Source organism: Streptodolium elevatio (genome assembly GCF_040649515.1).
GTDB classification, from domain to species: domain Bacteria; phylum Actinomycetota; class Actinomycetes; order Streptomycetales; family Streptomycetaceae; genus Yinghuangia; species Yinghuangia elevatio.
The window spans coordinates 112,705-169,344 of sequence record NZ_JBEZFP010000001.1; the positions used below are offsets into that span (position 1 = coordinate 112,705).

Here is a 56,640-nt window from a genome sequence, read left to right on the forward strand (position 1 = left end):
GGAGGCACCTCGGAGGCACACACCGGGCGCCCGGCAGGCCCGCGGCGGACGCGGAGCGGGCGTACGGCGGAGGCCGGGCAATGCACACAGAGGACACGGGCAGCAATCTGCTTGGTGGCAGTTGGCCAGTCGGCCGGTCGGCGACAAGCCCGGCGCCGACCACCGGACCACCGAACCTGAGACATACTTCCGATCAGGAAAACTTGCGCGCTTTGCCCTATATGTCGATCGATCGGCGTTCAGCCGTACATCCGGCGCATGGCGAAGTTGATCATCTGTTCGATCGCCTTGGCGTCGAACATCACACGGTGCTCGCCGTCCAGGTCGAGGACGAAGCCGTACCCGTTGGGCAGCAGGTCCAGCACCTCGGCACCGGTGACGGTGAAGTGGCGGGACTCCTCGCCCGCGTACCGCTTGAGCTCCTCCAGCGAGGAGAACATCGGGATCACCGGTTCGGGGGTGTTGTGCAGCGCCAGGAAGCCCGGTCGTTCGCCGCGGGGGCAGAAGACCTTGGAGGCTATGAAGACGGACTGGAAGTCCTCGCCGCTCATCAGGCCGGTGGCGAATCCGCGCACGGCGTCGGTCAGGCTCGGGCCCTCTGCCCGTACCTGCGGTTCCTCGGTCGCGTAGCCGTACACGACAACCGAGGTTAGCGCCTCTCCGGCGCTCATTCGGCCGGGTCGGGGATTGCCAAAGTTACCGACGGGTAGAATCATTGGGTTACCAGTCAGTACAGCCAGCCGGAAACGAACAGGCGGAGCCACACCATGGGTCACTACAAGTCGAATCTCCGCGACCTCGAGTTCAACCTCTTCGAGGTGTTCGGCCGCGAGCAGGTCTACGGCAGTGGCCCGTTCGCCGAGATGGACGCCGACACCGCGCGCTCGATCCTCACCGAGGTCGAGCGCCTGGCCGTGGGCGAGCTCGCCGACTCCTTCGCGGACGCCGACCGCAACCCCCCGGTCTTCGACCCCACGACGCACACCGCCACGCTGCCCGAGTCGTTCAAGAAGAGCTACAAGGCCTACATGGACTCCGAGTGGTGGCGCCTCGCGCTGCCCGAGGAGATGGGCGGCACCACGTGCCCGCTCTCGCTGCGCTGGGCCGTCGCCGAACTGGTGCTGGGCGCCAACCCGGCCCTGTGGATGTACGCCGCGGGCCCCGACTTCGCGCACGTCCTGCACGTCCTCGGCACCGACGACCAGAAGAAGGTCGCCGCCCGCATGGTCGAGGGCCAGTGGGGCTCCACCATGGTGCTCACCGAGCCCGACGCGGGCTCCGACGTCGGCGCCGGGCGTACCAAGGCCGTCAAGCAGGACGACGGCACGTGGCACATCGAGGGCGTCAAGCGCTTCATCACATCGGGTGAACACGACCTCTCCGAGAACATCATCCACCTGGTGCTGGCCCGCCCCGAGGGCGCCGGCCCCGGCACCAAGGGCCTCTCGCTGTTCGTCGTGCCCAAGTTCCACTTCGACTGGGACACCGGCGCGCTGGGCGAGCGCAACGGCGCCTTCGTCACCAACGTCGAGCACAAGATGGGCCTCAAGGTCTCCACGACCTGCGAGGTCACCTTCGGCGGCAACGCGAACACCCCGGCCGTCGGCTGGCTGGTCGGCGAGGTGCACAACGGCATCGCGCAGATGTTCAAGATCATCGAGTACGCGCGCATGATGGTCGGCACGAAGGCCATCGCGACCCTCTCCACCGGCTACCTCAACGCGCTCGAGTACGCCAAGGAGCGCGTCCAGGGCTCCGACCTGGCGAAGATGACCGACAAGGCCGCGCCGCGCGTGACCATCACGCACCACCCGGACGTGCGCCGCTCGCTCATGACCCAGAAGGCGTACGCCGAAGGCATGCGCGCCCTGGTCCTCTACACCGCCACGTGGCAGGACCGCATCGCGCGGGCCGAGGCCGAGGGCGGCCGCGACGAGCAGGCCGAGCGGGTCAACGACCTGCTCCTGCCGATCGTCAAGGGCTACGGCTCGGAGAAGTCGTACGAGCAGCTGGCCCAGTCGCTGCAGATCTTCGGCGGCTCGGGCTTCCTCCAGGAGTACCCGATCGAGCAGTACATCCGGGACTCCAAGATCGACACCCTCTACGAGGGCACCACCGCGATCCAGGGCCAGGACTACTTCTTCCGGAAGATCGTCCGCGACCAGGGCCAGGCGCTGACCCAGGTGGCCGGCGAGATCCAGGAGTTCATCGCCTCCGAGGCGGGCGGCGACACGCTGGCCGGCGAGCGGGCGCTGCTCGCCCGCGCGGCCGAGGACGTGCAGGGCATCGTCGGCACGCTGATCACCCAGCTGATGGCGTCCGAGCAGGAGGTCACCTCGATCTACAAGGTGGGGCAGAACACCACCCGCCTGCTCATGGCGTCCGGCGACCTGGTCGTCGCGTGGCTGCTGCTGCGCCAGGCGTCGGTGGCGCTCGCCAAGCTCGACGGTGCGAACGCCCGCGACAAGGCCTTCTACCAGGGCAAGGTCGCGGCGGCGAAGCACTTCGCGCGCAACGTGCTGCCGCTGCTCACGCCGCAGCGCGTGATGGCCGAGGAGACCGACAACTCGCTGATGGAACTGCCGGAGGAGGCGTTCTGATCCGCGTTTTCGCGGTTCGCGTCTGACGGTTTGTCAGCAGGCGGCCCCCCGTACCCTTTCCGTCCCGGGTACGGGGGACCGCCTTTTCGCCTCCCGGCCGTACGGGGGTCACCGGGGCAGGCCACAATCGCCCCTATGACGACCAGCTCGGCGGGTGCTGCGGGTGGGGCAGGGGTGGCGGACCGGACGGGCGGACCCGGGGCGGCGGCGCTGCTGCGCGGGTTCCTGTCGGGTGGGCTGGTCGGCGCGGCCCTCGCGTGCTTCGTCGTGGGGCCGGTGACCGACCGGATGAACCTGCTGGGTGCCGGCGCGGGGCTCATCGCGGCGAACATCCTGCTCCTGGCGATACCCAAGGCGGTACGTCGGCGCTCGGCACCGGCGCGCCCCGGACCGCGGCGCGCGCTGGCCCGGATCGAGAGCCGCCGCGCCCTGTCGTCCGAGTCCGGGGACATCCCGGTCGAGTTCGTGCTGACCGTGGCACCGGACGATGCGTCCGCGTACCGCGCCAAGTTCACCCAGTCCATCAACCTCGTCGACATCCCGGACTACAAGCCGGCCGGGATCGTGGTGGTCGAGTACCGGCCGGACCAGCTGTGGAAGGTCCAGATCGTCACCGAGCCGGACGCCGCGTGGGCGCGCCGGGCCCGGGAGGAGGTGGTGGACTCGGCCCCCGCGTCCACACTCGCCACCATGCCGACCGAGGGGTGCGGGTTCTGCCTGCTCATGCTGGTCGGGCTGCTGCTGGGGGCGGCCGCGGTGGTGTTCGCGTTCCGCGGCGACCTGTTCGACGACGACGGCACGTCAGGCTCCCCCAACGTGACGTCGACCACCACGTCCACCACGTCGAGCACGGTCCGGATCACCGGCGACGTCATGCTGATGCCGGGGCAGATGCGCGGCGCGGCCGAGCAGTTGATCGCCCTGATGGGCACGGACAAGGCGACCGAGCTCAGCATCGACGAGGACTTCATGAGCGTGGCCGCGCCCAAGCCCGCGGACCCGGGCCTCGTCGACTCGTTCCGGTTCCGCGACGGCAAGGTGGAGGCGACGGGTCCGCACGGGACGCGGCGGCCCGACGAGCCGCTGATCGACCTGCGGGCCCTGCCGTACGACCGGATGCTGTTCCTGGTCGTCGAGGCCAAGGCCGCACTCGGCCTCACGCCCGAGACGTGGCACATGTCGTTCCACCGCGCGCCCGATACGGGCGAGCTGGAGATCATCGTGACGGTCGGCGACTCGTACGGCGGCGCCTCCCTGCGGGCCGACGCCGAGGGCAACGTGGTCGAGCGCTCGCCGCGCCGCTGACGCCGCTCAGGGCACGGCGAGCGCCCGGTACCGGGTCGCCTCGCAGGCGGGTCAGAGGTCGGAGCCGCCGGTGGCGTCCAGCAGGTGGCCGGTGACCCAGCGGGCCGCGTCGGAGGCGAGGAACGCGACGGTGTCGGCGATGTCGTCCGGCCGGCCGACGCGGCCGAGTGCGGCCCGGCCCGACCAGTACGCCTGGGCCTCGGCGTTGTCGCGCAGCCATTCCGCGTTGATGTCGGTGTCGACGACCCCGGGCGCCACGCCGTTGACCGTGATGCCGCGCGCTCCGAGTTGCTTGGCGAGGGCGAGCGTGAAGACGTCGAGCGCGCCCTTGGTCGCGGCATAGGCGATGGCCTCCGGAAACGCGATGCGCGTCACTCCCGACGACACGTTGACGATCCGGCCGCCGTCGCGCAGCAGCGGGAGGGCGCGCTGCACGATGAAGAACGGCGCCTTGGCGTTGACCGCGAACACCTGGTCGAACTCCGCCGGTTCGACGTGCTCGATGGTCTTGGACAGGCCGATGCCGGCGTTGTTGACGACGATGTCGAGGCCCGACTCCCCGTACTCGCGCAGGCCTTCGGCCAGCCCCTCGAACAAGCGGTCGACGTCGCCCGGTTCGCCGAGGCGCGCGGCGACCGGGAAGGCGCGACCGCCGGCCTCGGTGACGGCGCTCACGGTCTCCTTCGCGGCGCGTTCGTCGCTGCCGTAGTGCACGGCGACCAGGGCGCCGTCCCGGCCCAGGCGCTGGGAGATCGCGCGGCCGATGCCGCGGCTGCCGCCGGTCACGAGGGCGGTCTTGCCACGCAGCGCGGGTGCGGCGGCGGCATCGGCGGCGGCGTGGGTGGCGGTGGTGGCGGTGGTGCTCATGACGGTCTCCCCAAGATTTATGTAGTGCTCGGACCAGAAAGAAACGTAGCACATATGTAGTGGGCGCTAAGCAATTCTTTCGGCGGCGCCGCCGGACGCGTGCGGGCGCGGCCCGGCGTACCCTCGGCTGCGAGCCACAGACGACCTCCCGGACGCCCCGCAGGACGGCCCCAGGACGACAACCGCGGCCTCGCGCCGCGCAACAGGAGCACCATGACTTCCCCGCACGGACAGCCTCTCGGCCACCGGTTCGACCGGGCGCACACCGACGACCTGATCGGGTACATCGCGGCGAGCCCGTCGCCGTACCACGCGGTCGCCAACGCGGCCGAGCGGCTCGAGGCGCTCGGATTCCGCCGCCTCGCCGAGACCGACCGCTGGGAGGGCGGCCCCGGCGGCCGCTACGTCCTGCGCGGCGGCGCGCTCATCGCGTGGTTCGTCCCCGAGGGCGTCTCCGGCCCGACCGGCTTCCGCGTCGTCGGCGGCCACACCGACTCCCCCAACCTGCGGGTCAAGCCGCGCCCCGACACCGGCCGCGCCGGCTGGCGGCAGGTGGCGGTCGAGCTGTACGGCGGCACCCTGCAGAACACCTGGCTCGACCGCGACCTCGGCCTCTCCGGCCGCCTCGCGCTCAAGGACGGCAGCGAGCACCTGGTGTTCGTGGACCGCCCGCTGCTGCGCGTACCGCAGCTCGCGATCCACCTCGACCGCTCGGTCAACGAGGGTATGAGCCTCGACAAGCAGGTCCACATGACGCCCGTGTGGGGCCTCGGGCCGGTCGTCGAGGGCGAACTGATCGAGTACGTCGCCAAGGAGGCCGGCGTCGCGGCGGGCGACGTGGCCGGGTGGGACCTGATGGTCCACGACGTGCAGCCGCCCGCGTACCTGGGCCGCGACCGCGAACTCCTCGCCGCGCCACGCCTCGACAACCTGGTCTCGGTGCACGCGGGCCTCGCGGCGCTGCTCGCCGCGGCGGGGTCCGGCGATCTCGCGCACATCCCGGTGCTCGCGGCGTTCGACCACGAGGAGGTCGGCAGCGCCTCGACCACCGGGGCGGGCGGCCCCCTCCTGGAGAACACGCTGCGGCGCATCATCGGGTCGGAGGGCTGGGACGACCAGGCCCGCGCGTTCGCCGACACGCTGTGCCTGTCGAGCGACGTCGGCCACGCCGTGCACCCGAACTACGCCGAGCGGCACGACCCCGACCACCACCCCGTCCCCAACGGCGGACCGATCCTCAAGGTCAACGCGAACCAGCGGTACGCCACCGACGCCACCGGCCGCGCGGTCTGGGCGGCGGCCTGCGACCGCGCGGGAGTTCCATGGCAGGCGTTCGTGAGCCGCAACTCGATCCCGTGCGGCTCGACGATCGGCCCGATCACCGCCACGCGCCTCGGCGTCGAAACGGTGGACGTCGGCATCGCGATGCTCTCCATGCACTCGGCACGCGAGCTGTGCGGCGCCTCGGACCCGTACCTTCTCGCGTCCGCGATGAACGCGTTCCTGGAGAGCTGAGCCGGTCCAAGCAGGCTCACGCGCGGGAAATCCGGCGGTGCGGCACGGTCCACGCGACCCTGGCGCGCCGCCGGCAGCCGCCGTTCGCCAGGCACAGGTACAGGCAGGACCCGAGGCGTCTCTCGCCCTCTGACGCCTTCCAAGCCACCGCCGTCCACCGGGCCGTCCGCGCACCTCGCCGACCACCGGTGCCGGTCTGGCACGCCGAGAAAGCGGAACCGGGCTCTCACGTCTGCCGCGTTCCGCGCAGGCCGATTCGACAGCCCTCCACGAGGCCGCGCACTCCGTGTTTCAGACGCGCGGGCGGCGCGCGCATGGGTGCCCATGCCGGGGAGGGACGGCGGCGCGACCTCACATCGCCGAGGTCGCGATGGATTTCAAGGACGCCGCCACCCAAAACATTGCCCTGTCGCTCGAAGCCGGGTGGTGCGCGGAGCATCAGTGGTTGGCCGCAACCGGGACCGGGCGCGCGAGGACTTGGCCGTGATCCTGCGAGACCCCGAAGGCCCAAGGCGGCACTGCGGGATGTGGCGACACCCCTCGGGAGCGACCGGGCGCGTGGGTGAAGAGGAATTGGACGCGGTGCCGCTCCCCCACAACCTCCCCGATCCCCGGATCTGGATCGCCGGTGTGCCGTGGCGCCAATCCGGCACCGAGGCCACAGAGCACGGAGATCCGCGGGTGGAGGCGGCTATGACGTCGCGGAGTGGGCCGGCCGGTTCTGCGGCATTCGAACCGCACCACGAGCCGGCAAGGCCCGACGCTTCGCAGCAGACCGCGGATTCCGGCGTGCACCGCGGGCTGCGGATCGGGGCCACTGGGCAGTAGGGCTGGGGGACTTGCGGTGCGCCGGACGCGAGGGCGGGCGGGTCAGTCGGTGGAGGGTTCGGTGTCGGGCGGGGTGATGGTGGCCAGGGAGAGCTGGAGTTCGGGGGCGCCGTCCGGGGTCTGGCGTACCGGGATGCCCCAGTCCTGCTGGTGGATGTGGCATGCGGGGTACTCGACGGGCTTGCCGTCGGGGCCGAGCGCGTCGCAGGACGCGGCCATCGCGGAGACGTGCAGGACGCCTTCGGTGACGGAGTCGTCGAGCAGCAGCGTACGGGCCAGCTCCGTACCCGGTCCCTCGCCCGCGAGCAGGAGGCCCGGCGGGCTGGCGTCCACCAGGAGCCGCGTCGCGGGGCCCTGGCGGTCGTCCAGCTTCTGACCGGGCGGCACGTCGAACACGACGGCGAGGCGCAGGCTGCCCGGGGCGATCTCGACCGGCGGACGCGCCGTGTGGTGCGCCTGCTCGGGCACCGAAAGGGCCTCGTCCGGCACGCGGATGCGGGTCACCCGGTGGCCCGCCGACTCGACGACCATGAGGTAGACGCCGTCGTCGTCGGCGACCACGACGGCGTCGGACGGTTCGCGCAGGCCGGTGGCGAGGGTGGTGACCTCGCGGGCGGCCGGGTCGTACCGGCGCAGCGCGTTGTTGTACGTGTCGGAGACCGCGACCGACCCGTCCGGCAGCACCGTGACACCCAGCGGGTGCTGCAACAGCGCCCGGTCGGCCGGTCCGTCGCGCAGCCCGAAGTCGAACAGCCCCTCGCCGACGGCGGTGGCGATCCGGCCGTCGGTCAGCTCGCGGAGCGCGGACGTCTCGGAGTCGGCGATCCAGAGCGTGTGCCCGTCCGGCGAGATCGCCAGGCCGGAGGGCTGGGCGAACCACGCGCTCTCGACGGCGCCGTCCTCCAGGCCCTCGTTGGTGGTCCCGGCCAGCACGTCGACCGACTCGCCTACCGGGTCGAACTCCCACAGCTGGTGCACGCCCGCCATCGCGACGACGACGCGGCCGCCGAACCACGCGACGTCCCACGGGCTCGACAGGTCCACTTCGCGTGCCGCCCCCGAGGTCCGGCCGCCCTGCCACCACTGCCGCCCGGTGCCGGCGACGGTACGCACGGTCCCGGTCGCCAACGAGACCCCCCGCAGCGCGTGGTTCGCGGTGTCCGCCACCACCACGTCGTACCCGACGTGTGCGGCGACCTCGGCGGGCAGCAGCGCGAGCCCCTGCGGCTCGGCGAGCGACGCGTGCCGCGGTCCGCCGTCCGTCAGCCCGCGATGGCCGTTGCCGATGCGGCGCAGCACGGTGACCCCGTCGTCGGCGAGCTCCACGAGAGAGTGGTGGCCCGAGTCGGACACCAGGAGGGTGCCGGACGGCAGCCGCAGCACCTTGCCGGGGAACCGCAGGTCGGTGCGCGGCGGTTCGGCGGGGACGTACGGTCCGTCCCCGCGGTGCAGCGTGCGCTTGTCCTCGTGCTCGCCCACCAGTTCGGCGACGAGGGCGTCGATCGCGTGGCCGTGGCCTTCACCGGCGAGCTGGGCGACGACGTACCCCTCGGGGTCGATCACCACGAGCGTGGGCCACGCCCGCACGGCGTACTGCCGCCACGTCGCCATTTCGGGGTCGTCCAGGACCGCGTGGCGCACCTCGTGGCGCTCGACGGCGGCGAGCACCGCGCCGTGGTCCGCCTCGTGGGCGAACTTCGGCGAGTGCACGCCGATGACCACCAGCACGTCGCGGTACTTCTCCTCCAGCTCGCGGAGCTCGTCGAGGACGTGCAGGCAGTTGATGCAGCAGAAGGTCCAGAAGTCGAGCAGAACGATCTTGCCGCGCAGTCCGGCGAGGGTGGGGGCCGAGCCCCCGGTGTTGATCCACCCGCCGGCTCCCGCGAGCTCGGGGGCGCGGACACGTACGCGGCGCGGCGTGCTGCTCATGATCTCCAGTCAAACACCTGCGCACCGGTTATCGGCGCAGGACGGACCTAGATTCCGGGTGCCGCGCGCGTCTGATCCTGACGAGGGGGGTGGACGGGCTGAGAGCAGAAGACGAGGCGAACTTCCGGGCGTTGTGGCATCCCGGCGCAAGGCCCTGGTGGGCACCGCCTACTTCCTCATGGGGGACGCCGGAGAAGCCGAGGATCTGGCGCAGCAGTTCCTCACGGACAGCCCGCCCGACCGCCCTTCCGCGGACCCGCCGACGCGCCGGCGGTACGCGGCGCGCGGCGCCGTACGACGGATCAGCCGACCCGGCGGTCCTTGAGCACCGGGAAGTCCGCGCGGGTCTTGGCGACCAGGGCGGTGTCGATCTCGGCGGTCAGCACACGGCCCTCCGGCCCGGCCTCGGCCACGATCTCCCCCCACGGGTCGACGACCACACTGTGCCCGCCCTGGGCCAGGCCGGCCTGGGAGCCCGCGGTGTTGCAGGCGAGCACGAAGACCTGGTTCTCGACCGCCCGCGCGCGGGCCAGCAGGCGCCAGTGCTCGACGCGGCGGGCGGGCCACGCGGCCGGGACGACCAGGACCTCGGCGCCGCGGTCGAGGAGCAGCCGGAACATCTCGGGGAAGCGCAGGTCGTAGCAGGTGGCCAGGCCGAGGGTGCCGAACGGCGTGGCGAGCGTCACGAGGTCGGCGCCCGGTCCCATGAGCGCGGCCTCGCCGCTGTCGAAGCCGAACCGGTGGATCTTGCGGTACGTCGCGCGCAACGCGCCGTCCGGGCCGAACACCAGCGACGTGTTGTAGTGCGCGCCGTCGTCGCCGCGCTCGACGATGCTGCCCCCGTGCAGCCACACACCCGCGTCGCGCGCGGCCTCGGCGAGCGCTTGCGCGGTCGGGCCGTCCAGGGTCTCGGCGTCCTCGTCCCAGCGGGCGTAGTCCCAGCCGCCGGGCAGCCACAGCTCGGGCAGCACGACGAGGTGGTCGTCCGCACGTTCGCGCACCAAGCGCAGCGTCTCGGCGAGGCGGTCGGCCTTCGGCACGGACAGATCGACATCGAGCTGAATCAGGGACACGCGCACGCAGACCACCACATCCCGCTGACCGTTGAACCGGTCCCGTCGCCGGAACCCCTGCCGAACATCCCCGCAAGCGCGGGCCGCTTCGCGCGAACCGGCTGCCCCGGGCTTCCGCGCAGCGTAACGTGCCTGCATGAACGCCCGGTCGCAGACGGGCCGCGACGGGGCGTCCCGACACCCAGAGGTTCGCCGTGAGCAATGAACTCCAGTATCTCGTCGACGCGTGGGAACAGTCCGTACGGTCGCTCTCCGACGTCTGCGCCGGACTGACAGAAGGGCAGTGGAACCGCGCGACGGAGTGCCCGGGCTGGTCGATCCGCGACGTCGTCTCGCACGTCATCGGCGTCGAACTGGAACTGCTGGGCGATCCGCGCCCGATCCACAACCTGCCGAGCGATCTCGCGCACGTGCGCCCGGACGACGAATTCAGCCGCTACTGCGAGATACCCGTGGACGTGCGGCGCTGCCACACCGCCGCGGAGATGACCGGCGAGCTGACGTGGGTGATCGGCCGCCGTCTGCGGATGCTGCGGGACAGCGACTGCGCGCCCGAGACCGAGGTGCGCGGCATGATGGGCCGCAGTACGCCGTACAAGCACCTGCTGCGCTCGCGGACGTTCGACGTGTGGGCGCACGAGCAGGACGTACGCCGCGCGACCGGCCGTCCCGGCAACCTCGACTCGCCCGCCGCGCAGGTGTCGCGCGACTTCCTGCTCGCCCAGCTCCCGCGCGTGGTCGCCGAGGACGCGCGCATAGCCCCCGGACACACGGTGGCATTCGACGTGCACGGGCAGCTGGAGTTCATGCGCACGGTCACCGTCGGGCCGAACGGGCAGGCGGGGATCGGCGAACAGGTCGCGCTGGCCCCCCTGGTGACGCTGTCCACCGACTGGGAGACGTTCGCGCGCCTGATGTGCGGACGGATCCGGCCGGCCACCGCCGACCTGAAGATCGAGGGCGACCGCGTCGCGGCCGAACGGGTGCTGGCGGAGATCGCGGTCACGCTGTAGCGCCCGGCCACCCCGCGGTCGCGCCAAGGCCGAGGCCGTGGCACCGGCGCTGACAGGCCGGAAGGGGCGGGCCGCTCATGTGCGGCCCGCCCCTTCCGTGTTGCGTTCCCGACCCGTGCCGGATCAGCTCCAGGCGATCAGCCGCTCGGGCCGCTCCAGCGCCGCGGCGGTGTCCGCGAGCACCTTGGATCCCAGCTCGCCGTCCACCAGGCGGTGGTCGAACGACAGGGCCAGGGTGGTGACCTGACGCGGCTTCACCTTGCCCTTGTGCACCCAGGGCATCGGGCGGATCGCGCCCACCGCGAGGATCGCGGCCTCCCCGGGGTTGAGGATCGGCGTACCGCCGTCGATGCCGAACACCCCGATGTTGGTGATCGTGACCGTGCCGCCCGACAGATCCGCCGGCTGCGTCTTGCCCGCCCGTGCGGTCGCGGTCAGCTCGCCCAGCGCCCGGGCCAGGCCGACGAGCGAAAGCCCGCCCGCGTCCTTGACGTTCGGCACCAGCAGACCGCGCGGAGTGGCCGCCGCGATGCCCAGGTTGACGTGGTCCTTGAGGACGATCTCCTGGTTCTCCTCGTCCCACGACGCGTTCACATCGGGGTTGCGCCGCACCGCGCCGAGCAGCGCCTTGGCCACCAGCAGCAGCGGGGACACCTTGACGTCGGCGAACTCGGGCAGTTCGCGCAGCTTTCCGACCAGCTTGACGCTGCGTGTGACGTCGACCTGCACCCACTCGGTGACGTGCGGGGCGGTGAACGCGCTGGCCACCATCGCCTGCGCGGTCGCCTTGCGCACGCCCTTGACCGGTACGCGCCGCTCGCCGCCGGCCGCGGCCGGTGCCGACGCGCCGGTCCCCTCCGCCGCCGCGTGCACGTCCTCGCGCGTCACGACGCCGCCGGGGCCGCTCGGCACCAGCGAGCCGAGGTCCACGCCGAGGTCCCGGGCCAGCTTGCGGACCGGGGGCTTGGCGAGCACGAGCACGCTGCCCGGTGCGGATCCCTGCGCGTGGAACGGCGCGGACCCGAGTGCGGCGGGTGCCGGTGCCGCGGGCGCCGCTGCCGGTGCGGCGGCGGGCCGGGTCGGCGGTGCGGCCGGGCGGGCCGGCGCCGGGCCCGAGGGCTTGTTGCGGGGGCGGCGGTGCGCGCTCGCGGTGCGTACGCCGTAGCCGACGAGCACCGCCTCGCGCCCCGCGCCCGGGTTCGCGGCGTCGCCGCCGTTCGCGTCGGCCCCGGACGCGTCACTCCCGGCGGTGTCGCTCCCGTCGGTGTCACCCGCGGCCTCGCCGCTTCCCGGCCCGTCCGCCGGCCCCGCGCCGTCCGCGGCACCCGCCAGCTCGACCGTGATGATCGGCGTACCGACCGGAACCGTGTCCCCCTCGGAGGCCAGCAGTTCGGTCACCACGCCGTCGAAGGGGCACGGGAGCTCCACCACCGCCTTGGCGGTCTCCACCTCGACGATCACCTGCCCGTCCGTGACGGTGTCGCCCACCGCCACCTGCCACGCGACGATGTCCGCCTCGAGAAGGCCCTCGCCGACGTCGGGCATCACGAACTGCCTGCGCTGCGCCATAACGTTGCTCCTCACCACTGCGTCACCAGGCCAGCGAACGGTCGACCGCGTCGAGCACGCGGTCGAGGTCCGGCAGGTACTCCTCCTCGATCCGCGACGGCGGATACGGCGAGTGGTACCCGCCTACCCGCAGGACGGGGGCCTGGAGGTGGTAGAAGCAGCGCTCGGTCACGCGCGCGGCGATCTCCGAGCCCATCCCGAGGAACGTCGGCGCCTCGTGCACGACGACCAGGCGCCCGGTGCGCCGCACCGAGTCCTCGACCGCCGCGAAGTCGACCGGCGAGAGCGAGCGCAGGTCGATCACCTCGAGGTCGCGGCCGTCGTCCGCGGCGGCCGCCGCCGCGGCGTCCAGGCACGTCTGCACCATCGGGCCGTAGGCGACCAGCGTGCAGTCCCGCCCGGACCGCACGACACGTGCGGAGTGCAGGGGGTCGGGCGTCGCGGCCGTGTCGACCTCGGCCTTGGCCCAGTAGCGGCGCTTGGGTTCGAAGAACACGACCGGGTCGTCGGAGCGGATGGACTGCTGGATCATCCAGTACGCGTCGACCGGGTTGGACGGCGAGACCACGCGCAGACCGGCGGTGTGCGCGAAGTACGCCTCGGGGGACTCGCTGTGGTGCTCGACGGCACCGATGCCGCCGCCGTACGGGATGCGCACCACGACCGGCACCTTGACGTGCCCGAGCGCCCGCGCGTGCATCTTGGCGAGCTGCGACACGATCTGGTCGTACGCCGGGTACACGAAGCCGTCGAACTGGATCTCCGCGACCGGCCGGTAGCCGGCCAGCGCGAGCCCGATCGCGGTGCCGAGGATGCCCGACTCGGCCAGCGGCGTGTCGACGACGCGGTCCTCGCCGAAGTCCTTCTGGAGGCCGTCGGTGACCCGGAAGACGCCGCCGAGCTTTCCGACGTCCTCGCCCATGACCAGGGTCTTGGGGTCGTCCTCCAGGGCCCGCCGCAGGCCCGCGTTGATGGCCTGCGCCATCGTCATCTGGGCGGGCTTGCCGCCCGACTGCCCGGCCATCAGTGCCCGCCCTCCTGGTTCCGGTCGTCGCCCTGCTCGGCGAACGACGCGTGGTACGCGGTGAACTCGGCCCGCTCCTCGTCGACCAGCGGGTGGGGTTCGGCGTACGCGTGCTCGAACATCAGCGTCGGCTGCGGGTCCGGCATCGTGCGCACGCCCTGCCGCACGCGCTTGGCCAGTTCGTCGCTCTCCCGCTCCAGGTCGGCGAAGAAGTCCGCGTCGGCGAGGCCGTTCTTGTGCAGGAACGCCTTGAGTCGCTCGATCGGGTCCTTGAGCTTCCACGCCTCCAGCTCGGCGGCGAGCCGGTAGCGGGTGGGATCGTCCGACGTGGTGTGCGCGCCCATCCGGTAGGTGAACGCCTCGATCAGCATCGGTCCTTCGCCGCGCCGGGCCCGCTCCAGCGCGCCGCGCGTGACGGCGAGGCAGGCCAGCACGTCGTTTCCGTCGACGCGTACGCCGGGGAATCCGAATCCGGCGGCGCGCTGATACAGCGGCACGCGCATCTGGCGCTCGGTCGGCTCGGAAATGGCCCATTGGTTGTTCTGGCAGAAGAACACGACCGGGGCATTGAAGACCGCGGCGAAGGTGAACGCCTCGTTCACGTCTCCCTGGCTGGAGGCGCCGTCGCCGAAATACGCGATGACCGCCGCGTCGCCGCCGGAGCGCTGCATGCCCATGGCATATCCGACCGCGTGCAATGCCTGCGAGCCGATCACGATCGTGTACAGGTGGAAGTTATTGCTGTTGGGATCCCACCCGCCGTGGTTCACCCCGCGGAACATGCCCAGCAGGTTGAGCGGGTCCACGCCGCGGCACCAGGCCACGCCGTGCTCGCGGTACGTCGGGAACGCGTAGTCCCGCTCCCCCAGCGCCCGCCCGGAGCCCACCTGGGCCGCCTCCTGGCCGAGCAGCGAGGCCCACAGGCCCAGCTCGCCCTGCCGCTGCAGCGCGGTGGCCTCGGCGTCGAAGCGGCGGACGAGGACGAGGTCGCGGTAGAGCCCGCGGTATTCGTCGTCGGTGAGGTCGATCGACCAGTCGGGGTGCTCCACCCGCTCACCCTCGGGGGTGAGCAGCTGCACCAGCCCCGGCGTCTGACCCGTGTCCATACCCGGCCCTGCCGGATCGGGGAGGACTGCGCCCGTCCCGGGCCCTCCCACATGGTCCACTGCCACGTTCTCTCCTCGGTCTGTCCGGCCCGCGGGATCGCCGTGGACCGAATCCGGCTTGCCGGGTCCGGTTACCGCGCGGGGTGTGCGCGACATACCGGGCCACGACACGGTGGCTTTACATTCCTAGGATGTCCTAGGAATTCCCGGGTAAATCCGGGTTGGCACCTGCGCACAGGCATGCGGCCCCGGAACTGCCGAGGACCGCACACCGGGAACGTTACCCGGCGGTCAGCGCGGCAGATAGCGGCAACCACCCGGAGAACTCCGATCCGCTTTGTCGGACGCCCACAACAACCCCCTCCCGAGCCCCGCCCGAACCCCGCGCGCGAGGCCGATCACCCTGTTCAGAGCCCTGTTCCGGGGCTTTCCGGAGGGCCGGTACCGGCCGAACGCACCAACCCGTGCGAATCTGTACAAATGACTGATGTTGTAACCATTCGGGTGTTTCTCCTCGACGACCATGAAGTCGTACGCCGCGGCGTGTTCGAGCTGCTGTCACTGGAAGCGGACATCGAGGTCGTGGGCGAGGCCGGCACCGCCGCCGAGGCACTCGTCCGCATCCCGGCGACGCGCCCGCAGGTCGCGGTGCTGGACGTACGCCTGCCGGACGGCAGCGGCGTCGAGGTGTGCCGCGAGATCCGCGCCTCGATGCCGGACGTGCGCTGCCTGATGCTCACCTCGTTCTCCGACGACGAGGCGCTGTTCGACGCGATCATGGCCGGCGCCGCCGGGTACGTCCTCAAGGACATCCGCGGCTCGGACCTGGTCGGCGCGGTCCGCGACGTCGCGTCCGGCAAGTCCCTGCTCGACCCGGTGGCCACCGCGCGCGTGCTGGAACGCCTGCGCGGCGGCGGACGGCAGGACGACCGCCTCGCCTCGCTCAGCGAGCAGGAGCGCAAGATCCTCGACCTGATCGGCGAGGGCATGACGAACCGGCAGATCGGCGGGGAACTGCACCTGGCCGAGAAGACGGTGAAGAACTACGTGTCCAGCCTGCTGGCGAAGCTCGGCATGGAGCGGCGCACCCAGGCGGCGGCGTACGTGGCACGCAGCAAGGCCGAGAACCACCACCCGTAGCCGCCCGGGCCGAGGCGTCAGACGGGCGCGCGCCAGGTGACGGTGGTGCCCGTACCGTCCGGCCCCGGGCCGAACTCCGCGGAGCCGCCCAGCGACTCGGCCCGTGCGCGCAGGTTCGCGAGCCCGCTGCGGCGGCCCGTCTCGGGGATGCCGACGCCGTCGTCCGTGACGGCCAGCACCGCTTCGTCCTCGACGACGAGCGACACCTCGACGCGCGACGCCTTGGCGTGCCGCGAGGCGTTGGACAGCGATTCGCGCAGCGCGGCGAGGAGGTTCTCGGCGACGTCGTCGGGGATGCGCGAGTCGACCGGGCCCACGAAGGTCACCGCGGGCTCGAAGCCGAGCGCGCCGCTCGCGGACGAGGCCTCGCGCAGCACGCGGGCGCGGACGCCCGGACCGGCGTCCTCCGGGCCCTGCTGCAGCGCGAAGATGGTGCTGCGCACCTCGCGGATGGTCGCGTCCAACTCGTCGACGGCCTGGTCGACGCGGCGGATCACCTCCGGCACCTTCGCAAGGCGGGCGGCGCCCTGGAGCATCATGCCGGTCGCGAACAGCCGCTGGACCACGAGGTCGTGGAGGTCGCGCGCGATGCGGTCGCGGTCCTGGTAGACCGCCAGCCGCGAGCGGTCGCGCTGCGCGCCGGCGAGCATGAGGGCGACGGCCGCCTGCCCCGCGAACGCCTGGAACATCGCCTGTTCGGTACTGGTGAACGGCACCGCGCCGATGCTGCGGTCGAGTTCGAGCGCACCGAGCACGCGGTCGCCGGCCGCGAGCGGTACGAACAGACCGGGGCCGAACGCGCGCGACTGCTCCAACATGACACGCGGATCCGTGCTCATGTCCGCGATGAACACGCTCTCCCCCGCGTCGATCACCCGGGCGAGCGGCGATCCCCCGGGCACGACGGTGCCGGCCAGCGCGGAGACGTCGTCCCCGTCGGTGATCTCCACGAGATACGAACCGTCGGGCTGCGGCAGGTATATCGCCGAGAAGTCCGCGGACGCGAGGGCCCGCGCGCGGCGCGCGACGACCTGCAGCGCCTCGTCGGGGTCCTCGGTGCCCAGCAGCGTGGTGGTGATGTCGACGGACCCCTGGATCCACTCCTCGCGCTCGCGGGCCTGCTGGTAGAGGCGGGCGTTCCCGATCGCGACGCCGGCGGCCGCGGCGAGGGCGCGTACGACCTGCTTGTCCTCGGCGCTGAAGCCGGACCGGCCGCGTTTCTCGGTGAGGTAGAGATTGCCGAACACCTCGTCGCGCAGGCGGATCGGCACGCCCAGGAACGAGTGCATCGGGGGGTGCCGGGGCGGGAAGCCGTACGACGCCGGGTGCCGGGTCAGGTCGTCGAGGCGGAGCGGCTCGGGATGGTCGATGAGCAGCCCGAGGATGCCGCGCCCGTGTGGGAGGTCCCCGATCTCGGCGGCGGTGGCGTCGTCGAGCCCGACGTGGATGAAGTCGATGAGCCCGCGGGCGGCTCCCTCGGGTCCGAGTACGCCGATGGCGCCGTACTTGGCGTCGACGAGTTCCACGGCCTCCGCGACGATGCGGTGCAGCGTCGCGTGCAGGTCGAGGTCGGCGCCGACGGACACGACCGCTTCCAGGAGCCCTTGCAGGCGGTCGCCGGTGGCGGCGGCGCTCTGCAGGCGCTCGACCACCTCGGCCACCAGGTCGTCGAGCCCGAGCGCGGCCAGTTCCGGGAGCCGCGAGCCCTCGGGGGGCGCGGCACCGAACCCGGGGTCGGGAGTGTCCACCATGGTCAGAGATTAAGTGTCTTTGATGGATATTGAGAGCATATGAGCGGGGTGGCGGAGCGGGACCGCTCAGGACACGACCGCGCGGCTGCGCGCCGGGTCAGGCGGGACGCAGGACGGACTCCGTCGCGGCCTCGCGCTCGCGCAGGACACGGAACGGGCCCTCGGTTTCGGTGAGCTCGGCCCACGTCCCGCGTTGCACGACCCGGCCCGCGTCGAGCACCACGATCTCGTCGACGTGCTCCAGACCGGCGAGCCGGTGCGTGATGAGCACGGTCGTGCGGTCCTCGGTCGCGGCCAGCAGGTCGGCGGTGAGCGCGTCGGCGGTCGCGAGATCCAGGTGTTCGGCCGGTTCGTCGAGGACGACGATGTCGAAGTCGGCCAGCAGCACGCGCGCGAGCGCGAGCCGCCGGCGCTGGCCGCCCGACATGCGCGCGCCGTGCTCCCCGACCATCGTGTCCAGGCCGCGCGGCAGGCTGTCCACCCAGTCGAGCAGCCGGGCGCGGGCGAGGGCGTCGCGGATCGCGGCGTCGTCGCAACCGGGCCTGGCCAGGCGCAGGTTCTCGCGTACGGAGCTGTCGAAGATGTGGGCGTCCTGCGCGCACAGGCCGACCGCCCGGCGTACGGCGTCGCCTTCCAGGTCGGTCAGGGCGGCGGACTCGGGACGCGGGCCGGTCGACGCGGTCAGGCGTACGTCGCCGCCCTCGGGGTCGAGGAAGCGCAGCAGCACGTTGGCGAAGGTCGTCTTGCCGGACCCGCTCGGGCCCACGACCGCGACGCGGCGGCCGGGAGCGAGGTCGAGGTCGACGGCGTCGAGCGCGGCCGGCCCTTCCGGCGTCCAGCGCGCGGTCAGCCCGCGTACGTGCAGGCTGTGCGGGGCGGGCGGGAGCGGCACGGGGTGCGCGGGTTCGTGCACCGGTTCGGGGGCGTCGACGACCTCGAAGACCCTGGCTGCGGCGCGGCGGGAGGATTCCAGGTGGCGTCCGGCCGACGGCAGCACGGCGGTCGCCTCGAAAGCGGCGAGCGGTGTGAGGACGACGAGCGCGAGCAGCACGCCGTCCAGGCGCCCCGCGGCGACGGCCGCGACGCCGACGACCGTGCAGCCCCACACCGTCGCGCCGGTGGCGAGCGCGGCGAGGCCGGCGCCGAGGCCGGCGCCCTGGGCCTGGCGGGCCTCGGTACGGCGCAGCCGATCGTCGGTGCCGCCGAGTGCGGCGAGCCGGGCCGGGGCGGCGCCCGCCGCGATCAGTTCGGGGGCGCCGCGCAGGAGTTCGGTGACGCCGGTGGACAGGTCACCGCGCACGGCGGCGATGCGGCGCTCGGCGCGGCGGGCCACGCGGGCGGCGGTCCACGGGACGACGACGCCCGCGGTCAGGAGTCCGGCGGCGAGCACGGCGCCGGCCTCGGGGAGGAAGGCGCCGGTCACCCCGACGGCGGCGACCCCGACGACGACGGCCACCGCGGCGGGGAGCAGCGCGCGGAGGAAGAAGTCCTGCACGGCGTCGACGTCGGCGACGAGGCGGGAGAGCAGGTCGCCGCGGCGGAAGGCGGGCAGGCCGGCGGGGGCGAGGCGTTCGAGTCGCTCGTACACGGTCACGCGGAGCCGGGCCAGGATGCGGAAGGCGGCGTCGTGGGAGACGAGGCGCTCGGCGTAGCGGAAGACCGCGCGGGAGATGCCGAACGCGCGGACGGACGTGACCGCGACCATCAGCGTGAGGACGGGCGGGTGCTGCGACGCGCGGGAGATCAGCCACGCGGAGGTCGCCATCAGGCCGACCGAGCTGCCGAGGGCGACCGCGCCGAGCAGGACGGCCAGCGCGAGGCGGGAGCGGACGGGACGGGCGAGGGCGAGAAGGCGGCGGAACGTCGACGTGCGGGCACTCCCCAGGCGGCCCACGTGGGCGAGGCCGCCGTCGTCGAGCCCTTCGTCGTTGAGGCTTGCGTCGTCGAGCCCATCGTCGTCGAGGGGGCTTGCGTCGTCGAGGCCGTCGTCCTTGCGGCCTGTGGACGACGGCGCGTCGGTCCGATCATCGGCAGACACCTGGGGATCCGCGGCGGCGCTTTCGGCGCGAACTCCGGTAGACCCCCGGAGTGGGGGCGCGTTGCCCTTGTCGGATGATCCGACCACAGCCTCGATCTGTGGACGACGGCCGTGCGTTTCGGCGGCCACTCCCTTAGACCCCCGGAGTGGGGGCGCGTTTCGGTTGTCGGATGATCCGACCGCGGCACTCTCCAGGCGCACCACGTGGTCCGCCACCGCCAGCAGGGCCGGACGATGCGCCACCAGCAGCACGGTCCGCCCGTACGCGAGCCGCCGTACCGCGTCGACGACCGCCGCCTCGCTCTCCCCGTCCAGGTTCGCGGTCGGCTCGTCCAGCAGCAGCACCGGCCGGTCGGCGAGGAACGCCCGGGCCAGTGCCAGCCGCTGCCGCTGACCGGCGGACAGCCCAGCCCCGTCCTCGCCCAGCTCGGTGTCCAGGCCGCCCGCCACCGCGACGAACTCCTCGGCGTGCGCCGCTCGCAGGGCCTCGCGCAGCGCCGCGTCGTCCGCGTCCGGCGCCGCCATCCGCAGGTTCTCCGCGATGGTCCCCGCGAACAGGTACGGCCGTTGCGGCACCCACGCGATCCGGGACCGCCACGCGTCCGCGTCCAGGTCCGCCAGGTCGATCCCGTCGACGGTGATCCGTCCCGAGTCCGGCGCCACAAAACCCAGCAGCGCGGCCAGAACCGTGGACTTGCCGACCCCGCTCGGCCCGACCAGCGCGGTCGTCTCGCCGGGCCGCAGCACGAACGAGGCGCCCGCGACCGACGGTTCGGTCCGGTCGGGTCTGCGTACGGTCAGGTCCTCGATCCGCACCACCGCGTCCCGCCCGGGCGTCCGGAGCCCGGCCGAGGCGGCCGCGTCGGCCCCGGCCGAGGCGACGTCGGTCGCCGCCGCCCCGTCCGCCCCGGCTCCCGGCACCGGCGTCTCGACGATCGCGAACACCCGTTCCGCCGCCGTCAGTCCCTCCACACTCGCGTGGTACTCGGCACCCACCTGGCGCAGCGGCAGGTACGCCTCCGGCGCCAGGATCAGCACGACCAGCGCCGTGTGCAGGTCCATCTCCCCGTCGACCAGCCGCAGCCCGACCCCCACCGCGACCAGCGCGACCGAGATCGTCGCGAGCAGTTCCAGCGCGAACGACGACAGGAACGCCACCCGCAGCGTCTTGAGCGTCGCCTTGCGGTAGTCGTCGGTGATCTTGCGGATCGACGTGGCCTGCGCCTTCGCGCGCCCGAAGACCTTGAGCGTCGGCAGCCCCGCCACGACGTCGAGGAAGTGCCCGGCCAGGCGCGCGAGTACGTCCCACTGCCGGTCCATGTACTTCTGCGTCGCCATCCCGATCAGCGCCATGAACAGCGGGATCAGCGGCAGCGTGACCACGATCGTGGCGGCCGAGATCCAGTCGCCGGTCACGATCCGCGCGACGACCGCGACCGGGACGACGACGGCGAGCACGAGCTGCGGCAGGTAGCGGGCGAAGTAGCCGTCGAGCGCGTCGATGCCGCGCGTCGCCAGCGTGGTCAGTTCGCCGGTCCGGGCGCCGGTCAGCCAGGCCGGGCCCAGCCGCATCACGTGCGCGAGCAGCTTGCCGCGCAACTGCGACTTGACCGCGGCCGACGTGCGGTGCGCGGCGACCTCGGTGAGCCAGGCCGCCAGTGCCCGCCCGGCCGCGACCAGCGCGAGTGCGATCAGCGGCGTACGCAGCTCCGCGACGCCCTTGCCGTCCTCGAACGCGCCCACGATGAGCGTCGCGAGCAGCCCCGCCTGCACGATGACGAGAGCCGCGCCCACCACCCCGAGGACGACCGTGAGGGCGAGGAACCCCCGGGTGGCTCGGGCGTGGCGCAGCAGGCGCGGGTCTACGGGCTTCATCGTCTCTTCCGTCGTCCGGACCGCTCCGTCGCGGCGGTCCGATTGCTCGTGGTGTGTTCGGGCAGGCCCTCAGCCCGCGCCGTGCGGCACCGTCGTCGGGATGTTCTTGGTGCCGATGCGCTTGCGGAACACCCAGTACGTCCAACCCTGGTAGCACAGCACCACCGGGGTCATGATCGCCGCCACCCAGGTCATGATCTTGAGCGTGTACGGCGTCGACGCGGCGTTCGTCGTCGTCAGGTTGTAGGCGGAGTCGATGCTCGACGGCATGACGTCCGGGAACAGTGCCAGGAACAGCATCGCCACCGCCGCGATGACCGTCACGCCCGACATGGCGAACGTCCAGCCCTCGCGCCCGGTCCGGTTCAGCGCCAGCGCCGCGAGCAGCGCCACGACCGCGACCACCATGGCCACGAGGCTCTTGCCGTTGCCGCTGTCGGCCTGGGTCCAGATCAGGAAGACCAGGGCGAGCACCGCGGTCGCGAGCCCGAGCCTGAAGGCCAGGGCGTTGGCGCGCTCGCGGATGTCGCCGACCGTCTTGAGCCCGACGAAGACCGCGCCGTGGAAGGTGAACAGCACGAGCGTGACCAGGCCGCCCAGCAGCGCGTACGGGTTGAGCAGGTCGAGCAGGTTGCCCACGTACTCCTTGTCGGCGTCGATCTTGACGCCGCGCACGATGTTGGCGAACGCGACGCCCCACAGGAACGCCGGGACCAGCGAGCCCCAGAAGATCGCGTTCTCCCAGTTCCGCTTCCACTTGGCGTCGTCGCGCTTGGCCCGGTACTCGAAGGCGACGCCGCGCAGGATCAGCGCGACCAGGATGATCAGCAGCGGCAGGTAGAAGCCGCTGAAGAGGGTCGCGTACCACTCCGGGAACGCCGCGAACGTGGCGCCGCCGGCGGTGATCAGCCACACCTCGTTGCCGTCCCAGACCGGGCCGATGGTGTTGATGAGCACGCGGCGCTCGGTCTCGTTCCGGGCCAGGCCCTTGGTGAGTATTCCGACGCCGAAGTCGAATCCCTCCAGGAAGAAGTAGCCGACCCACAGGACGGCGATCAGGATGAACCAGACGGTGGTGAGTTCCATCGCAAGCCTCGTTCGAGTTGCTGGGGTCCGGGCCCGCGCTCAGTACGCGAAGGCGAGCGGGCGGTCGGCGTCGTCCTCGGCGTCGTCGCCGGACGCCGAGTCCGGCCCTCCGTCGGGACCGCCGGGTCCGCGCGGCTTCGCCGGTTCGACCTCCGGTGGTCCGGCGACGACGTAGCGCCGCAGCAGGCCCACCTCGACCACCGCGAGCACGCCGTACAGCAGCGTGAAGACGATGAGCGAGGTCAGCACCTCGCCCGTGGAGACGCTGGGGGACACCGCGGACTCGGTCTTCAGCACCCCGAAGACGACCCACGGTTGGCGGCCCATCTCGGTGAAGATCCAGCCGAAGGAGTTGCCGGCGAGCGGGAAGGCGAGCGTCCACAGGCCGGCGCGCCAGATCCACTTGTTGGTCGGCAGCGCACGCTTCTTGCGGGTGAGCCACAGGCCGATCGCGCCGACCGCGAACGACGTCATGCCGAACCCGATCATGAGGCGGAAGCCCCAGTACGTGACGGGGATGTTGGGCCGGTAGTCGCCGGGCCCGTACTTCGCCTCCATCTCGCGCTGGAGGTCGTTGATGCCGGGCAGCTCGGCGTCGAAGTCGCTCTTCGCGAGGAACGACAGCGCGCCGGGCACCTCGATGGCGACCTTGTTGTGGCCCTGGCTCACGTCGCCGTACGCGAAGATCGAGAACGGCGCGGGCTGCTCGGTGTCCCACAGCGCCTCGGCCGAGGCCATCTTCATGGGCTGCTGCTCGTACATGATCTTGCCCTGGAAGTCGCCGGTGACGGCGACGCCGAGGCCCGCGACGACGGCGACCCACAGGCCGAGCCGCAGCGACGGCCGGAAGACCTCGACCTCGTTGCGCTTGCGCAGGTGCCAGCAGCTGATGCCGACGATGAACGCCGCCGCGGTCAGGAAGGCCGCCGTGATGACGTGTGCGAAGGCGCTGACCGCGGTGTTCTGGGTGAGCACCGCGACGATGTCGGTCAGCTCGGCGCGTCCGCTCTCCGGGTTTATCCGGTAGCCGGTCGGGTGCTGCATCCACGAGTTGGCGGCGAGGATGAAGTACGCCGACAGGATCGTGCCGATCGCGGCCGCCCAGATGGTGGCGAGGTGGATCTTCTTCGGCAGGCGGTCCCAGCCGAAGATCCACAGGCCGAGGAAGGTCGATTCGAGGAAGAACGCGACCAGCGCCTCGATCGCGAGCGGTGCGCCGAAGACGTCACCGACGAAGCGGGAGTAGTCCGACCAGTTCATGCCGAACTGGAACTCCTGCACGATGCCGGTGACCAGGCCCATCGCGAAGTTGATCAGGAAGAGCTTGCCCCAGAACTTGGTGGCCCGGAGGTAGTGCTCCTTGCCGGTGCGGTACCAGGCGGTCTGGAGGCAGGCGACGAGTGTCGACAGCCCGATCGTCAGGGGGACGAACAGGAAGTGGTAGACGGTCGTGATGCCGAACTGCCACCTGGCTACGTCCAGCGGATCGAGGGCGAGGTCCACGGACGACCTCCTCCGAAAAGTCGTTCTGGTCGGTATGCACGGGGATGATGCTGATTAGCGGACTGAGTAGGTCTGACTGGGCTTTGCTGCTTTTGACGGGTCTTGATCGATCTTGATGTGACTTGCGCAGTTACTTCGTTTTCTTATGGTGCACGACACATGACCCGGCCTCGGGCCGCCCCCGCCACACCCTCAGTCGTGCGCCGTATCGGGACGAACCCGGAGCTAGCGGCACATCGAGCGATGTGACGAGCAGCACGACTTTGTGCATGCATTCACAAAGTCGGGCTTGTGCATCCGTTCACAAACTCTAGCGAGGGGGTTCCGGGGGCAAACACGGGGGGTCGGTACGCGGCCTTTGCGGCTCGTGTACCGACCCCCCGTGGCGATCTCCGGGCGGCGTGCGCCCGGCTCAGACCAGGCGCGAGGCGACGTCCAGGAACAGGTCGTTCGCCTCCTTCTCCCCGATCGTGACGCGGCAGCCCTCGCCGTCGAACGGGCGCACCGTGACGCCCGCCGCACCGCACGCCGCCGCGAACTCCAGCGTCCGGGCGCCGAGCCGCAGCCAGACGAAGTTGGCCTGCGTCTCCGGCACGGTCCAGCCCTGCGCGCGCAGGGCGTCCACGACCCGGGTGCGCTCGACGACCAGCGCGTCGACGCGCTCCAACAGCGCGTCCTCGGACCGCAGCGACGCGACGGCGGCGTCCTGGGCGAGCTGGCTCACCCCGAACGGCACCGCGGTCTTGCGCAGCGCCTCGGCGACCGGCTCGTGCGCGACGGCGAAGCCCACCCGCAGGCCGGCCAGCCCGTACGCCTTCGAGAACGTGCGCAGCACGGCGACGTTGGGCCGGTCCCGGTACAGCTCGATGCCGTCCGGGATCTCCGGGTCGCGCACGAACTCCTTGTACGCCTCGTCGAGCACCACCAGCACGTCGGACGGCACGCGGTCCAGGAAGCGCACGAGCGCGTCGCGGCGGACCGCGGTCCCGGTCGGGTTGTTGGGGTTGCAGACGAACACCAGCCGGGTCCGCTCGGTGATCGCGGCGGCCATCGCGTCGAGGTCGTGCCCCTCGTCCGGCAGCAGCGGCACCTGCACCGAAGTGGCGCCGGAGATCTGCGTGATGATCGGGTACGCCTCGAACGACCGCCACGCGTAGACCACCTCGTCGCCCGGCCCCGAGGTCGCCTGCAGCAGCGACTGCGCGACGCCGACCGACCCGGTGCCGGTCGCCACGTGCTCGGGCGGCACCCCGAAGCGCTCCGCGAGTTCGGCGGTCAGCTCACCGCAGGACATGTCCGGGTAGCGGTTGAACGACGCCGCGGCCGAGGCCACCTTCTCCAGCACGCCGGGCAGCGGCGGGTAGGGGTTCTCGTTGGACGAGAGCTTGTAGGACGGCGCCCCGGAACCGGCCGCGGCGGGGCGTCCCGGCTTGTACGCGGGCAGAGTGTCGAGCACGCCGCGCAGGCGCGGCCCGCTGCCGGCGGGGTTGTCGTGGGTCACCGTCGTCCTCCACTGGATGGCCGTCGAAGGGATGGTCGAAGGGGCGTCGAAGAGATGCCGAGGGTTCCGCCCGGCCCGCGGAACGCGCCGGGAACCCCCGCCTCACCTTACGTTTCCGACTCCGGCGGGCCCGCCGCCGGGCATACCGGAGCGATGCCGCCCATCCCGGCCCCGTTCGGGCGCCCGCGCAATCGACACCTTCAGGACCAGGTATGCGGAAAATGGTTTCTTCGCAAAAGGAACCCCATGCCCGGCGTCAGAAGACCCGAACGGCCCTACTGTCAATGGCGATGACTGTTGACCAGGGGGCTCCCGGACGGCGGCCCACACGCGTCGGCATCCGGGACGTGGCTGCCGCGGCCGGGGTGTCGATCACGACCGTCTCCGACGCGCTCAACGGCAAGGGCCGACTGCCCGACTCCACCCGCGTGCACGTCCGCGAGGTCGCCGACCGCCTCGGCTACCGGCCCTCCGCGGCGGCGCGCACGCTGCGCACCGGGCGGTCCGGGCTGATCGGCCTCACCACGACGAACCACGCCGCGGAACCGTTCGCGCTGACCGAGTACGGCTGGTTCACCGAACTGGTCCGGGCGGCCACCGGCGCCGCCCTCGACCGGGGCTACGCCCTGGTGGTGCTGCCCACCTCCTCGCGGCACGACGTGTGGAGCAACGTGGCGCTCGACGGGACGATCGTCGTCGACCCGGCCGAGGACGACCCGATGGTCCGCGAACTGCTGCGGCGCGGCGTGCCGGTCGTGACCGGCGGGCACCCCGGCGACAGCACCGTGCACGGCTGGGTCGACATCGACCACGCCCTCGCGATGGAAACGGTCCTCGACCACCTCGCCGAGGCGGGCGCGCGGCGGATCGCGCTGCTCACGTCGCAGGAGGGGACGTACGCGCGGCGGTGCGTCGACGCGTACCGCGCCTGGTGTGCCGAGCGCGGGCGCGAGCCGCTGGTCGAGGCCTACCCGCCGAACACGTCGGGAGCCGCGGGAGCCGCCGCGGGCCGACTGCTCGACCTGCCGGCCGCCGCGCGGCCCGACGCGGTCTACGGCCTGCACGAGGGCTGCGGCGGCGAGTTGCTGGCCGCCGCGCGGGCGCGCGGACTGCGCGTCCCGGAGGACCTCTTGGTGGCGGCGTGCGGCGAGGAGTCGGCGCACGCCGCCGAACCGGGTCTGACCACGCTCAGCCTCCAGCCCAGGGTGGCCGGAAGCAGCGCGGTCGAGCTGCTGGTCGGGGTGATCGAGGAGGACGCGGCACGGGTCGGCCCCCGGGTACCGGCGCAGCGTACGGTGCCCATCCGCCTGTCGGTACGGGCCTCGACACGGCGCGGCGCCACGGGTTCTGACGATTTGTCCGCTTCCTGATCTCGCCCGTACGGCGCAGCGGCTGTCCGCGACACGCACCCGAATACGCGGGACGCGCGATGTCTGGGGGCAGTACCGTTCCCCGATTCGCCCGCGCAAGATACGGTCACGGCACGGCGTCCTCATCAGACGGTGAATCGAACGGTGGAAACAACAGCGAATCGGACGGTGATCGGATGGTGTTCGCACCCCGGGCACCGCAGCCGTACAGCTCCGCAGTGCGTCATGCTTCATGACAGGCGTCACCCCCACTGCGGCCGCTGGGCAGGCGTGGGGGCGCGGAAGAAAGGAATCGTCTCGTGAGCATCGCCTCGGGAGCGCCCGGCACAGGCGGCGCGGTCGACGTCGAGGACGCGCCGCTCTACGTGGTGGGCGACGTGCACGGCCATCTCGACGAGCTCGAGGCGGCCCTGCGCGAGCAGGGCCTCATCGACGAGGAGGCGCGCTGGAGTGGCGGTGCGGCGCGCCTGTGGTTCCTGGGCGACTTCACCGACCGGGGCCCGGACGGCATCGGCGTGGTCGAGCTCGCGATGCGCCTCGCCGAGGAGGCCTCGGCGGACGGCGGCAGCTCGCGCATGCTGCTCGGCAACCACGAGATCCTGCTGCTGGGCGTGTACTTCTTCGGCGACCACCCGGTGCCGGTCGCGGGCGGTGCCACCACCTTCCGGGAGATCTGGCTGCGCAACGGCGGCCTCCAGTGGGACCTGGACCGCTTCACCGACGCGCAGGCGCAGTGGCTCGCGTCGCAGCCCGTCGCCGCGGTGGTGGACGGGTACCTGCTGATCCACTCGGACAGCAACGCGTACCTCGAATACGGCAGCACCATCGAGGACATCGACGGCGAGATCGCCGAAATGCTGCGCGACCCCGAGCCTCTGCCGTGCTGGGACCTGTTCCGCAATCTGACGCGGCGCGGTGCGTTCATGGGCGAGGCGGGGGCGAACGCGGCGGCCGATCTGCTGGGCGAGTTGGGCGGGCGGCACATCGTGCACGGCCACACGCCGATCCCGTACCAGACCGGCGAGGACCCGTCGACCATCAACGGCCCGCGGGTGTACGCCGACGGCCAGGTCATCAACCTCGACGGCGGCATCTACCTCGGCGGGCCGTGCCTGGTCGCCCGGCTGCCGCTGACCGAGCGGCCGCCGGCACCGGCGCCGCCGACCGCCGACGAGGAGACGATCGGCATGGTCTACGACATAGACGAGGACCCCGAGTACGACTGACGCGCCCGACCGCGCGGCCGAGGCTCTTTGCCGACCTTCGCGCCGACCTTCGTGCCGGCCTTCGGATCGCCCTTCGGACCGACCGTCGGCCGCTGGTTGCCCGGCCGTGTGCGATTCGCGTGCAATCCGTCCGCCAGGTGTCGGTCGGAGTGGTGTCAATCCGCGTAGAAGCCGATTCCGACCAAAAGTGCAATCCTGGTCGACAAGAGGGAATTCCCTGGGGCAAAACCACCGTTCCGGGCTCTACCATCGGGATATCCGCTCCGCAACCGCCGGGTAGCGAGGCGGGCGAACGATCGACCCGAGCCGGTCGTCGTACCGGACTCCGACGCGTCGCCTCCCGTGCGTTCGGCGGAACGGGGGGCAGACGCGGGCCCATTCGCGCGGTCGATCTCGGGGGATCCGATGCACAACGACCAGCACCCTCACCCGTTCCACTACGAGGAACACCGGCGGCAGTTCGAGCGGATCGTCGACGACGCGCTGCACCAGGACGACATCGCCAGGGCATTGGCGGAATCGCCGGAGTTGAACGCCGAGCAGTTGCGTACCGCGACGCTCGCCCACGCCGACACGATCGCGGCGAAGACCCCGGTCGAGTACCGGCGCCTCGTCGACAGCGAGGAGCGCTCGAACCCCTCGCAAGGCGAGCAGGCCGCAACTCCCTTTGCCGAGACGGCCGAAGGCGTCGGGTTCTTCGCGCTGGCCACGTCGATCACCATCATCGTGGCGGCGATTTCGGCGGCGGTGTTCCTGGTGGCCTATTACGTGATCAAGGCGACCACCGACCACGACAAGGGCGTCGCACCGGTACGCCTGGTCGGGGTGGCCTCCCTGGTGATCGCGCTCGGCGCGGCGGTGCTGGCCGGTCTCGCGATGCTGCTGCACGCGGGCCGCAACCGGCGAACTCCCGCCGTGGACACGGAAGTCCGACTGGCCCGCGAGGAGTGGCAGGCAGCCGTACTCCATCGGGGGGTGCTCCCCTTCATGTCCACCATGCTCGCCGCGGCGGCGGCCGGCACGGACGCACGTGTCATACCGCTCCAGGCACCGCGCAACGGCAGCTCCCGCCGCACGCGCAAACGCGAGCACGAGCCAGAAGGCGACCAGCCCACCGACGCGGTCCGCTGATCCGCCCACCCGTCCAGCCGTCCAGCCGCCCGGTCCCGAACCCCCAACCCCCGGGCGGCACACGAGCGGTGCCGTGGGAGCGGACTGCGTCAGACCGCGGTGTCGCCGAGTGAGTCGACGTACGTTCGGGCTTGGCGGGCCATCTTCCGCCACAGGGCGAGCGTGGCCGCCTCGTCCGCCTGCGCGGGGAAGGCCACCCACTCGCGCATGGAGCGCGTGCCCATCGTCACGCGTACGGCGGCGCCCTCGTCGACGAGCAGCCGGGCACGGTCCTCGGGGAGCTTCACGATGAGCCCGCCGTCGTGCCCGAGGAATGCGAAGACCTTGCCGTCGACGCGAAGTCCCGGGCTGCGGAACATGGTTCCCGTGTCGATGCCGTACTCGTCCTCGAATCCCGCGGCGATCCTGGCGAACAGGTCCTGGTTCGGCTTCTGGCGACGGGGGCTCATCGGCTGCTCCTCGGGCAGGGCGTTGCTGTTCAGAGGATGCCGGCGGCGCGGGCCGCCTTGATCCAGGACGGGAATTCCGACAGCAGTCGGTCGTACAACTCGGCGTCGGAGACTTTGGCTATGTCGTCGACCGCGAAGAAGCCCACGTTGTCGACGCGGCGGCCGGGCATGGTGTCGAAGCGTTCGAGCACCCCGTAGTTCGCCCGCCCGAGACCCACGAACTGCCAGAAGATCGGCTCCTCGACGGCCGACCGCAGCTCGCTCTCGATCTCGTTGTTGCGGTAGACGCCGCCGTCGGAGAAGAACAACACGAGGGTGGGGTCCTGGGCCGGGGTCTGGCGGACGTACGTGCGGACGTCGGCGATGACCTTCTGCTCCTCGTTCTGGATGCCGACCATGCGCATGTCGACCTGGGCCGCATGCAGCCCCTTCTTGCGCTTGGACGGTCGGCCGAACAGGCTGATCTCCCCGACACGTACGTGGAGCCGCAGCCACTCGGGGAGTTCGCCCAGCACCAGGTCGGGCAGTCGCGCCGAGTGCGAGGCGAAGGTCCATGCCTGCATCTCGCCGTCGTCGTCCAGCAGCGCGGCGACGGCCGCCATCCGCTCCACGACGTCCGTGACGATGCCCTTGTCGTACAGCGGACTCATCGAGCCGGAGGCGTCCAGGACCAGGATGACCCGGGCCCGGACCCCTTCCGCACCGTGCTTGCGGAGGCTGACGGCGACCTGCTCCTTGCGCAGCGAGAGCCGCTTCCGCATGTCGACGGGCAGGCGTTCCTCGCCCTTGGTGAAGCGGACCTGCGAGCCGGCCGCCGCGGGGGCCGGCTGGGTGGGCAGCGGGGGCGGCAGGATCGCCTGGCCGGGTGCCGGACGGGCGGGCGCGGGTGCAGGCGGCGGGACAGGGCGCGTGGCCGCCGGCGGCGGGACAGGGCGCGTGGCCGCGGGCGGCGGATCGTCGACGCTGATCCCGAAGTCGGTTGCCAGTCCCGCGAGTCCGGACGCGTACCCCTGCCCGACCGCGCGGAACTTCCACTGCCCGCCGCGCCGGTACAACTCGCCGCTGACGAACGCGGTCTCCGTCGTCGCCGCCATCTCGAACCGGGCGAGTTCGGCCTGCGTCCCGGCCTCGAAGAGGCGCAGCACCAGCCCGGCCATCTGGCCGAAGGTCCCGCCGTCCGCCGACGCGCACAACACGATCCGCTCGATGCCCGGTTCGACCTTCGCGAGGTTCACCTCGACCGCGTCCCACGCCGCGTCGCCCGCCGTCTGCTTGCCGAGGTGCCGTACCGCGCCCGAGGCGTGCCGCGGTTGGTTGTAGAAGACGAAGTCGTCGTCGTCACGCACCCGTTCGGCCGCGGTCAACAGCAGCGCCGACGCGTCGGCATCCGGCGTGCCCGGCCGCGTGGTCCACGCCAGCACGGCGTGCACCGCCGACGCGGCGACCGGAATGTTCGTGCCCTTGCCCATGGAAGTCGCAGTCACACAGCCAGTGTGCCGACGAATCCGGCGTGCGGCAGGAGTCGGCGACCCGGGCACGGACCGGACAGCCCAAGATATTCCTTGACACGAATATTCGTATTGAAGAATACTTGAGGCATGGACGCACTCCTCACCGCACTGGCCGACCCGGCCCGCTGGCGGCTCGTGACCCTGCTGGCCGAGCGCCCCCGCCCGGTCGGCGTTCTCGCGCAGCTCGCCGACGCGCGGCAGCCGCAGACGACCAAGCACCTCCAGACCCTTGAGCGGGCCGGCGTCGTCACGTCCCAGCGCACCGGGCAGCGGCGCATCTACGCGCTGCAACCGGGCCCCCTGCGGGAGCTGGCGGAAGCCCTCGGGCGGTTGGCCGACACTGCGGACCAGGCGGAGGGCTCGCGGGCGACGTACGAGCGCTACGGGCTCGGCCTCGACGCGGAGCGTCGCGCGGCGGACCGGGCGGGGTGGGCCGACGACCGCTCGTTCCGGTTCCGGCGGTCACTGCCGGGCACCCCGGAGGCGGTCTGGCGGCACCTGACGGAGGCCGCGCTGCTGGCCCGTTGGTGGACACCGGACGACCTGCGCGTCTCGGAGATCGTCTTCGAGGCACGGCCGGGCGGGCGGATCGTCCAGGAGTACCGCGACGCCGAGGACGACGGGACCGACCTGGTCGCCGGGCGGGCGGAGGGCACCGTCGACGAGGTACGCCCCGCCGAGCACCTCGCGTACCGGCTCTCCCCGCTGCTCCCCGACGGGAGCACCGCCTTCACCGCCCACCTCGACCTGCACCTGCGGCCGACCGGCACCGGCACGGAACTCGACGTGCACTTCGGGATCAGCGACAGCGCGGTCGAATCCGCGGACTTCGTCGCGGGCATCGAGATCGGCTACGGCCAGAGCCTCGACAACCTCGCGGCGGTCCTTGCCGCAGAGACGGCCGAAGCGCACCACGGCAACACCGACAAAGGGAGTTTGAAATGACCCAGCAGAGCACCGGCCGCCGCGTCGTCACCAACATGTCGCTCTCCATCGACGGCCGCTACGCCAAGACCGACCCCTTGGACATGAGCTGGGTGATGCCGTACGCCGTCACCGACGTCGCCCGCGACCACCTGGCCAGCCTGTGGGAGCCGGCCACGACCGCACTCCTCGGGCGGGTCAACGCCGAAGGCTTCCTCGGCTTCTGGCCCACCGTGATCGGGGCGGAGGGCGCGGACCCGCGTGACGAGGCCTTCGCGAAGTGGCTCGTCGACACGGACAAGGTCGTCATGTCGTCGACGCTCGACGAGGCACCGTGGGAGCGCACCACGATCGTCGACCGCCCCACCGCCGATGCGGTGGCGGACCTCAAGGCGACCGAGGGCGGCGACATCCTCGTGCTCTCCAGCGCAAGCGTCATCAAGGACCTGCTGGCCGCGGACCTGGTCGACCGCCTGGCGCTCACCGTCTTCCCGATCGTCCTGGGCACCGGCCCCCGACTGTTCGAGGACGGGCTGCCCGCGGGCGAGTGGGAACTGACCCGTGAAGCCGCCGGTGCGCACGGCACGTTGGCCCTCGCCTACGACCGGGTGCGGTGACCGCTCGGGCGGGACCGCGCAACTGCTAACGTCCGAGCGCGTGAACGACAGAGTGTATGTGGGCAACGCGGGCAAGGATGCGGCACTGGACCGGGGTTGGCTCCTCGGGCACTTCAAGGACGTCGACGACCCCCGTCACAGCAAGGACGTTGAGATCAAGTGGGGCGTCCACCCACCTGGCGACGAGCGGGCGCAGTGGGTAGAGGGCGAGGCGCGTACCGCCCTACTCGTGCTGATCAGCGGCCGCTTCCACGTACAACTCCCGGGCCGCACCGTGGTCCTGGAGCAGCAGGGCGACTACGTCGTATGGGGCCGCGGTGTCGACCACTCGTGGTTCGCCGAGGAAGAGTCGGTGGTACTGACGGTGCGATGGCCCTCCCTCCCCGGCTACGCGGTCCCCCGACCCGAGACGCCGTCCCGTATCTGACCACACCGGGCGGTGCCCTCATCTGTAGCCGAGTCCGCTGGGCGCCGTGCGGTGAACACGACGCGTTCGGGCGCCGTGGCCGGGGGCTGGTTGCCTCTTCGGACACGGCGCCCTGTCGGCGCGTCTGCGCCGGTCAGTCGGCGGCGAGGGGGAGGTAGACCCTGCCTCCTTGGGCGGCGAACTCAGCGGACTTGGCCTGCATTCCGGCCAAAGCCTCCGCGTCGTAGGCGCTGTCGACGGCGGACGAACCGTCGCCGTGTTCGTCGCGGATCTGCCGGGAGATCTTCATCGAACAGAACTTCGGACCGCACATGGAGCAGAAGTGCGCGGTCTTGGCGGGCGCCGCCGGGAGCGTCTCGTCGTGGAACGCCCTTGCCGTGTCCGGGTCGAGGGCCAGGTCGAACTGGTCCTGCCAGCGGAACTCGAAGCGGGCGTCGGAGAGCGCGTCGTCCCACTCGTGCGCGGTCGGGTGGCCCTTGGCCAGATCCGCGGCGTGCGCGGCGATCTTGTACGCGATCACGCCCGCCTTCACGTCGTCCCGGTCCGGCAGCCCCAGGTGTTCCTTCGGCGTGACGTAGCAGAGCATCGCGGTGCCCCACATGCCGATCATGGCGGCGCCGATCGCGGACGTGATGTGGTCGTACCCGGGCGCGATGTCCGTGGTGAGCGGGCCGAGCGTGTAGAACGGCGCCTCGTCGCAGATCTCCTGCTGGAGGTCGATGTTCTCCTTGATCTTGTGCATGGGCACGTGGCCCGGCCCCTCGATCATCACCTGCACGTCCATCTCGCGGGCGATGCGGCCGAGTTCGCCGAGCGTGGTCAGCTCGGCGAACTGCGCCTCGTCGTTCGCGTCGTACGTGCTGCCGGGGCGCAGGCCGTCGCCGAGCGAGTAGGTGATGTCGTACTGCCGCAGGATCTCGGTCAGTTCACGGAAGTTGGTGTAGAGGAAGTTCTCCTCGTGGTGCGCGAGGCACCACGCCGCCATGATCGAGCCGCCGCGCGACACGATGCCGGTCTTGCGGCGCGCGGTGAGCGGCACGTACCGCAGCAGTACGCCCGCGTGCACGGTCATGTAGTCGACGCCCTGCTCGGCCTGTTCGATCACGGTGTCGCGGTAGAGCTCCCAGGTCAGCGCCTCGGGCTTGCCGTTGACCTTTTCGAGCGCCTGGTAGAGCGGCACGGTGCCGATCGGGACGGGCGAGTTGCGGACGATCCACTCGCGCGTGGTGTGGATGTCGTCGCCGGTCGAGAGGTCCATGACCGTGTCGGCGCCCCACCGGATCGCCCACACCAGCTTGTCCGTCTCCTCCTCGATCGAGGAAGTGACGGCGGAATTGCCGATGTTGGCGTTCACCTTCACCAGGAAGTCCTTGCCGATGATCATCGGCTCGATCTCCGGGTGGTTGACGTTGGCGGGCAGCACCGCCTTGCCGGACGCGATGGCGTCCCGGACGGCCTCGGCCGGCAGGCCTTCGCGAATCGCCACGTACTCCATTTCGGGCGTGATCTCGCCGCGGCGGGCGTACGCGAGTTGGGTGACCGCCTTGCCGCCGACCGCCCGGCGGGGGCGGACGACCTCGGTGCCGGGCAGCACGCCGAGGGCGGCGATGCGGCCGTCGTACCGCTCGGTGTCGCCGCGCTCGTCGATCCACGCGTCGCGGATGGCGGGGAGGCCGCGCCGTACGTCGACCTCGTAGGCGGGATCGGTGTACGGGCCGGAGGTGTCGTAAAGGCGCACCGTCGAGTCGTTGGTCAGGTGCACCGTGCGGACGGGAACGCGCAGGTCGTCACGCGATCCGATGAGGTACTGCTTGTGGTGCGCGGGCGAGATGGCACCCGTGGTGACGGCGCCCGTGGTCGTGGCACGGGCAGGCTGGGACGCGTTGTGCGTCGACGACATTGAAAGCTCCCTACGCCGGCATTACCCGGTCAGGTTCTGCGGTCGGCGCGGCGTCAACGCCCTCTCAGCCCGGTGCCCCGAGCTCCCGCGTGTATCTGTCGACACATACCCTCGCACACGCCCGCCCGCCGCGACCAGAGGGAGATCCGCACAGCGTTCGGGGCCGTCCCGGCCGGACAATGGGCGCATGGTCGGCTTGCGGGGCAAGGTGACGGGGCGCATCGGCCCCGGTCTGGTGGGCGAAGTCATGGTCCGCGTGCGCGGCGGATCGGAGGCTTTTCTGGCGTACCCGGTGACCCCGGGCGAGAGCTTCGAACCGGGGCAGTTGGTGACCGTCGTCGAATACCAGGCACCCCGCACGGTGTACGTCCAGTCCGCCTTCGGCTGACCCGCGCCCCGATTCCTCGTTGCGGGGTTGAAAGAGCGGTGACCGCCAATCTGGTCTGGCGTAAGTCGTCCTACTCGTCAACGGCCGACAACGGCCGCGTCGAGGTCCCTTCGCTCGCCCGGCATGCAGGTGTCCGCGACAGCAAGGATCGCTGTCGCGGACACCTTTCGCTCTCCCCCTGTGCCTGGGGGCACTTCCTCGAATCCGTCAGATCGTCGCCGTGTCGATGACGAAGCGGTAGCGGACGTCCGAGGCGAGTACGCGGTCGTACGCCTCGTTGATCCGGTCGGCGGAGATGACCTCGATCTCCGCGCCGAGCCCGTGCTCCGCGCAGAAGTCCAGCATCTCCTGGGTCTCCGGGATGCCGCCGACCATCGAGCCCGCCAGCGTCTTGTCGCCGCCGATGATCGAGAACAGGTTGATCGGCGTCGGCTCGGACGGCGCACCGACGTTCACCATCGTGCCGCGCGTCTTCAGCAGCCCCAGGTACGCGTCGAAGTCCATGTTCGCCGAGACGGTGCTGACGATCAGGTCGAACGTCCCCGCGAGCTTCTCGAACGTCTCCGGGTCACCCGTCGCGTGGTAATGCGTCGCACCGAGCTTCAGGCCGTCGTCCTTCTTCCGCAGCGACTGGCTGAGCACCGTGACCTCGGCGCCCATCGCGGCCGCGATCTTGACGCCCATGTGACCGAGGCCGCCGAGACCGACGATCGCGACCTTCTTGCCCGGCCCGGCGCCCCAGCGCTTGAGCGGCGAGTACAGCGTGATGCCCGCGCACAGCAGCGGCGCGGCCGCCTCCAGGCTGATGCCCTCCGGGATCTTCAGCGCGAAGTCCTCGGTGACGACGATGTGCGTGCTGTAGCCGCCGTACGTCGGCTCCCCGTCCGGGCCGATCGGGTACGTCCCGGTCGCACCGTTCAGGCAGAACTGCTCAAGCCCCTCGACGCAGTTCTCGCAGGTCCCGCAGGAGTCCACGAAGCAGCCGACGCCCACGCGGTCGCCGACCTGGTGCCGCGTCACGCCGGCGCCGACCGCCGCGACGAGGCCCGCGATCTCGTGGCCCGGCACCATCGGGAAGGGGGCCTCGCCCCACTCCTCCTTCACCTGGTGGATGTCCGAGTGACAGATCCCGCAGTACTTGATCTCGATCAGGATGTCCCGCTCGCCCAGCGCGCGGCGCGGGATGGTCACGCGCTCCAGCGGAGCCTTTGCGGCGGGGGCGGCGTACGCGGCGACAGTGGTGGTGTCGGTCGTGCTCATGGAGGGGATGTCTCCGGTTCTGTCGGGGTCGTTGGTCCTACTGTTCAAAAGCCTGCCGCTCCCCGGAGGTTCGGCCCAGGGCCCTGTTGGGCCCGGTACCGGTCGAACCACCCTGCGCGGGCCGCCCGTTGGGTGTCAGGCGGTCGCGCGGCGGAAGCGCAGGTACATCTCGCAGCCCAGGCACAGGCCGAAGACCGCGTTGAGGAACGCGGCGAACAGCGCGAACGCCGCCGCCACGATGCCGAGCGCGGTGAGGCCGGCCAGGTAGCCGACCGCCCCCACCACCGCGAACACCAGGCCCACACCCTGGGCGAAGCGCACCGGGCGCGGGTCTTCGCGCTCGGTCGGGGGCGCCAGCCGCGGGGCGACGAGGGCCCGGTAGATCCAGCCGTACGGCGACGCACCCGGTCCGGCGAGGACCGCGACCGCGAACACCACCGCTTGCGCCACCAGCAGCAGGCCGCTGCCGGTGACGAGGACCACCGCCAGCACCACGGAGGTGACGGCGGCGGCGAAGCGGGGTCCACGAGGGTCGAGGCCCATGCCCATGGAAGCAAGTCCTCCGGGTCAGGTGGCGGGCGAGGCCGAGGCGAGTGCGACGGCCGCGAGTGCGTCCGTGCGGCGCGGTACGCCGGTCGCCCGCCGGACCTCGCGACCCGTGGCGTCGAGCACGAGGACGGTCGGCGTACGCGTGATGTCCAGTCGGCGGACCAGCTCGAGATGGTGCTCGGCGTCGATCTCGGCGTGCACGACGCCGTCCAGTTCGCCCGCGACCTGGCCGAGCAGCAGCCGCGTCGTACGGCAGGGCGAGCAGAACGCCGAGGAGAACTGCACGAAGGTCGCCCGGCTGCCGAATTCGGCACCGATCTCGTCGGCGGTGAGCACCGGCCCGGCGGCCTCGTCGCCGGAAGCTGCCCTTCCGGAAGCGGTGCCTCCGGAAGCGGCTCCCGTGGAGGCTGCGGATGAGGTCACGGACCGCATCCTCCCATCCGTGTGCCGTCGCCAGAGGCCTGCCGCGGTTGCGGCAAGCAGCACGGCGGCCACGACGGCCAGACCGACAAAGGACATGGGTGGATAAACACGTCGGTGGCCCGGAGGTATTCCCCGGGCCACCGAACAGGGCGCCGGCCCTCGGCCGACCCTCGATGCGACGACAACTCTCAGCGCGGCGATCCTCAGCGCGGCGATCCTCAGCGCGACGGTCCTCAGCGCGACGGTCCTCAGCGCGACGGTCCTCAGTGCGACGATGCCAGCTTCGCCACGACGAGCCCGGCGAGCAGCAGGACCAGGGCGCTCACCCGTGCGAAGTTGAGCGAGTCGTTCTGGATCACGACGCCCAGCACGATCGCGCCGACCGTGCCGATGCCGGTGAACACCGCGTACGACGTCCCGACCGGCAGGTCCCGCATCGCGATCGACAGCAGGAACACGGCCGTGGCCATGAGGCCGAAGCACAGTGCGGTCTGCGGGATCTTGGTGAAGCCCTCGGTCGGCTTGATGCTCTGCGACCAGGCGACCTCGACGGCGCCGGCCAGGAGCAGCCATACCCACGGCATGGTCACGCCTCCTTCGGAATCGTGCGGTCGACGGTGTGGCCGGCGAGCTTCGAGGCGATCTCCCGCACGCCGCGCAGGGCCGCCTCGGCGGACTCCTCGTGCTGTGCCCGGCGCTCGGCGAGTCCGGGATCGACCAGGCTGTTGACCAGTTCCGCGTTGACCACGTCGACACCCTCCTCGGGGTCGATCGCGTAATGCCCGGCGAAGAAGTCCCGCAGGTAGCGCTCCTGGTGGTCGTAGGGCTCGCGAGGCGTCCCGGGCCCGTACGCCCCGCCGCGCGCCGACACGACCACGAACCGCCGCGGCGCCAGCACCATCTTCGGGAAGGTCACCTGGTCGATCCACGCCTTGAGGGCCGCCGGGACGCCGAAGTTGTACATCGGCGTCCCGATCAGCACCACATCCGCCGCGACGACCTCGGCGAGCAGGGGTGCGACGACCGCCCAGGCTTCGCGCTCCTCGTCGGTCCGCACGGCCTCCTCGTACCGGTGGATGTCGGTGATGCCCTCGCGCAGCAGCGTGTCGCAGATGCTCGTCCAGCCCTCGCGGATCGGCGGCGGTGCGTCCGCGGCCAGGTCGCGGTACGTGTACCCGCCGCCCGCGGCACGCCACTCGTCCGCGAAGACCGCCCCCAGGCGGCGGGAGAACGAGGCGCTGCGGGCACTGCTGTCGAGGTGGAGAAGCTGGGACATGGCGGAGACCCCCTGGTCGTGGCGGCGGTCACGGATATGGAAGCCCCGCGACCTAAGCGGACACTATGTCCGCTTGAGCGATGACAGGACCATACCCACAAGCGGACATGCTGTCCACTTCAACATTCGCGTGCTCTAGAGTGCTGGTCATGAGCCGACTGCCCGACCTGCCGCTTGCCGGAGAACCGCAGCCGCGCGAGCGTGCCGACGCCGCCCGCAACCGGGCCCGCGTGCTCGCCGCCGCCGAACGCCTCTTCGCGGAGCGCGACCCGGCGACCGTGACCATGGACGACATCGCGAAAGCCGCGGGCATCGGACGCGGCACCCTCTATCGCCGCTATCCGGACCGCGTGTCGATCGCCCGCGCGCTGCTGGACGAGCACGAACGCGCGCTGCAGGAAAAGCTCATGCGCGGCCCCGCCCCCCTCGGCCCGGAGCCGGAGACGTCACCCGCCGAGCGCCTGGCGGCGTTCTACGCGGCGATGGTCGACATGCTCGAGACGCACGTCCATCTGCTGCTGGGTGCGGAAACGGGTGCGGCGCGGTACACGACGGGGGCGTACGCGTTCTGGCGGCTGCATGTACGCCACCTCGCGCAACAAGCCGGGGCCGAGGACGCCGACACGCTCGCGGACCTCCTCCTCGCCCCGCTGGCCCCGGAGTTGTACCGCTACCAGCGCGACAAGGGCACCCCGATGGAACGCATCAGCGGGGGCCTGGAAGCCCTCGCCTACGCGACCCTGATTCCCCGGAGCTGAGCGGACCACCGCCCCGCTCCGCGCAATTGGCGCGATCTGACGCGTGCGCGTCGTGTGACCGGCGACCGCCTCCGTCCGCATCCGCAGGTGCGGGCTCGGCCGCCGGCGCAGGCGCAGGCCCGAGGGGTCATGTTTCCCGGGCACGGCACAGCCGTTCGACGACGCCCGGATCCCCGGTGAACCATGCCACGGCCACCGCACCTCGCGGAGTGGACGACGCGCGGCGCGGTGTGCCGCCCGGCACCCGTACCCGCACACCTGGGCGGTGGACCTGGCCGCTCATCCGCAACTCACCGGAGAGCAGCATGAATTCCTCGTCGCTCGCGTAGGCGACGCAGGCGGTGCGCGACCATCCGGGCGGGAAGCGTACGAGGGCCGCGGTCGCGGTGGTCACCGAATCGCGGCGCAGCCGGGCGAGGCGTACCGGCGTGTCGGTGAACGGCATGAGGAAGGTGCGCCAACGCAGTTCGGGCCCTCTGCCGCTCACCGACGCACCTCGCTCCCGCGTAGCCGCCGCGCCTACCAACCCCGTGTGCCCGCCCCGTGTGCCCGCAGCGCGCGCGGGGGACGACGCGGCCCCGCTCAGCCGCCGATCGCCTCGACCCCCGCGACCAGGGCCTTGGCGATGACCGTGCGCAGGATGTCGTTCGTGCCTTCCCCGATGGCCATCAACGGGGCGTCGCGGTAGAGGCGTTCGACAACGAACTCCTGCGAGTAGCCGTACCCGCCGTGAATGCGCATGGCGTCGAGGGAGTTGGTCAGCGAGGTCTCCGACGCCAGCAGCTTGGCCATGCCCGATTCCATGTCGATGCGCTTGCCCGCGTCCGCCCGCGACGCCGCCCAGTAGACCAGCAGCCGCGATGCCTGGAGGTTCGTGGCCATGTCCGCCAGCTTGAGCTGGATGGCCTGGAAGGAGCTGATCGGCTGCCCGAACGCGGCGCGTTGCCGCGAATACGCCAGGGCCTCGTCGTACGCCCGCTGCGCGACCCCCACCGCCCGCGCCGCCACGTTGATCCGCCCGGTCTCCAACCCCGACAGCGCCTGCTTCATGCCGACGCCCTCCACGCCGCCCAGCAGCCGGGCCGCAGGCACCCGTACGTTGTCGAGCCGCAACTCGCAGGACTCGGTGCCCTTGTAGCCCAGCTTGGGCAGGTCGCGCAGCACCTCGAAGCCTGGGGTGTCGGTGTCGATCAGCAGCACGCTCATGCCGCGGTGCGCGGGAACCGCCTCGGGGTCGGTCTTCACCAGCACCGGCAGCACCGCGGCGTGCCGCGCGTTGGTGATCCAGGTCTTGGCCCCGTTGACGACATACACGTCGCCGTCGCGGCGGGCGGTGCTGCGGATGCCCTGGAGATCGGTGCCGGCGTCGGGCTCGGTCAGCGCGATGCCCGAACGCCACTCCCCGGTCGCGAGCTTCGGCAGGTACCGCGTCCGCTGCTCCTCTGTGCCGTGGCGCGCGATCATCCAGCACGCGAGCGAGTGGGAGCCGAGGATGCCGGCCACGCCCATCCAGCCCCGCGAGATCTCCTCGAAGACGAGCGCGAAGGAGACCATGTCGACGGCCAGTCCGCCGTACTCCTCGGGAACCGTGAGGCCGAAGAGTCCCAACGACCCCATCGTCTCCACGATTTCGGTCGGGTAGCGGCCGGTACGCTCCCACTCGGCGGCAACCGGGTCGATCTCCTTGTGCACGAAGTCGCGCAGCGTCCGCTGGAAGAGGCGCTGCTCGTCGTTCAGTTCGAAATCCACAGGCACCTCATACGTTCGTGATCGGTCACATCGGGAGATCGGGGTGTGGGTCAGGGCGGAACACCGGCAGGGCCCGACCGTCCGGCAGCGGGCGCCAGTCCACAACCACCGGCATGTCGCAGACGACCGCCTCGGGCGCGCAGCCGACGACCGTGCTCAGCAGGATCGGCCCTTCGTGCAAACGCACCCGGGCTACCACATAAGGGACTTCGATCTCGGGCCGGGGCGCACGGTACGTCACCGTGAACGTGTCGACGCGGCCACGCCCCGTCACCCCTGTGAATTCCAGCAGAGTTTTTCCACAGGCTGTGCACAACGCTCGGGGATAATGCTGGAGACGACCGCAATCCGCGCATCGCTGCACCACAAGCCGCCGCTCCCTGGTCGCGTCCCACCACGGGCCGGTCACCTCGTCGGGCGCCGGAACCTCGTACGCATCGGCCGTCCCCGCCATGCCCACCCGCCTCATCCGTCCCGGCCCAAGAGCACTGTGGCATGAGTCGAGAAAATGCCGCCGGTGCCATGCGCCAGGGCCACCGAAGGATCCGCCACTTGGCGGTCCCCGCACTCGCCGCGGAGCTGCCGCACCGCTTCCACCAGCAACAACAGCCCGTACATGCCCGGATGGTGGTAGGAAAGACCGCCGCCGTTCGTGTTGAACGGGAGCGCCCCGCCGGGCCGCAGCCGGCCGTCCGCGACGAAATCCGGCCCCTCGCCCGGACCGCAGAAGCCCAGCGCCTCCAGGCTCAGCAGCGCGGTGATCGTGAACGAGTCGTAGACCTCCGCGACGTCGACGTCGGCCGGTCCCAGCCCGGCCATGCGGTACGCCCGCGCCGCCGAGTCGAACGACCCCGGCCGCAGCAAGTTATCCACAGCCCCCATGCCCGAGTTGGTGGTGGACTCCCCGTAACCGAGCACCACGACCGGATCGCGGCGCAGGTCACGGGCCCGCTCCAGGGACGTCAGCACCAGGGCGCCCCCGCCGTCCGTCACCAGGCAGCAGTCCAGCGTGCCGAGCGGCGACGAGACCCGGGGCGCCGCGAGCACGTCGTCGATCGTCAGCGGGCCGGCGCCGTACCGGAACGCGGCAGGGTTGAGCAGCGCCCACGCACGGGCGGCGACCGCGACCTCGGCGAGGCAGTCGGGCTTGGCGCCGTACGCGTGCAGGTACTTCTGCGCGACCATCGCGTAGTACGAGATCGGATAGAGCGGCGCGTACGGCGTCTCGAACTGCGCCTCGGGCACGTGCGCGTCGATGTTCCCGCCGAGGCTGCGTGACCGTGCCGAGCGCTGGTTCGACCCGTACGACACGACGACGGTCGAACACTGCCCGGCCTCGATCGCCTGCACCGCCCGCGCGACGTACATCTCGAACGCGCTGCCACCCGCGAACGTCGAGTCCGTCCAGGCGGGTTGCAGCCCCAGATACTCGGCCAGCTGCGTCGCGGAGAACCGTGCGACACCCGCTGTCGCGAGCCCGTCGACCTCCGCGAGCGCGACGCCCGCGTCGGCGAGCGCGCGGGTGATGCCCTGCGTCTGGAGCCCCAGCACGGACAGCCCCGTCGACCCGAGGTCGGACTCGGCGACGCCGACGACGGCCACCGTCATGGCCGCCCCCGCCGCAACTCCAGGGTGGCCCCGGCCGGGGACACCGCCACCCGTGCGTCCGGCCCGACGACCACGACTTCCTGTTGCACCGCCACCAGTTCCCCTTCCACCGCGGTCACCCGTCCGGTGCAGCGCACGCGTTCGCCCGCGAAGACCGGACTGCGGAATCTGAAGTGCAGGCTCGTGATGCGGGCCGAGGGGCCCGTCCAGTCCTGGAGTTGCGCGGCGAGCAGGGCGCCGAGCACCTGGCCGTCGACCATCGGACCGGGCAGCCCGTGCTCGGCGGCGTACGTGTCGTCGTGGTGCATGCGGTGCCAGTCCCACGTGGCACCCGCGTACGCGACCATCGCCACCCGGTCGATCACGCGCTCCAGGGGCGGCATCACGCTGCCCACGACGATCGACGGACCGCTCACGTCGCGGCCTTCGTCGTCCCGGACCCGGTCGTCGCGGAGCCACTCGTCGCGGACCCGGTCGTCGCGGAGTTTCTCGCAGCCTTTTTCGGGCCGGGGAGTTCGGTCCAGATGACCGTCTCCTCGTTCGTCACCAGGAGTTCGCCGCGCTGATTCGAGTAAGTGGCCACCGACGACACGATCACCATCGCGAGCCCCGACGACATGCGCCGCTCCGCAACATCCGTGAGCGTCCAACATGCCGTCACCACATCGTCGGGATGCACAGCCTTGTGGAACGTGTACGCGTTCCCGCCACGCACCTTGCGCGTACCCGGAATATCGATGCCCCACGTGTGGCCCGCGTACCCGTCCGCGTCCGCCGGAAGCCCGGCGTACTGGTTCGTCTCGCACAGCAGCGTCGGCGGCGCCACCACGTCGTCGTAGCCCCACGCCCGTGCGAACTCCCGGTCGGTGTAGAGCGGGTTCGTGTCCCCCACCGCGACCGCGAACATCCGGATCGCCGCCCGGCCCAGTTCCTCCGGTGCCGTGTACGTCGCGGTACGCCCCACCATCGCCCGCAGCTCCGCGACCGGCAGGCTCACCCCGCCACCGCCGTCGGGAGCACCAGGAACTGCGCTCCGGGTCGAGGCAGTTCCGCACAGACCAGGCCGGTGGACGCGGGCCACACGGGGTCCCGGCCGGTTCCGTCGCGCAGCATGCGTTCGCGTACTCCCGCGACGCCCCGGTAGGCCGGAAGCCCGGCAGCGGTGACGTACTCGACCGTCTCGCACAACGCCTCCGGCCCGAGCCCTTCGGCCGCAAGCACCGTGCGCACCGCCTGATAGGCCGCCTCGGCCTGCGCGACGACGTCGTCCGCGGGGGCGGCCTCGCCCGTCCCCGGGTCGCGGCCGTCCAAGCCGGACAGGAAGAGCATGCCGCCCGCGCGGATCGCCGGGGTCCAGCCCATATCCCGCAAGTGGCCCCAGCCGTCGGGGAAGACGGCGCGTGGCGAGTGCACCGAGGCGACGATGTCGAGGGTGACTTGCGCGTGGCCGGCAAGCCCGGCCACGACGACCGTCGACGACGCGGGCGGGAGGCCGTCCGGACCCAGGAGTTCGCGCCGCATGCGCCGCATCTCGTCGACCTCGCCGGGCAGCACGTCCGGCGAGATGTTCTCGCGGACCGCGACCACCGATCCGAGCCCGAGGCCCGCCTTGCCCAGCCAGTCGGCTGCGGTCTCGACGCACCGCCGGTACTGGTCCACGGGTTTCTCGCCGGACGGGCCGAGCGGCGGCGCGGTCGGCACGTAGACCTCCCCCTCGGGCGAGACTCGCAGTATCCGGTCGGCTATCGGCGTGGCGCCGCCCCCGCCGGTCACCGCACGCACCTCGATCTCCACGAGCGCGTCCCGGCGCAGCAGGGCATCCACCACCACGGTCGACGCGGGCGGCAGGTGCTCGCCGAAGACCTCGCGGCGTACCGCCTCGGCCTCGACGTAGTCGGCGAGACCCGCGGCGGTGAAGTTCTCCACGACGCGCGTGACGTCGGCGAACCCGAGGCCGACCGCGCCGAGGATGGCGGCGATCTTCGCGTACGCGGTCCGCACCTGGTCCTTCATGCCGCCCTTGACGACGATGCGGCCCGCTCCCGGGTCGTACTCGGACGCGGAGTGCCCGGACAGCACCGCCTCGGTACGCCCGTCCGGCAGCGTGCGCGCCAGGCCGAGCGAAAAGGTGTAACCGTCGTAGCGGAACCAGGGGAACTCCGCGGGGCGGACGGCCTCGTAGGTCATCGCACGGTCTCCTTCCCGGCCACGACCTTGGCGGTGAGGTCGAGGAGCGGTCCGAGGGCGCGTACCGTACCCAACGAGCGGAGTTGCGCGGCCAGTTGCTCGGAGTCGGCGGTCATACCGCCGACGTTCGCGTGGAACTTCGCCATGAGGGTGTCCTCGGAGATCGATGTCGTCGCCGGCTCCTCGACGCGCAATTGGCGGCCGCTCCTGAAGCGCACGGTCAGCCGCCCCGGCTCGCTCGCGGCCGGCCCGCTGCCGCGGGTGTGGGCGAACCGGACGCGCTGGGCCAGCACGCTCAGTTGCGAGCGGCGCGTACAGCCCTCCGAGTACGTGTCCACGCCGACCGAGCCGTCCGTCAGCATGGCGGCGAGCGTCCAGGCGAGCGAGAACTTCGCCTCGTAGACGGTCCGGGGGAACGCTTTGTCCGGCGCGCACACCAGCGCCATCGTCTCCTTGGGCACGGTGACCTTGATGGTCTCGATGTCGGCCGCGGTGACACCTGCCGCGGCCATCTGCGTCACTACGCGCTCGCCCGCGTTGAGCGTCGCGTGGATGAGCTGGCAGCACGGGTACGGCTTGGGCGTGATGCCCAGCAGTTCCCAGCGTTCGCCGAGCCCGCCGAGGACGTGGTGCTGCTGCACCGTGCGGTCGGTCAGTGCCCGGTACAGGCCGAACTCCCCCTCGAACACCGATTCCGGGCCGCTGGCACCGGCTGCCGCGAGCTTCGCCGCGAGGATGCCGTTGGATGCCGCCATGCCGGGGTGCAGTTGCTTGGTGGACGCTCCCGTGTTCAGGAACTCCAGCAGTCCGCCCGCCGAACTCCCCGCGATACCGAGCGCGTTCACGGTGCGACGCACGTCCAGTCGCATGAGCCGCGCGCTCGTCAGCGCGGCGGCGAACACCCCGGCGACGCCGGTCGCGTGCAGCCCGCGCGCGTGGAACACATGGGGCACCGCCGCCGCGATGCGGCAGACCGTCTCCATCCCGGCGACGGCCGCGAGCAGCACCTCCGAGCCCGAGGAACGCATCTCCTGGCCGACCGCGAACGCCGCAGGCAGCACCGGTGCGGTGGCGTGTACGAGGCCGCCGGCGTGCGTGTCGTCGAAGTCCAGGGCGTGCACCAGCGTGCCGTTGGCGAGCGCGGCCGCCGGCGCGGAGATACGCGGGCCGGAGGAACCGATGACGGAGGCCTTGCGCGGTCCGCCGAGCGCGGTGGCGACGGCGAGCGCGGGTTCCGCCGCGCCCAGCCGGACGGCGGCGATGGCGGTGCCGACGCCGTCGAGGAGTTCGCGGCACGCGGCGTCGCGTACCTCGTCGGGCGTGTTGTCCTCGCCGAGTCCCAGTGCCCACAGCGTGAGGTGCGTCGCGGTGGTCACGCCGCCACCTCCGCGACGGCAACGGGTCCGGCGACCGGTCCGGCGACCGGCGCGGCGAAGGTGTGCGGGTCTCGTCCGCCCGTGCCCGTGCGGGCGTTCTCGGGCGGCACGGCCGCACTGCTGTGCCGCGGCAAGGCCGCGGCGTTCTCCTGCGGCCGAGCCGCGTTCATGAGCACTCCCGGGACAGTTCGGCGATCAGGGCGATGACGCGTTCCTGGGCGGCGCGGATCTCCGGTGCGGACAGACCGTGGGTCGGCGGGGTCAACTTGACCGTGTCGGCGAGGCCCTCGTACGCGAGCACCCGGTCGCGCACCTCGGCCAGAGGCCCGGTGAGCGTCAGGGCGTCGGTCATGCGGGCGGGCACCGCGCCGGCGAGCCCGTCGGCGCCGGCCCCCGCCCGGAACCGGTCCACGACCGCGGCCTGTTCGGCGCCGAGGCCGTGGAAGTCGAACAGGTCTGCGTACGTCCGCACCGACGCGTAGAACCCCACCAGCCCCGCCGCACGACCGCGGGCGGTGTCCCGGTCCCGGTCGATCGAGCAGCAGGCCGACACCACGACGTCGAAGTCCGCGCGCTCGCGCCCGCTCTGCCGCAGCCCCTCGTCGACGCGCGGCAGCAGGCGGTCCTTGAGATACGCGGGCGAGCACAGTTCGTGGGAGATCCAGCCGTCGCCGACGCGCGCGGCGCAGCGGGTCATCGCGGGACCGACGCCCGCCAGGTAGACGGGGATGCGCGGGCGGCGTACCGGGAACGGGCGCTGGTACCCGCGGATGCGCAGCCGTGCCAAGTCCCCGCCGGCATGGATCGGTTCCCCTGTCGTGCACTGCTCGGTGAACGCGCGGATGCACGCGACCGTCTCGGCCAGGCGCCGCACCGGGTGCTCGAAGTCGACGCCGTGCCAGTCCTCGTTGAGCCGCCGCACGCCGCTGCCGAGTCCGAGGATGAAGCGCCCGTCGGTGAGTTCGTCGAGGTCGAGCGCCTCCAGCGCGGTGGTCGTCGGCGAGCGGGCGAACGCCAGGGCGATCCCGGTGCCGATGTGCGCGGTGTCGGTGGCCTCGGCGATCGCCGCGGCGGCGATGGTCGCGCTGCGGTGCAGTTCGGGCACCCACAGGACTTTCGCACCGGCGTCCTCGGCGGCCGCGGCGGCATCGCGCAGTTCGCCCAGGGTCTCGCCCCAGGGGCCGTACGTGATGCGCAGCCGGGTCACCGGACGAACCTCCGTCGTGCGAGCGGGAGTCACCTTGTGGCGCGGAGCGGCCCACGGTTTCAGTTGTGCCCGGGACGGGTCCCGGTGCCGCCGCCCGTGTACCGCGGACCCCGGTACCGCCCCGGTCTTCGCCGTTCCGTTTCGGGTTCTACCCAGTCGGGCGGAGGATCACCGCACGATGCCCTGGGCACGTGCGGCGGCGAGCCACTGCGGGAACTCGCCGAGCAGGCGGTCGTACAGCTCCGCGTCGCTCACCGCGTCGAAGTCGTCGACGCGGAAGAAGCCCGCGTTGTCGACGATGCGGCCGGGCATCGTGTCGAAGCGCTCCAAGATGCCGTACTCGGCGCGGCCGAGGCCGACGAACTGCCAGAAGATCGGGAGGTGTGCGGCCCGGGTCAGCAGCTCGGAGATCTGGCGGCTGCGGTTGACGCCGCCGTCCGAGTAGAAGATCACCAGCACGGGGTCGCCGGGCTGCGCCGAGTAGAAGTCCATGATGTCGCGGATGACCAGCGGCTCGTTGTTGCCGCCGCGCACCCCGGACAGGTGGTCCGGGTAGCGCTCGCCGCCGCCCGGCAGCGGCGGCAACTGGCCGTGCCGCGACGAGATGTAGACGTTGGCGTCGATCCAGCGGGCCAGGTCCGGCAGCCGCAGCGACGGCAGCCGCGCGAAGTCGTCGGCGAAGATCCACGCGTCGAGGGCGCCGTCGACGTCGAGCTTGGCGGCCACCGGCGCCATGCGCTCCATGAGGCGGCCGACCGTGCCGCCGCCGTACAACTGCCGCATCGAGCCCGACCGGTCCAGCACCACCGCGACCCGCGCCCGGACGCCGGTGATGCCCTTCTTCTCCAGCGTGACGCGCACCGTCTCCTTGCGGAGCGACACCAACGAGCCCATCGTGGGCGGCAGTCCGGCCGTGTCCGGGTCGGTCGCCGGGTTCGGCAGGCGCATGGTCGTGTCGTCGGCGTACGCGGGCGCGACCCAGCCGCCCGCGGGCGCGGGCGGCGTGACCGGCAGCACCCCCGGAGGCGCGGTCGGCTGGGCGGGCGGGGCCGCGGCCGGGGGAACGTGGAAGCCGGGCGCCGCGGGCGCCGGCACCCCGAACGCGGGGGCTGGAGCCGGAGTCGGAGCCGGAACGGGGGCGGGGGCAGGCGCGGGTACCGGGGCGGCCTGCTGTGCTGCCGCGTCGGCGTCGTCCTCGGCGATCGTCACGCCGTAGTCCGACGCGAGACCGGCCAGGCCCGAGTCGTAGCCCTGTCCGATGGCCCGCAGCTTCCAGCCGCCCTGGCGGCGGTAGATCTCGCCGAGCACGAGCACCGTCTCGGTGCCGCGGGCCTCGACCGGGTACGTCGCGAGCTGCGTGCCCGACGCGTCCACCAGGTCGAGGGCGAGTCCGGTGACCGAGCCGAACGTCCCCGCGTGCACCGAGGCCGCCACCACGACGCGGTCGATGGTGTCCGGGAGGTCGGCGGGGCGTACCGCGAGGTACTCCGTGCCCGCCCGTCCGACGTGGTGGGCCACGGCACCGCCCGCCGCCTGCGGCTGGTTGTAGAAGACGAAGTCGTCGTCGGAGCGCACGCGTCCGGCCGCGGTGACGAGGAGCGCGGAGGCGTCCACGGCGGAGCCGCCGTAGCCGTGCGCGCCCGCGGCCCAGCGGACCACGAGGGTGAGGTCCCCCGCGGGGACGGGAACGTTGGCACCGGCGATGAGGGTCGTCATGGACAGAAGTGTTACCGCCTTGGGGCCTCTGCCGCCGCCAGGGTCCGGAATTCAGACGTCCGGATGAAGCCGAATCGGCGGTGACGGGCTGTCGGACCGGACATGACGGGCCGTCAGGAGACCCGGCGCTCGTTGATGAGCGTGCGCTTGGTGCAGACGCCGTCCTCAAACCACTGCCATACGCGCGAGCGCTTCGTCCCGGTTTCGTCGAGTTGGATCATCTCGTAGAAGAACCCGTTGGGGTCGTCCTTGCGCGTCCAGGTCAGGCAGATCGTGCGCTCGTCGACCTCCCAGGCCCGGCCGTTGATGCGGTCGGTGTCGAACCAGATGTTGCGGTCCTTGTAGGCGGCCGGAAAGTGGTTGACCTCCGTCCGGCCGTCGGGCCAGGTGTACGTGTTCACCTGGTAGTACGGCCATTCGCCGTCCGCCGGGAACGTGCAGGCGAGGTGCGTCGCGTGCCGGTCGGTCACGTTGCCTTCGGCGTCGACCCAGATGTACTCGCCTTCCCACTCACCCTCGTGGCGGGCGAGCAGCGGCATCTCGTCCTTGATGGACATCCGTACCCTCTCGTTGTCGACAGTGGCCAGGCGCGTCGGTGCGCCAGGACGTCAGTGCGCCAAGGCGTCGGTGCGCCAGTACGTGCGTGCCAGTACGTGCGTGCTCAGTCGTCGGTGTCCCACCACCACGGGTCGTCGACCGGGCCGCGGTTGACCAGGAACGCCTGGCGGCGCAGGAACCGGCGGATCGACGCCGCCCCCATGCGCGACGCGCCGAGGCCGGAGAAGCCGAACGACTGCTTCTCGCCTTCGTGGACGAACGCCGTCAGGCCCGCGTCGTTGATGCTGACCGCGCCGGAACGCAGGCGGCGGGCGACGGCAAGGGCAGATTCCTCGTCGGCGGCGAACACGGCGGCGGACAGGCCGTACTGCGAGTCGTCGGCCAGCCGGACCGCGTCGTCCGCGTCGTGGAACGGCATCAGCGGTATGACCGGCCCGAACGTCTCCTCGGTCATCACGCGCATCCCATGGTGCACGGCGGTGAGCACAGTCGGCCGACACCACAGACCGCCGCCCAACTCCTCGACCTCACCGCCGGTCAACGCGACCGCGCCCTGGGCGTACGCGTCGTCGAGATGCGCGCGGACCACCTCCGCCTGCGCGGGGTCGATGATCGGGCCGAGTTGGCCGCTGTCCAGGTCCGGCCACGCGAGGCCCACCTTGGCCGCGCGGTCGGACAGCAGGCCGGTGAACTCGTCGAAGACCTTGCGGTGCACGTAGACGCGTTCGATCGACAGGCACGACTGCCCGGTGTTCGCGGTCGCGCCCCACAGGACCGCCGAGGCCGCCCGGGCGAGGTCGGCACCCTGCATGACGATCGCCGGGTCCTTGCCGCCGAGTTCGAGGTAGGCGGGGATGAACGCGCGGGCGGCCTGCTCCGCGACCGCACGGCCGGTCGGCACCGATCCGGTGAAGCACACCGCGTCGACCCGGTCGACCAGGGCCGCGCCCACCTCGGGGCCGCCCTCGACCAGGCCGACGACGGCGGCGAGTTCCGGGACGGCGTCGAGAGTGCGCCGCAGCGGCCCGAGGAACCGCGGGGTGACCTCGCTGGGCTTGACGACCGCCGCGCAGCCCGCGGCCAGCGCGGGGAGCAGGTCGATCGTGCCGAGCAGGAGCGGGAAGTTCCACGGGCTGATGACGCCGACGAGGGGGTACGGGCGGGCGCCGGAACGTACCGCGATCCAGGGGAGGGAGGTCGTCGTGTCGCCGTCGCCGACGACGCTGCCCGTGCCCCGGCCCGTGCCGATGCCGGTGCCGATGGGCGAGTCGTGGTCGGTGATCGCGGCGGTCCAGCGGGCGATGCCGCTCAGCAGGACCTGGACCTCCATGACGGACTCGGTGCGGCGTCCGGTGTCGTGCAGCAACGCGGCCACCATGTCGTCCTGCCGTGCCGCGATTTCGCGGGACCAGCGGCGGAGCGCGTCGGCACGGCCGGCGGGGCCCAATGCCTCCCATGCGGGCTGGGCGGCCCGCAGGCGGGCGACTTCGGCGTCCAGGCCCTCGGGGGTGGGCGGGCACAGTGCGCGCTCGTCCTGGCCCGTACGCGGGTTCCGTACGCGCAACTCCGCGTCGCGGGCGAACCCGGCGGCGGAACCGCGGGCGGCGCTGCCCTTGGGACTGTTGGCCGGGCTGCCGGTCATGTGATCACTCCCGCCTTCACAAGGCGTTCCAGCGTCTCGGCCTGCCGACGCGCGAACCACGCGCGGTCCGGAGGCGTGCCCTCCGCGAGGCCGTTGGGCCGCTCGCCCTCGGCGCGCGCGAATTCCTCCGCCCACAGGCCCGGTTTGCCGCGGGCCAGCAGGTTGCCCATGCCCGGCCGTCGGCGGGCCCGCCGCAGTGCCGCGAGGTCGAGTTCGGCGTTGGCCACCATGCTCTCGCCGGGACCGGCCTCGGCGAGCACGATTCCGTTGAAGTCGACGATCTGCGACATCGCGTCGGTGGACGCGCCGGGGATCGCGGTGCCGGTGATCCCCGCGGTGTTCGCCGAGACGACGTACGCGAGGTTCTCCGACGCTCGCGCGAGCCGTGCGACGGCCTTGGCGGTCGGCCGCGGGCTGCCGGCCTCCGAGGTGCTGTGGCACAGGACTTCCGCCCCGCGCAGGACGAGTGCGCGGGTGAGTTCCGGGTAGAGGATCTCCTCGGACGCGATCGCGGCCAGGTTGCCCAGCTCGGTGCGGGCCACCGGCAGGACGGCGTCGATGCCGTGGACGTCGAGGTAGCGGTCCCACACGTCGTACGGCGTGGGCGCGAACATCGAGTGCAGGCGGCGGTAGCGCAACACGACGTCGCCGGACGGCGCAATGAGGAAGCACGCCTGGAAGTAGAGGCCGGGGAAGTGCGGATCGGTCTCGTACGCGTTGCCGGCCAGGTGCACGCGGAGGTCGCGCGCGATCGCGCCCAATGCCTCGTACTCCGGGCCGTCCGGGTCGAGTGCGGCCTTGGCGGCCCAGGCGGGGACGGCGTCGCCCATGGGGAAGCCGGTGAACAGGTACTCGGGTAATACGACGAGGCGTACGTCGGGGCCTATGAACGCGACGCTTGCCGCCGTCTCGGCGCGTACCCGCGCGATGCCCCGGGAGATCGCCGCGCGCGCCTCGTCGGGGGCCAGCGCGTTGACCGCGTCGCAGCGCGATTGCAGTGCCAGGGCCCGGTAGTGCGGACCACCCGGCACGCCGCCGGTGTCGTCGTCGCCGGTGTCGCGGCGGATGTCGCCGCCGTGCGTCTCCATCGCGCCCCCGGGAACCTCTGGATTTACGGAACACCGTTTCGCAAGCCGGAATCTACCAGCGGCAACTGCCCCTGTACACGAGACCGTTCCCCGCCACGCGGGGCAACATCCGGGGCGGTGACGATTCCTGACGATCAGTGACGTGATCGATATCACGCATGACATCCATCAGAAGACGAATGACTCTCCCAAGGATGTGGAAACCGACCGAACATGAGCGAGAACGGTCCAGCGCGTGGCGGACCCGGCCCCGAGGGGTCGGACGGGCCGCCGTCGCGTGACGCGCACGGCACTCCGAACGGTCACGACGCGCTGGAGTGGCGCGAGCGGGACCACGAGCGTGCGCGCCTTCTCCTGGAGCGGGCCGGCGACATAGCGCGCCGGATCGAGCGCGTCTGCGGCAACGCCGCCGACCGCCCGCTGCCCGCGGGAGGACACAAGGGCCGCTGAACCGCTCCCCGTTCCCCCTCCGCCGGGACGCCCCGGACGCAGGACGGCAAGGACGCTGGGACGGCAGGAAGCCGGCCGACAGGAAGCTGGGTCGGCAGGACAGCAGGACAGCCCGAAGGGCCCCGCACCGGAAGTCGGTGCGGGGCCCTTCGGTTTGCCTCGGTTCGCCGCCAGGTCGCAGCGACACGCGTCACGCATCTCCCGTGACCGGCAACTGGTGACCGGACTACCGGTCGCGATGCCGGTCGGCCCGGAGCCCGCCGAATCCGGGCCGGTCCAGGTCGGCGGTCAGCGCAGGGCGAGCTTCTGGCCCGGGAAGATCAGGTCCGGGTTGGCGCCCACGACGGTCTGGTTCTTGGTGTACAGCGCCTGCCAGCCGCCCGCGACGTCGTGGGCCGCGGCGATCTGGCTCAGGGTGTCACCGGACTGCACGAGGTACTCACCGGCCGCCGGCGCCGCGGACGGCTTCGCGGGGGCCTGGACCGGCACGCTCTGCGGCGCGACCGTGGTCGGCTTGGTCGCCGGCTTGGTCGGGGTCGACGGCTTGGTCGGCGTCTTGGTCGGCGTCTTGGTCGACGGCTTGCTCGGCGCCTGCTGCGTCGAGGGCTTCGTCGGCGTCTTCGGCGCGGTCTTGGTCGTCGGCTTGGTGTTGGACGTGCCGGAGAGGTCCGGGCTGCCACCACCCTTGGTCAGACCGGCCTTCTTGCTGCACACCGGCCATGCACCCGGGCCCTGCCCCGCGAGAACCTTCTCGGCGATGCGGATCTGCTCGGCCTTGGACGCCTGATGCGCCATGCCGGAGCCGCCGTACGCGCGCCAGGTGCTCGCCGAGAACTGCAGGCCACCGTAGTAGCCGTTGCCCGTGTTGATGGACCAGTTGCCACCACTCTCACACTGGGCGACCTTGTCCCACGTGCTGACACTCGCGGCCGAGGCGGAACCGGCGGTCGCGACGCCCACGAGGGGGGCGGCGACCACGGCACCGGCGACGACGGCGGTGCGCATGCGGCGCTGGGTGCGTCCCATGCCGCGGTGGGTGTTGTCGCTACGGAAAGCGTGACGGAGAGACATACATTCCTCTCGGAATTCCCGTGGGGCGATACGACGGCCGCGGTCCGAAGACCGCTGCCGCACCGGGGGTGCCGGCGCGTCCCCACCTTGCGGCGAGCACGTTCCGGCAATCGCTGGTTCCGCGTCCCTCCCAGGCGCGGATCCCGGCGTCAACGAGCGAGCCGGGAACCCACAGGGTGCGATTTGCACATGGCCGAGACCATAAGCAGGTTATCGGGTCGTAATCAACCTCCTCCGATGTTTATGCAGGTCAGCCCGCGTTTTTCCGAAGCAGTCGGCAGCGTGTTTTTACGTGCCACGAGTTTGCGCAAGTGAAACCTGGGGCACGATTCGTCCGATTTGCGGGTGGGACATCGACAGCGCGCAGTGCATCACTCACCCTGCGCAATGGTATGACTGTATGTGTTCGTTCGGACACGCCGACAGAGTGCCGCACGCGGCCCGGCGAACGACGCTAAAGTCCGTTTATGTCCGTGTTGTGATTGCCGCGTGACCGACATCACACATTGCTGCCGCTTGTTGTTCTCACAAAGAGGCACTAATGATTCCGCGCGCCCGCGCACTACCGTCCTGGGCTGCGCAGATTCATCAGACGAATGCAGGAACGCGGGCTTCCGCAATCCCGCGCGAAGGATTCCGTACGCCCCTCGGAATCTGTGACTCACGACACTTTCCGAGGAATGGCCGATCTTCGCGGCGGCGACGTCTCCCCTATATAGGGACGATCACCCGGTCTTCTTCGCGGCGCCCCGCGCAGGGGCCTTGGACGCCGACTTCGCCGTCTTCCGGCCCGACGAGCCGGCCGTCGACTTCGCCGCCGACTTCGCGGTCGACTTGGCCGTCGAGCTGCCGCTGCCCTTGGCCGTCGACTTGGCGGCCGTCTTCTTCGCCGAACCCGACCCCGAACCCCCGGACGTGGACGTGCTCGCCTTCGCACCGGAGGACCGCGACGACGCCGTCTTGGCGGCGGCTCGCTTCGACACCGTCTTCTTCGCGTCCGCGTCCTTCGCACTCGGCTTCGAACTCGGCTCCGAGCGCGGCGCCTTGCGCGACCCCTGCGCCGCCTCGACGCTCTGCCGCAGCGCCGCCATCAGGTCGATGACCTTGCCGCCGCCGCGGTCCTCGGCCGACTCCGGCTCCGCCGACGGCTCGGCGCCCTCCAACTTCGCGGTCACCAACTCCTCGACCGCCGCCTGGTATTCGTCGTGGAACTCCTCGAGGTCCGCACTGCCCAAGGCGCCGATGAGGGTGTCCGCCATGTCGAGTTCGGCGTCCGTGACCCGGACCCGCTCGGTGGGGGCGACGCCCTCGGTGGAGTTGACCTCGTCCGGCCAGTAGAGCTGGTGCAGCACGAGCACGTCGTCCTGTACGCGTACCAGGGCCAGGGTCTCGTGCCCGCGCATGGCCAGCTTCGCCACCGCCGCCTTCTCGGAGCGGCGCAGGGCCTCGCGCATGAGGACGTACGGCTTGGCCCCGGACGTGTCCGGCGACAGGTAATAGGGCTTTCCGAGGCGCAGCGGGTCGACGTCGTCCGCGGCCAGGAACCCGTGGACCTCGATGGTCCGGGCGGTCGGCAGCGGCAGCTCGGACAGGTCGTCGTCGGTCACCACCGCGACCCGCCCGTCCGACGCCGTGTAGCCGCGCACGATGTCGCCCTGGCTCAGCTCCTCGCCGTCCAGCTCGCACACCTTGCGGTACCGGACGCGGCCCTGGTCGGACTGGTGCATCTGGTGGAACTTCACAGAGTGCTCGCTGCCGATGGCCGAGACGACTTTGACGGGGATGCTCACCAGCCCGAAGCTGATCGCCCCTTTCCAGATGGCACGCACGGCTGCTCCGTTCCTCGGTCCCGGGAGTAGCCTTGATTATCCCATTTGTCGTCTTTGTCGCGCTGCCCGGCGGAGGTCACCGTGCCCATCACCCTGGTCGAGGGCCGCCGCCTCAGCCTGTCGAACCTCGACAAGGTCCTGTATCCGGAGACCGGCACCACCAAGGGCGAACTGGTGCACTACTACACCTCCGTCGCCTCGGCGCTGCTGCCGCACCTGCGTGATCG

At 71.5% G+C, this 56,640-nt stretch carries 51 protein-coding genes, 1 pseudogene and 1 riboswitch (1 of these 53 only partly in view); of the genes and pseudogenes, 16 read left to right on the top strand and 36 right to left on the bottom strand.

Annotated features, from left to right (window positions below):
• Positions 1-239 precede the first annotated feature (239 nt).
• Complete coding sequence (locus tag AB0C36_RS00540; RefSeq protein ID WP_358347042.1) at positions 240-638, bottom strand: SseB family protein; 399 nt, start codon at positions 636-638, stop codon at positions 240-242.
• A gap of 129 nt (positions 639-767) precedes the next feature.
• Here AB0C36_RS00540 and AB0C36_RS00545 point away from each other — a divergent pair, with 129 nt between their 5' ends.
• Both AB0C36_RS00545 and AB0C36_RS00550 read left to right on the top strand, forming a co-directional pair.
• Complete coding sequence (locus tag AB0C36_RS00545; protein ID WP_358347044.1) at positions 768-2,600, top strand: acyl-CoA dehydrogenase; 1,833 nt, start codon at positions 768-770, stop codon at positions 2,598-2,600.
• A gap of 135 nt (positions 2,601-2,735) precedes the next feature.
• Positions 2,736-3,905 (top strand): hypothetical protein, encoded by a 1,170-nt coding sequence (locus AB0C36_RS00550; protein ID WP_358347047.1) that lies wholly within the window; start codon positions 2,736-2,738, stop codon positions 3,903-3,905.
• Positions 3,906-3,956: 51 nt separating this feature from the next.
• Here the strand turns inward: AB0C36_RS00550 and AB0C36_RS00555 are convergent, their stop codons facing one another.
• Entirely contained in the window at positions 3,957-4,772 is an 816-nt protein-coding gene (locus AB0C36_RS00555) for an SDR family oxidoreductase (protein WP_358347049.1), read from the bottom strand.
• 213 nt (positions 4,773-4,985) lie between these two features.
• On the opposite strand from AB0C36_RS00555, the gene AB0C36_RS00560 reads away from it, so the two are divergent.
• A complete protein-coding gene (locus tag AB0C36_RS00560) occupies positions 4,986-6,287 on the top strand; it encodes a M18 family aminopeptidase (protein WP_358347052.1) in 1,302 nt (433 codons plus the stop codon).
• 870 nt (positions 6,288-7,157) lie between these two features.
• Here the strand turns inward: AB0C36_RS00560 and AB0C36_RS00565 are convergent.
• Together AB0C36_RS00565 and AB0C36_RS00570 are read right to left on the bottom strand one after the other, a co-directional pair.
• Entirely contained in the window at positions 7,158-9,044 is a 1,887-nt protein-coding gene (locus tag AB0C36_RS00565; protein WP_358347054.1) for an NHL domain-containing thioredoxin family protein, read from the bottom strand.
• 302 nt (positions 9,045-9,346) lie between these two features.
• The gene (locus AB0C36_RS00570; RefSeq protein WP_435838949.1) at positions 9,347-10,123 is read right to left on the bottom strand and encodes a carbon-nitrogen family hydrolase; all 777 of its coding nucleotides are present in this window, start codon (positions 10,121-10,123) and stop codon (positions 9,347-9,349) included.
• Between the two features lie 188 nt (positions 10,124-10,311).
• Here AB0C36_RS00570 and AB0C36_RS00575 point away from each other — a divergent pair, with 188 nt between their 5' ends.
• Complete coding sequence (locus AB0C36_RS00575) at positions 10,312-11,130, top strand: maleylpyruvate isomerase family mycothiol-dependent enzyme (protein ID WP_358347057.1); 819 nt, start codon at positions 10,312-10,314, stop codon at positions 11,128-11,130.
• A 123-nt stretch (positions 11,131-11,253) separates the two neighbouring features.
• Here the strand turns inward: AB0C36_RS00575 and AB0C36_RS00580 are convergent, their stop codons facing one another.
• Genes AB0C36_RS00580 through pdhA form a run of 3 tightly spaced genes read right to left on the bottom strand, consistent with a single transcriptional unit; the run spans position 11,254 to position 14,985 of the window.
• Complete coding sequence (locus tag AB0C36_RS00580) at positions 11,254-12,699, bottom strand: dihydrolipoamide acetyltransferase family protein (protein ID WP_358347058.1); 1,446 nt, start codon at positions 12,697-12,699, stop codon at positions 11,254-11,256.
• A gap of 22 nt (positions 12,700-12,721) precedes the next feature.
• On the bottom strand, positions 12,722-13,690 hold the full coding sequence (locus AB0C36_RS00585; RefSeq protein ID WP_435838954.1) for an alpha-ketoacid dehydrogenase subunit beta: 969 nt from the start codon (positions 13,688-13,690) through the stop codon (positions 12,722-12,724).
• A gap of 32 nt (positions 13,691-13,722) precedes the next feature.
• Positions 13,723-14,985: a pyruvate dehydrogenase (acetyl-transferring) E1 component subunit alpha gene (gene pdhA / locus AB0C36_RS00590; protein WP_358347062.1), complete on the bottom strand. Its 1,263-nt coding sequence runs from the start codon at positions 14,983-14,985 to the stop codon at positions 13,723-13,725.
• Between the two features lie 324 nt (positions 14,986-15,309).
• Between pdhA and AB0C36_RS00595 the strand changes: the two genes are divergently transcribed.
• Positions 15,310-15,969 (top strand): response regulator, encoded by a 660-nt coding sequence (locus AB0C36_RS00595; RefSeq protein ID WP_358347065.1) that lies wholly within the window; start codon positions 15,310-15,312, stop codon positions 15,967-15,969.
• Between the two features lie 17 nt (positions 15,970-15,986).
• Here AB0C36_RS00595 and AB0C36_RS00600 read toward each other — a convergent pair whose 3' ends face one another.
• From AB0C36_RS00600 to hisC, 5 genes are all read right to left on the bottom strand, one after another.
• Complete coding sequence (locus AB0C36_RS00600; RefSeq protein ID WP_358347067.1) at positions 15,987-17,720, bottom strand: sensor histidine kinase; 1,734 nt, start codon at positions 17,718-17,720, stop codon at positions 15,987-15,989.
• Between the two features lie 97 nt (positions 17,721-17,817).
• Entirely contained in the window at positions 17,818-21,633 is a 3,816-nt protein-coding gene (gene cydD, locus AB0C36_RS00605) for a thiol reductant ABC exporter subunit CydD (RefSeq protein ID WP_358347070.1), read from the bottom strand.
• A 69-nt stretch (positions 21,634-21,702) separates the two neighbouring features.
• A complete protein-coding gene (cydB, locus tag AB0C36_RS00610; RefSeq protein WP_358347071.1) occupies positions 21,703-22,719 on the bottom strand; it encodes a cytochrome d ubiquinol oxidase subunit II in 1,017 nt (338 codons plus the stop codon).
• A 39-nt stretch (positions 22,720-22,758) separates the two neighbouring features.
• Entirely contained in the window at positions 22,759-24,222 is a 1,464-nt protein-coding gene (locus tag AB0C36_RS00615) for a cytochrome ubiquinol oxidase subunit I (RefSeq protein WP_358347074.1), read from the bottom strand.
• 412 nt (positions 24,223-24,634) lie between these two features.
• Positions 24,635-25,723, bottom strand: coding sequence for a histidinol-phosphate transaminase (gene hisC, locus AB0C36_RS00620; protein WP_358347077.1), 1,089 nt, complete (start codon positions 25,721-25,723; stop codon positions 24,635-24,637).
• 290 nt (positions 25,724-26,013) lie between these two features.
• Between hisC and AB0C36_RS00625 the strand changes: the two genes are divergently transcribed.
• From AB0C36_RS00625 to AB0C36_RS00635, 3 genes are all read left to right on the top strand, one after another.
• Entirely contained in the window at positions 26,014-27,093 is a 1,080-nt protein-coding gene (locus AB0C36_RS00625) for a LacI family DNA-binding transcriptional regulator (protein WP_358347079.1), read from the top strand.
• A gap of 299 nt (positions 27,094-27,392) precedes the next feature.
• A complete protein-coding gene (locus AB0C36_RS00630) occupies positions 27,393-28,319 on the top strand; it encodes a metallophosphoesterase family protein (protein WP_358347081.1) in 927 nt (308 codons plus the stop codon).
• Positions 28,320-28,724: 405 nt separating this feature from the next.
• Positions 28,725-29,450: a hypothetical protein gene (locus tag AB0C36_RS00635; RefSeq protein WP_358347083.1), complete on the top strand. Its 726-nt coding sequence runs from the start codon at positions 28,725-28,727 to the stop codon at positions 29,448-29,450.
• Between the two features lie 89 nt (positions 29,451-29,539).
• Here the strand turns inward: AB0C36_RS00635 and AB0C36_RS00640 are convergent, their stop codons facing one another.
• Positions 29,540-29,899 carry a hypothetical protein gene (locus AB0C36_RS00640; protein ID WP_358347086.1) on the bottom strand — a complete coding sequence of 120 codons (360 nt, stop codon included), beginning with the start codon at positions 29,897-29,899 and terminating at the stop codon, positions 29,540-29,542.
• A 29-nt stretch (positions 29,900-29,928) separates the two neighbouring features.
• Positions 29,929-31,368: a VWA domain-containing protein gene (locus AB0C36_RS00645; protein WP_358347306.1), complete on the bottom strand. Its 1,440-nt coding sequence runs from the start codon at positions 31,366-31,368 to the stop codon at positions 29,929-29,931.
• 129 nt (positions 31,369-31,497) lie between these two features.
• Here AB0C36_RS00645 and AB0C36_RS00650 point away from each other — a divergent pair, with 129 nt between their 5' ends.
• Genes AB0C36_RS00650 through AB0C36_RS00660 form a run of 3 tightly spaced genes read left to right on the top strand, consistent with a single transcriptional unit; the run spans position 31,498 to position 33,378 of the window.
• Entirely contained in the window at positions 31,498-32,355 is an 858-nt protein-coding gene (locus tag AB0C36_RS00650) for a metalloregulator ArsR/SmtB family transcription factor (RefSeq protein ID WP_358347088.1), read from the top strand.
• Positions 32,352-32,951 carry a dihydrofolate reductase family protein gene (locus tag AB0C36_RS00655; RefSeq protein WP_358347091.1) on the top strand — a complete coding sequence of 200 codons (600 nt, stop codon included), beginning with the start codon at positions 32,352-32,354 and terminating at the stop codon, positions 32,949-32,951. Before AB0C36_RS00650 ends, AB0C36_RS00655 begins: the two co-directional genes overlap by 4 nt.
• Before the next feature lie 40 nt (positions 32,952-32,991).
• Positions 32,992-33,378, top strand: coding sequence for a cupin domain-containing protein (locus AB0C36_RS00660; protein WP_358347093.1), 387 nt, complete (start codon positions 32,992-32,994; stop codon positions 33,376-33,378).
• 133 nt (positions 33,379-33,511) lie between these two features.
• Here AB0C36_RS00660 and thiC read toward each other — a convergent pair whose 3' ends face one another.
• Positions 33,512-35,278, bottom strand: a complete 1,767-nt coding sequence (gene thiC / locus AB0C36_RS00665; RefSeq protein WP_358347095.1) for a phosphomethylpyrimidine synthase ThiC — start codon at positions 35,276-35,278, stop codon at positions 33,512-33,514.
• Positions 35,269-35,377: riboswitch (TPP riboswitch) on the bottom strand. It overlaps the preceding gene by 10 nt.
• Positions 35,378-35,465: 88 nt before the next feature.
• Here thiC and AB0C36_RS00670 point away from each other — a divergent pair.
• On the top strand, positions 35,466-35,666 hold the full coding sequence (locus tag AB0C36_RS00670) for an NfeD C-terminal domain-containing protein (protein ID WP_358347097.1): 201 nt from the start codon (positions 35,466-35,468) through the stop codon (positions 35,664-35,666).
• A gap of 38 nt (positions 35,667-35,704) precedes the next feature.
• Positions 35,705-35,896: a DUF397 domain-containing protein gene (locus AB0C36_RS00675; protein WP_358347099.1), complete on the top strand. Its 192-nt coding sequence runs from the start codon at positions 35,705-35,707 to the stop codon at positions 35,894-35,896.
• Here the strand turns inward: AB0C36_RS00675 and AB0C36_RS00680 are convergent.
• From AB0C36_RS00680 to AB0C36_RS00700, 5 genes are all read right to left on the bottom strand, one after another.
• The gene (locus AB0C36_RS00680; RefSeq protein ID WP_358347102.1) at positions 35,874-36,926 is read right to left on the bottom strand and encodes an NAD(P)-dependent alcohol dehydrogenase; all 1,053 of its coding nucleotides are present in this window, start codon (positions 36,924-36,926) and stop codon (positions 35,874-35,876) included. The two genes, AB0C36_RS00675 and AB0C36_RS00680, sit on opposite strands and share 23 nt — an antisense overlap.
• A 135-nt stretch (positions 36,927-37,061) precedes the next feature.
• Positions 37,062-37,469, bottom strand: a complete 408-nt coding sequence (locus tag AB0C36_RS00685; protein ID WP_358347308.1) for a DUF4395 domain-containing protein — start codon at positions 37,467-37,469, stop codon at positions 37,062-37,064.
• Positions 37,470-37,493: 24 nt separating this feature from the next.
• Positions 37,494-37,994: a thioredoxin family protein gene (locus AB0C36_RS00690; protein WP_435838950.1), complete on the bottom strand. Its 501-nt coding sequence runs from the start codon at positions 37,992-37,994 to the stop codon at positions 37,494-37,496.
• Positions 37,995-38,161: 167 nt separating this feature from the next.
• Positions 38,162-38,482 (bottom strand): DMT family transporter, encoded by a 321-nt coding sequence (locus AB0C36_RS00695; protein WP_358347107.1) that lies wholly within the window; start codon positions 38,480-38,482, stop codon positions 38,162-38,164.
• Positions 38,483-38,484: 2 nt separating this feature from the next.
• Positions 38,485-39,174, bottom strand: coding sequence for an FMN-dependent NADH-azoreductase (locus AB0C36_RS00700; RefSeq protein WP_358347110.1), 690 nt, complete (start codon positions 39,172-39,174; stop codon positions 38,485-38,487).
• A 149-nt stretch (positions 39,175-39,323) separates the two neighbouring features.
• Here AB0C36_RS00700 and AB0C36_RS00705 point away from each other — a divergent pair, with 149 nt between their 5' ends.
• Positions 39,324-39,932, top strand: a complete 609-nt coding sequence (locus AB0C36_RS00705; RefSeq protein WP_358347113.1) for a TetR/AcrR family transcriptional regulator — start codon at positions 39,324-39,326, stop codon at positions 39,930-39,932.
• Between the two features lie 127 nt (positions 39,933-40,059).
• Here the strand turns inward: AB0C36_RS00705 and AB0C36_RS00710 are convergent, their stop codons facing one another.
• The 14 genes from AB0C36_RS00710 to AB0C36_RS00775 all read right to left on the bottom strand — a co-directional run bounded on the left by AB0C36_RS00710 (position 40,060) and on the right by AB0C36_RS00775 (position 53,063).
• Positions 40,060-40,419: a hypothetical protein gene (locus AB0C36_RS00710; protein ID WP_358347116.1), complete on the bottom strand. Its 360-nt coding sequence runs from the start codon at positions 40,417-40,419 to the stop codon at positions 40,060-40,062.
• A gap of 95 nt (positions 40,420-40,514) precedes the next feature.
• Positions 40,515-41,681, bottom strand: coding sequence for an acyl-CoA dehydrogenase family protein (locus tag AB0C36_RS00715; protein WP_358347119.1), 1,167 nt, complete (start codon positions 41,679-41,681; stop codon positions 40,515-40,517).
• Between the two features lie 25 nt (positions 41,682-41,706).
• Entirely contained in the window at positions 41,707-42,135 is a 429-nt protein-coding gene (locus AB0C36_RS00720) for a Zn-ribbon domain-containing OB-fold protein (RefSeq protein ID WP_358347122.1), read from the bottom strand.
• An 11-nt stretch (positions 42,136-42,146) separates the two neighbouring features.
• Positions 42,147-43,289, bottom strand: a complete 1,143-nt coding sequence (locus tag AB0C36_RS00725) for an acetyl-CoA acetyltransferase (RefSeq protein ID WP_358347124.1) — start codon at positions 43,287-43,289, stop codon at positions 42,147-42,149.
• Positions 43,286-43,705, bottom strand: a complete 420-nt coding sequence (locus tag AB0C36_RS00730; protein WP_358347127.1) for a MaoC/PaaZ C-terminal domain-containing protein — start codon at positions 43,703-43,705, stop codon at positions 43,286-43,288. Before AB0C36_RS00730 ends, AB0C36_RS00725 begins: the two co-directional genes overlap by 4 nt.
• A complete protein-coding gene (locus AB0C36_RS00735; protein ID WP_358347130.1) occupies positions 43,702-44,286 on the bottom strand; it encodes an FAS1-like dehydratase domain-containing protein in 585 nt (194 codons plus the stop codon). The genes AB0C36_RS00730 and AB0C36_RS00735 overlap by 4 nt, the downstream gene beginning before the upstream one ends.
• Positions 44,283-45,476, bottom strand: a complete 1,194-nt coding sequence (locus AB0C36_RS00740; RefSeq protein ID WP_358347133.1) for a Rid family hydrolase — start codon at positions 45,474-45,476, stop codon at positions 44,283-44,285. Before AB0C36_RS00740 ends, AB0C36_RS00735 begins: the two co-directional genes overlap by 4 nt.
• Complete coding sequence (locus AB0C36_RS00745) at positions 45,473-46,852, bottom strand: MmgE/PrpD family protein (RefSeq protein WP_358347136.1); 1,380 nt, start codon at positions 46,850-46,852, stop codon at positions 45,473-45,475. Before AB0C36_RS00745 ends, AB0C36_RS00740 begins: the two co-directional genes overlap by 4 nt.
• A complete protein-coding gene (locus AB0C36_RS00750; RefSeq protein ID WP_358347138.1) occupies positions 46,849-47,022 on the bottom strand; it encodes a hypothetical protein in 174 nt (57 codons plus the stop codon). The genes AB0C36_RS00745 and AB0C36_RS00750 overlap by 4 nt, the downstream gene beginning before the upstream one ends.
• Positions 47,019-48,059, bottom strand: a complete 1,041-nt coding sequence (locus AB0C36_RS00755; protein WP_358347141.1) for an LLM class flavin-dependent oxidoreductase — start codon at positions 48,057-48,059, stop codon at positions 47,019-47,021. Before AB0C36_RS00755 ends, AB0C36_RS00750 begins: the two co-directional genes overlap by 4 nt.
• A gap of 168 nt (positions 48,060-48,227) precedes the next feature.
• Complete coding sequence (locus tag AB0C36_RS00760; RefSeq protein WP_358347144.1) at positions 48,228-49,775, bottom strand: vWA domain-containing protein; 1,548 nt, start codon at positions 49,773-49,775, stop codon at positions 48,228-48,230.
• 113 nt (positions 49,776-49,888) lie between these two features.
• On the bottom strand, positions 49,889-50,332 hold the full coding sequence (locus AB0C36_RS00765) for a DUF3598 family protein (RefSeq protein WP_358347147.1): 444 nt from the start codon (positions 50,330-50,332) through the stop codon (positions 49,889-49,891).
• 104 nt (positions 50,333-50,436) lie between these two features.
• Entirely contained in the window at positions 50,437-51,975 is a 1,539-nt protein-coding gene (locus AB0C36_RS00770) for an aldehyde dehydrogenase family protein (RefSeq protein ID WP_358347149.1), read from the bottom strand.
• Entirely contained in the window at positions 51,972-53,063 is a 1,092-nt protein-coding gene (locus AB0C36_RS00775) for a nitrilase-related carbon-nitrogen hydrolase (protein WP_358347152.1), read from the bottom strand. Before AB0C36_RS00775 ends, AB0C36_RS00770 begins: the two co-directional genes overlap by 4 nt.
• Before the next feature lie 213 nt (positions 53,064-53,276).
• On the opposite strand from AB0C36_RS00775, the gene AB0C36_RS00780 reads away from it, so the two are divergent.
• The gene (locus AB0C36_RS00780) at positions 53,277-53,513 is read left to right on the top strand and encodes a hypothetical protein (RefSeq protein ID WP_358347155.1); all 237 of its coding nucleotides are present in this window, start codon (positions 53,277-53,279) and stop codon (positions 53,511-53,513) included.
• A gap of 288 nt (positions 53,514-53,801) precedes the next feature.
• On the opposite strand, the gene AB0C36_RS00785 is transcribed toward AB0C36_RS00780, so the two are convergent.
• Both AB0C36_RS00785 and ku read right to left on the bottom strand, forming a co-directional pair.
• Positions 53,802-54,539: a LysM peptidoglycan-binding domain-containing protein gene (locus AB0C36_RS00785; RefSeq protein WP_358347157.1), complete on the bottom strand. Its 738-nt coding sequence runs from the start codon at positions 54,537-54,539 to the stop codon at positions 53,802-53,804.
• 770 nt (positions 54,540-55,309) lie between these two features.
• On the bottom strand, positions 55,310-56,413 hold the full coding sequence (gene ku, locus AB0C36_RS00790; RefSeq protein WP_358347160.1) for a non-homologous end joining protein Ku: 1,104 nt from the start codon (positions 56,411-56,413) through the stop codon (positions 55,310-55,312).
• A gap of 81 nt (positions 56,414-56,494) precedes the next feature.
• On the opposite strand from ku, the pseudogene ligD reads away from it, so the two are divergent.
• Positions 56,495-56,640: pseudogene (gene ligD, locus AB0C36_RS00795) on the top strand (non-homologous end-joining DNA ligase); its annotated part runs 733 nt beyond the window's last position; the annotation flags it as partial.

Coding starts and splice junctions, on each gene's coding strand:
- AB0C36_RS00650 (WP_358347088.1), top strand. CDS start 31,498: ATGGACGCACTCCTCACCGCACTGGCCGACCCGGCCCGCTGGCGGCTC.
- AB0C36_RS00670 (WP_358347097.1), top strand. CDS start 35,466: ATGGTCGGCTTGCGGGGCAAGGTGACGGGGCGCATCGGCCCCGGTCTG.
- AB0C36_RS00725 (WP_358347124.1), bottom strand. CDS start 43,289: ATGACGGTGGCCGTCGTCGGCGTCGCCGAGTCCGACCTCGGGTCGACG.
- pdhA (WP_358347062.1), bottom strand. CDS start 14,985: ATGTCGCGCACACCCCGCGCGGTAACCGGACCCGGCAAGCCGGATTCG.
- AB0C36_RS00550 (WP_358347047.1), top strand. CDS start 2,736: ATGACGACCAGCTCGGCGGGTGCTGCGGGTGGGGCAGGGGTGGCGGAC.
- AB0C36_RS00780 (WP_358347155.1), top strand. CDS start 53,277: ATGAGCGAGAACGGTCCAGCGCGTGGCGGACCCGGCCCCGAGGGGTCG.
- AB0C36_RS00760 (WP_358347144.1), bottom strand. CDS start 49,775: ATGACGACCCTCATCGCCGGTGCCAACGTTCCCGTCCCCGCGGGGGAC.
- AB0C36_RS00600 (WP_358347067.1), bottom strand. CDS start 17,720: ATGGTGGACACTCCCGACCCCGGGTTCGGTGCCGCGCCCCCCGAGGGC.
- AB0C36_RS00775 (WP_358347152.1), bottom strand. CDS start 53,063: ATGGAGACGCACGGCGGCGACATCCGCCGCGACACCGGCGACGACGAC.
- AB0C36_RS00565 (WP_358347054.1), bottom strand. CDS start 9,044: ATGAGCAGCACGCCGCGCCGCGTACGTGTCCGCGCCCCCGAGCTCGCG.
- AB0C36_RS00560 (WP_358347052.1), top strand. CDS start 4,986: ATGACTTCCCCGCACGGACAGCCTCTCGGCCACCGGTTCGACCGGGCG.
- AB0C36_RS00700 (WP_358347110.1), bottom strand. CDS start 39,174: ATGTCCCAGCTTCTCCACCTCGACAGCAGTGCCCGCAGCGCCTCGTTC.
- AB0C36_RS00750 (WP_358347138.1), bottom strand. CDS start 47,022: ATGAACGCGGCTCGGCCGCAGGAGAACGCCGCGGCCTTGCCGCGGCAC.
- AB0C36_RS00655 (WP_358347091.1), top strand. CDS start 32,352: ATGACCCAGCAGAGCACCGGCCGCCGCGTCGTCACCAACATGTCGCTC.
- AB0C36_RS00555 (WP_358347049.1), bottom strand. CDS start 4,772: ATGAGCACCACCGCCACCACCGCCACCCACGCCGCCGCCGATGCCGCC.
- AB0C36_RS00545 (WP_358347044.1), top strand. CDS start 768: ATGGGTCACTACAAGTCGAATCTCCGCGACCTCGAGTTCAACCTCTTC.
- AB0C36_RS00705 (WP_358347113.1), top strand. CDS start 39,324: ATGAGCCGACTGCCCGACCTGCCGCTTGCCGGAGAACCGCAGCCGCGC.
- thiC (WP_358347095.1), bottom strand. CDS start 35,278: ATGTCGTCGACGCACAACGCGTCCCAGCCTGCCCGTGCCACGACCACG.
- AB0C36_RS00765 (WP_358347147.1), bottom strand. CDS start 50,332: ATGTCCATCAAGGACGAGATGCCGCTGCTCGCCCGCCACGAGGGTGAG.
- AB0C36_RS00720 (WP_358347122.1), bottom strand. CDS start 42,135: ATGGCGGGGACGGCCGATGCGTACGAGGTTCCGGCGCCCGACGAGGTG.
- cydB (WP_358347071.1), bottom strand. CDS start 22,719: ATGGAACTCACCACCGTCTGGTTCATCCTGATCGCCGTCCTGTGGGTC.
- AB0C36_RS00785 (WP_358347157.1), bottom strand. CDS start 54,539: ATGGGACGCACCCAGCGCCGCATGCGCACCGCCGTCGTCGCCGGTGCC.
- AB0C36_RS00685 (WP_358347308.1), bottom strand. CDS start 37,469: ATGGGCCTCGACCCTCGTGGACCCCGCTTCGCCGCCGCCGTCACCTCC.
- AB0C36_RS00625 (WP_358347079.1), top strand. CDS start 26,014: ATGACTGTTGACCAGGGGGCTCCCGGACGGCGGCCCACACGCGTCGGC.
- AB0C36_RS00580 (WP_358347058.1), bottom strand. CDS start 12,699: ATGGCGCAGCGCAGGCAGTTCGTGATGCCCGACGTCGGCGAGGGCCTT.
- AB0C36_RS00695 (WP_358347107.1), bottom strand. CDS start 38,482: ATGCCGTGGGTATGGCTGCTCCTGGCCGGCGCCGTCGAGGTCGCCTGG.
- AB0C36_RS00740 (WP_358347133.1), bottom strand. CDS start 45,476: ATGACCTACGAGGCCGTCCGCCCCGCGGAGTTCCCCTGGTTCCGCTAC.
- AB0C36_RS00595 (WP_358347065.1), top strand. CDS start 15,310: ATGACTGATGTTGTAACCATTCGGGTGTTTCTCCTCGACGACCATGAA.
- AB0C36_RS00640 (WP_358347086.1), bottom strand. CDS start 29,899: ATGAGCCCCCGTCGCCAGAAGCCGAACCAGGACCTGTTCGCCAGGATC.
- AB0C36_RS00680 (WP_358347102.1), bottom strand. CDS start 36,926: ATGAGCACGACCGACACCACCACTGTCGCCGCGTACGCCGCCCCCGCC.
- cydD (WP_358347070.1), bottom strand. CDS start 21,633: ATGAAGCCCGTAGACCCGCGCCTGCTGCGCCACGCCCGAGCCACCCGG.
- AB0C36_RS00645 (WP_358347306.1), bottom strand. CDS start 31,368: ATGGGCAAGGGCACGAACATTCCGGTCGCCGCGTCGGCGGTGCACGCC.
- AB0C36_RS00635 (WP_358347083.1), top strand. CDS start 28,725: ATGCACAACGACCAGCACCCTCACCCGTTCCACTACGAGGAACACCGG.
- AB0C36_RS00690 (WP_435838950.1), bottom strand. CDS start 37,994: ATGTCCTTTGTCGGTCTGGCCGTCGTGGCCGCCGTGCTGCTTGCCGCA.
- AB0C36_RS00585 (WP_435838954.1), bottom strand. CDS start 13,690: ATGACGATGGCGCAGGCCATCAACGCGGGCCTGCGGCGGGCCCTGGAG.
- AB0C36_RS00770 (WP_358347149.1), bottom strand. CDS start 51,975: ATGACCGGCAGCCCGGCCAACAGTCCCAAGGGCAGCGCCGCCCGCGGT.